The 44,844-nt window shown below is 61.0% G+C and carries 46 protein-coding genes and 1 tRNA gene; 21 read left to right on the forward strand and 26 right to left on the reverse strand.

Annotated elements, in window-relative coordinates; all coding sequences use genetic code 11:
• Window positions 1-36: 36 nt before the first annotated feature.
• Together ACVWXC_RS08745 and ACVWXC_RS08750 are read right to left on the reverse strand one after the other, a co-directional pair.
• Window positions 37-780: a hypothetical protein gene (locus ACVWXC_RS08745; protein WP_011429303.1), complete on the reverse strand. Its 744-nt coding sequence runs from the start codon at window positions 778-780 to the stop codon at window positions 37-39.
• A 7-nt stretch (window positions 781-787) separates the two neighbouring features.
• Window positions 788-1,465, reverse strand: a complete 678-nt coding sequence (locus ACVWXC_RS08750; protein ID WP_011429302.1) for a transporter permease — start codon at window positions 1,463-1,465, stop codon at window positions 788-790.
• A 123-nt stretch (window positions 1,466-1,588) separates the two neighbouring features.
• On the opposite strand from ACVWXC_RS08750, the gene ACVWXC_RS08755 reads away from it, so the two are divergent.
• On the forward strand, window positions 1,589-1,972 hold the full coding sequence (locus ACVWXC_RS08755) for a ribonuclease III domain-containing protein (RefSeq protein WP_011429301.1): 384 nt from the start codon (window positions 1,589-1,591) through the stop codon (window positions 1,970-1,972).
• A gap of 92 nt (window positions 1,973-2,064) precedes the next feature.
• On the opposite strand, the gene ACVWXC_RS08760 is transcribed toward ACVWXC_RS08755, so the two are convergent.
• Both ACVWXC_RS08760 and ACVWXC_RS08765 read right to left on the reverse strand, forming a co-directional pair.
• Window positions 2,065-3,180: an aldo/keto reductase gene (locus ACVWXC_RS08760; RefSeq protein ID WP_099812494.1), complete on the reverse strand. Its 1,116-nt coding sequence runs from the start codon at window positions 3,178-3,180 to the stop codon at window positions 2,065-2,067.
• Window positions 3,181-4,470, reverse strand: coding sequence for a cysteine desulfurase (locus ACVWXC_RS08765; protein ID WP_457392182.1), 1,290 nt, complete (start codon window positions 4,468-4,470; stop codon window positions 3,181-3,183). It abuts the gene before it with no gap.
• Between the two features lie 168 nt (window positions 4,471-4,638).
• On the opposite strand from ACVWXC_RS08765, the gene ACVWXC_RS08770 reads away from it, so the two are divergent.
• Both ACVWXC_RS08770 and psb35 read left to right on the forward strand, forming a co-directional pair.
• Window positions 4,639-4,857 (forward strand): hypothetical protein, encoded by a 219-nt coding sequence (locus tag ACVWXC_RS08770; protein ID WP_011429298.1) that lies wholly within the window; start codon window positions 4,639-4,641, stop codon window positions 4,855-4,857.
• A 110-nt stretch (window positions 4,858-4,967) separates the two neighbouring features.
• Window positions 4,968-5,276: a photosystem II assembly protein Psb35 gene (gene psb35, locus ACVWXC_RS08775; protein WP_099812496.1), complete on the forward strand. Its 309-nt coding sequence runs from the start codon at window positions 4,968-4,970 to the stop codon at window positions 5,274-5,276.
• Window positions 5,277-5,453: 177 nt separating this feature from the next.
• Here the strand turns inward: psb35 and ACVWXC_RS08780 are convergent, their stop codons facing one another.
• Entirely contained in the window at window positions 5,454-6,605 is a 1,152-nt protein-coding gene (locus ACVWXC_RS08780) for a glucose-6-phosphate dehydrogenase assembly protein OpcA (RefSeq protein WP_457392186.1), read from the reverse strand.
• Between the two features lie 119 nt (window positions 6,606-6,724).
• Window positions 6,725-8,323, reverse strand: a complete 1,599-nt coding sequence (locus ACVWXC_RS08785) for a glucose-6-phosphate isomerase (protein ID WP_099812498.1) — start codon at window positions 8,321-8,323, stop codon at window positions 6,725-6,727.
• Between the two features lie 185 nt (window positions 8,324-8,508).
• On the opposite strand from ACVWXC_RS08785, the gene ribD reads away from it, so the two are divergent.
• Together ribD and ACVWXC_RS08795 are read left to right on the forward strand one after the other, a co-directional pair.
• Window positions 8,509-9,618, forward strand: a complete 1,110-nt coding sequence (gene ribD, locus ACVWXC_RS08790) for a bifunctional diaminohydroxyphosphoribosylaminopyrimidine deaminase/5-amino-6-(5-phosphoribosylamino)uracil reductase RibD (protein WP_099812499.1) — start codon at window positions 8,509-8,511, stop codon at window positions 9,616-9,618.
• 443 nt (window positions 9,619-10,061) lie between these two features.
• Window positions 10,062-11,078 (forward strand): hypothetical protein, encoded by a 1,017-nt coding sequence (locus tag ACVWXC_RS08795; protein WP_457392190.1) that lies wholly within the window; start codon window positions 10,062-10,064, stop codon window positions 11,076-11,078.
• Window positions 11,079-11,268: 190 nt separating this feature from the next.
• On the opposite strand, the gene ACVWXC_RS08800 is transcribed toward ACVWXC_RS08795, so the two are convergent.
• Complete coding sequence (locus ACVWXC_RS08800; RefSeq protein WP_011429292.1) at window positions 11,269-11,502, reverse strand: hypothetical protein; 234 nt, start codon at window positions 11,500-11,502, stop codon at window positions 11,269-11,271.
• A gap of 403 nt (window positions 11,503-11,905) precedes the next feature.
• Here ACVWXC_RS08800 and ACVWXC_RS08805 point away from each other — a divergent pair, with 403 nt between their 5' ends.
• The gene (locus ACVWXC_RS08805) at window positions 11,906-12,145 is read left to right on the forward strand and encodes a hypothetical protein (protein WP_011429291.1); all 240 of its coding nucleotides are present in this window, start codon (window positions 11,906-11,908) and stop codon (window positions 12,143-12,145) included.
• On the opposite strand, the gene ACVWXC_RS08810 is transcribed toward ACVWXC_RS08805, so the two are convergent.
• Entirely contained in the window at window positions 12,142-12,969 is an 828-nt protein-coding gene (locus ACVWXC_RS08810) for a DUF1350 family protein (protein ID WP_457392194.1), read from the reverse strand. The two genes, ACVWXC_RS08805 and ACVWXC_RS08810, sit on opposite strands and share 4 nt — an antisense overlap.
• 437 nt (window positions 12,970-13,406) lie before the next feature.
• On the opposite strand from ACVWXC_RS08810, the gene ACVWXC_RS08815 reads away from it, so the two are divergent.
• Window positions 13,407-13,649 (forward strand): hypothetical protein, encoded by a 243-nt coding sequence (locus ACVWXC_RS08815; RefSeq protein WP_414508628.1) that lies wholly within the window; start codon window positions 13,407-13,409, stop codon window positions 13,647-13,649.
• A 51-nt stretch (window positions 13,650-13,700) separates the two neighbouring features.
• On the opposite strand, the gene ACVWXC_RS08820 is transcribed toward ACVWXC_RS08815, so the two are convergent.
• From ACVWXC_RS08820 to crtE, 4 genes are all read right to left on the reverse strand, one after another.
• The gene (locus ACVWXC_RS08820) at window positions 13,701-14,537 is read right to left on the reverse strand and encodes a SirB1 family protein (RefSeq protein WP_457392198.1); all 837 of its coding nucleotides are present in this window, start codon (window positions 14,535-14,537) and stop codon (window positions 13,701-13,703) included.
• Between the two features lie 31 nt (window positions 14,538-14,568).
• Window positions 14,569-15,186, reverse strand: coding sequence for a ZPR1-type zinc finger protein (locus ACVWXC_RS08825; protein ID WP_011429287.1), 618 nt, complete (start codon window positions 15,184-15,186; stop codon window positions 14,569-14,571).
• Window positions 15,187-15,228: 42 nt separating this feature from the next.
• Window positions 15,229-15,690, reverse strand: coding sequence for a divergent PAP2 family protein (locus ACVWXC_RS08830; RefSeq protein ID WP_041438070.1), 462 nt, complete (start codon window positions 15,688-15,690; stop codon window positions 15,229-15,231).
• 80 nt (window positions 15,691-15,770) lie between these two features.
• Complete coding sequence (crtE, locus tag ACVWXC_RS08835; protein ID WP_011429285.1) at window positions 15,771-16,664, reverse strand: geranylgeranyl diphosphate synthase CrtE; 894 nt, start codon at window positions 16,662-16,664, stop codon at window positions 15,771-15,773.
• A 224-nt stretch (window positions 16,665-16,888) separates the two neighbouring features.
• Between crtE and hemE the strand changes: the two genes are divergently transcribed.
• Complete coding sequence (hemE, locus tag ACVWXC_RS08840) at window positions 16,889-17,977, forward strand: uroporphyrinogen decarboxylase (protein ID WP_099812502.1); 1,089 nt, start codon at window positions 16,889-16,891, stop codon at window positions 17,975-17,977.
• 61 nt (window positions 17,978-18,038) lie between these two features.
• Window positions 18,039-19,022, forward strand: a complete 984-nt coding sequence (locus ACVWXC_RS08845; RefSeq protein WP_206336912.1) for a glycosyltransferase family 2 protein — start codon at window positions 18,039-18,041, stop codon at window positions 19,020-19,022.
• Here ACVWXC_RS08845 and ACVWXC_RS08850 read toward each other — a convergent pair.
• The gene (locus tag ACVWXC_RS08850; RefSeq protein WP_099812504.1) at window positions 18,977-19,834 is read right to left on the reverse strand and encodes an inositol monophosphatase family protein; all 858 of its coding nucleotides are present in this window, start codon (window positions 19,832-19,834) and stop codon (window positions 18,977-18,979) included. The two genes, ACVWXC_RS08845 and ACVWXC_RS08850, sit on opposite strands and share 46 nt — an antisense overlap.
• A gap of 130 nt (window positions 19,835-19,964) precedes the next feature.
• On the opposite strand from ACVWXC_RS08850, the gene ACVWXC_RS08855 reads away from it, so the two are divergent.
• Complete coding sequence (locus ACVWXC_RS08855) at window positions 19,965-21,917, forward strand: serine/threonine-protein kinase (protein WP_099812505.1); 1,953 nt, start codon at window positions 19,965-19,967, stop codon at window positions 21,915-21,917.
• Window positions 21,918-22,234: 317 nt separating this feature from the next.
• Window positions 22,235-22,873, forward strand: a complete 639-nt coding sequence (locus ACVWXC_RS08860) for a YIP1 family protein (protein WP_457392205.1) — start codon at window positions 22,235-22,237, stop codon at window positions 22,871-22,873.
• 38 nt (window positions 22,874-22,911) lie between these two features.
• On the opposite strand, the gene ACVWXC_RS08865 is transcribed toward ACVWXC_RS08860, so the two are convergent.
• The 4 genes from ACVWXC_RS08865 to ACVWXC_RS08880 all read right to left on the reverse strand — a co-directional run bounded on the left by ACVWXC_RS08865 (window position 22,912) and on the right by ACVWXC_RS08880 (window position 25,877).
• Window positions 22,912-23,139 (reverse strand): indolepyruvate ferredoxin oxidoreductase subunit alpha, encoded by a 228-nt coding sequence (locus tag ACVWXC_RS08865; protein ID WP_011429279.1) that lies wholly within the window; start codon window positions 23,137-23,139, stop codon window positions 22,912-22,914.
• 289 nt (window positions 23,140-23,428) lie between these two features.
• Complete coding sequence (gene mreD / locus ACVWXC_RS08870) at window positions 23,429-24,058, reverse strand: rod shape-determining protein MreD (RefSeq protein ID WP_099812506.1); 630 nt, start codon at window positions 24,056-24,058, stop codon at window positions 23,429-23,431.
• Window positions 24,045-24,788, reverse strand: a complete 744-nt coding sequence (gene mreC / locus ACVWXC_RS08875; protein WP_011429277.1) for a rod shape-determining protein MreC — start codon at window positions 24,786-24,788, stop codon at window positions 24,045-24,047. Before mreC ends, mreD begins: the two co-directional genes overlap by 14 nt.
• 60 nt (window positions 24,789-24,848) lie before the next feature.
• Window positions 24,849-25,877: a rod shape-determining protein gene (locus tag ACVWXC_RS08880; protein ID WP_011429276.1), complete on the reverse strand. Its 1,029-nt coding sequence runs from the start codon at window positions 25,875-25,877 to the stop codon at window positions 24,849-24,851.
• 165 nt (window positions 25,878-26,042) lie between these two features.
• Between ACVWXC_RS08880 and ACVWXC_RS08885 the strand changes: the two genes are divergently transcribed.
• Entirely contained in the window at window positions 26,043-26,459 is a 417-nt protein-coding gene (locus tag ACVWXC_RS08885; protein WP_071813547.1) for a VOC family protein, read from the forward strand.
• A gap of 362 nt (window positions 26,460-26,821) precedes the next feature.
• Here ACVWXC_RS08885 and ACVWXC_RS08890 read toward each other — a convergent pair whose 3' ends face one another.
• The 3 genes from ACVWXC_RS08890 to ACVWXC_RS08900 all read right to left on the reverse strand — a co-directional run bounded on the left by ACVWXC_RS08890 (window position 26,822) and on the right by ACVWXC_RS08900 (window position 31,216).
• A complete protein-coding gene (locus ACVWXC_RS08890; RefSeq protein ID WP_099812508.1) occupies window positions 26,822-27,571 on the reverse strand; it encodes an LmeA family phospholipid-binding protein in 750 nt (249 codons plus the stop codon).
• An 81-nt stretch (window positions 27,572-27,652) separates the two neighbouring features.
• On the reverse strand, window positions 27,653-29,668 hold the full coding sequence (gene bchD / locus ACVWXC_RS08895; protein WP_457392211.1) for a magnesium chelatase ATPase subunit D: 2,016 nt from the start codon (window positions 29,666-29,668) through the stop codon (window positions 27,653-27,655).
• Between the two features lie 105 nt (window positions 29,669-29,773).
• A complete protein-coding gene (locus tag ACVWXC_RS08900; protein WP_457392214.1) occupies window positions 29,774-31,216 on the reverse strand; it encodes a gamma-aminobutyraldehyde dehydrogenase in 1,443 nt (480 codons plus the stop codon).
• Between the two features lie 168 nt (window positions 31,217-31,384).
• Between ACVWXC_RS08900 and ACVWXC_RS08905 the strand changes: the two genes are divergently transcribed.
• The 3 genes from ACVWXC_RS08905 (at window position 31,385) to gatB (ending at window position 33,395) form a co-directional block, all read left to right on the forward strand.
• Window positions 31,385-31,576 (forward strand): hypothetical protein, encoded by a 192-nt coding sequence (locus tag ACVWXC_RS08905; protein WP_041438067.1) that lies wholly within the window; start codon window positions 31,385-31,387, stop codon window positions 31,574-31,576.
• Window positions 31,573-31,857, forward strand: a complete 285-nt coding sequence (locus ACVWXC_RS08910) for an acylphosphatase (RefSeq protein ID WP_099812511.1) — start codon at window positions 31,573-31,575, stop codon at window positions 31,855-31,857. Before ACVWXC_RS08905 ends, ACVWXC_RS08910 begins: the two co-directional genes overlap by 4 nt.
• A gap of 65 nt (window positions 31,858-31,922) precedes the next feature.
• A complete protein-coding gene (gatB, locus tag ACVWXC_RS08915) occupies window positions 31,923-33,395 on the forward strand; it encodes an Asp-tRNA(Asn)/Glu-tRNA(Gln) amidotransferase subunit GatB (protein WP_457392218.1) in 1,473 nt (490 codons plus the stop codon).
• Here the strand turns inward: gatB and ACVWXC_RS08920 are convergent.
• On the reverse strand, window positions 33,392-33,985 hold the full coding sequence (locus tag ACVWXC_RS08920; RefSeq protein ID WP_099834680.1) for a Maf family protein: 594 nt from the start codon (window positions 33,983-33,985) through the stop codon (window positions 33,392-33,394). The genes gatB and ACVWXC_RS08920 overlap by 4 nt on opposite strands.
• A 140-nt stretch (window positions 33,986-34,125) precedes the next feature.
• Here ACVWXC_RS08920 and ACVWXC_RS08925 point away from each other — a divergent pair, with 140 nt between their 5' ends.
• The 4 genes from ACVWXC_RS08925 (at window position 34,126) to ACVWXC_RS08940 (ending at window position 37,235) form a co-directional block, all read left to right on the forward strand.
• On the forward strand, window positions 34,126-35,007 hold the full coding sequence (locus tag ACVWXC_RS08925) for an ion transporter (RefSeq protein WP_011429266.1): 882 nt from the start codon (window positions 34,126-34,128) through the stop codon (window positions 35,005-35,007).
• Between the two features lie 22 nt (window positions 35,008-35,029).
• Window positions 35,030-35,536, forward strand: coding sequence for a hypothetical protein (locus ACVWXC_RS08930; protein ID WP_240527286.1), 507 nt, complete (start codon window positions 35,030-35,032; stop codon window positions 35,534-35,536).
• 89 nt (window positions 35,537-35,625) lie between these two features.
• Complete coding sequence (locus ACVWXC_RS08935) at window positions 35,626-36,039, forward strand: PH domain-containing protein (RefSeq protein WP_011429264.1); 414 nt, start codon at window positions 35,626-35,628, stop codon at window positions 36,037-36,039.
• Between the two features lie 2 nt (window positions 36,040-36,041).
• Window positions 36,042-37,235: a glycosyltransferase gene (locus ACVWXC_RS08940; protein ID WP_011429263.1), complete on the forward strand. Its 1,194-nt coding sequence runs from the start codon at window positions 36,042-36,044 to the stop codon at window positions 37,233-37,235.
• On the opposite strand, the gene ACVWXC_RS08945 is transcribed toward ACVWXC_RS08940, so the two are convergent.
• On the reverse strand, window positions 37,229-38,878 hold the full coding sequence (locus ACVWXC_RS08945) for a hypothetical protein (RefSeq protein WP_011429262.1): 1,650 nt from the start codon (window positions 38,876-38,878) through the stop codon (window positions 37,229-37,231). The genes ACVWXC_RS08940 and ACVWXC_RS08945 overlap by 7 nt on opposite strands.
• 168 nt (window positions 38,879-39,046) lie before the next feature.
• On the opposite strand from ACVWXC_RS08945, the gene ACVWXC_RS08950 reads away from it, so the two are divergent.
• Window positions 39,047-39,466, forward strand: a complete 420-nt coding sequence (locus ACVWXC_RS08950) for a hypothetical protein (RefSeq protein WP_011429261.1) — start codon at window positions 39,047-39,049, stop codon at window positions 39,464-39,466.
• 63 nt (window positions 39,467-39,529) lie between these two features.
• Here ACVWXC_RS08950 and ssuE read toward each other — a convergent pair whose 3' ends face one another.
• Window positions 39,530-40,081 (reverse strand): NADPH-dependent FMN reductase, encoded by a 552-nt coding sequence (gene ssuE / locus ACVWXC_RS08955; RefSeq protein ID WP_011429260.1) that lies wholly within the window; start codon window positions 40,079-40,081, stop codon window positions 39,530-39,532.
• Between the two features lie 108 nt (window positions 40,082-40,189).
• Between ssuE and ACVWXC_RS08960 the strand changes: the two genes are divergently transcribed.
• Window positions 40,190-40,261: transfer RNA gene (locus tag ACVWXC_RS08960), tRNA-Gly, on the forward strand.
• A gap of 389 nt (window positions 40,262-40,650) precedes the next feature.
• Here ACVWXC_RS08960 and nusB read toward each other — a convergent pair.
• The 3 genes from nusB to ACVWXC_RS08975 all read right to left on the reverse strand — a co-directional run bounded on the left by nusB (window position 40,651) and on the right by ACVWXC_RS08975 (window position 44,665).
• Window positions 40,651-41,517 carry a transcription antitermination factor NusB gene (nusB, locus tag ACVWXC_RS08965; protein WP_099812516.1) on the reverse strand — a complete coding sequence of 289 codons (867 nt, stop codon included), beginning with the start codon at window positions 41,515-41,517 and terminating at the stop codon, window positions 40,651-40,653.
• 119 nt (window positions 41,518-41,636) lie between these two features.
• Entirely contained in the window at window positions 41,637-43,796 is a 2,160-nt protein-coding gene (locus tag ACVWXC_RS08970; protein WP_457392226.1) for an ATP-dependent helicase, read from the reverse strand.
• Window positions 43,797-43,807: 11 nt separating this feature from the next.
• On the reverse strand, window positions 43,808-44,665 hold the full coding sequence (locus tag ACVWXC_RS08975) for a Cof-type HAD-IIB family hydrolase (protein ID WP_011429257.1): 858 nt from the start codon (window positions 44,663-44,665) through the stop codon (window positions 43,808-43,810).
• Window positions 44,666-44,844 lie beyond the last annotated feature (179 nt).

Genomic DNA, 44,844 nt, shown 5'->3' on the forward strand with positions numbered 1-44,844 from the left:
CAGCATCGCGTAGTGACAACGGAAACGGACAGAATGCTATCGCTTCACCGCTGAGCAGTAATGCTCAGCAGTGTTCAGCGTAAATGTATCAGGTTGTTGACACCGCTCCTCCAAGCTGGCCGCAAGGGCAGCTAGGCAGTCTTGGAGGGGGGATCCCTGCTCTAGGTGCCGGACGGCAACGGCATAGGCTTCGGGGTGGGCTTGCAACAAGGCCCGGCTCTGGCGCAGAAAGCGGTTGATGTAGGCCCTCATTTGAGCCGCAGAGGTCAAGGGCTGGGCTGCTGAGATCCCTGCCAGCAGCTTGGCCAACTGTTGTCTATCCTCCTCATCTCCCACCACTTGGCCATATTGGAGAGACTCCGCGGCAGCCCCTGCCATCCAAAACAGGCTGTAGCGCTCTAGATCTGCCCAGGGGATGCCCCCCTGGGCTTCCCAGGTGCGCATGGGGGCTTGATCCAGCTGCACTCCCCCGTAGCCGGGGATCCCGTGTCGGAAAGCCTGCCAGGGGCCCAGCACGTAGCCGCGCAAGGGGATCCCTAGCAGGTGGGCCACCACAATGTGTCCTGCCTCGTGGCAGATGACCCGCCGCCGATAGGCTGGAGAAGCCCAATCCAGCAGCGCGCCCAGCAACCCCGAGAGCCGCCCCCCAAAGGCCACCTGCTCGACAATCACCAAGCCCACCATCCCAGCCAAAGGCAGAGCCAACCGCGGCCCCAGGGCTGCCGACACCACCAAGGCCGCCACGATCCAAGCTGCGCGGGTGATTCCAGCCTCTGACATAAGGTTTCTATGCCTTCGCCTCCGGTCCTAGCTCGAGCGCCAGCAGCTCGTCGGCCAACTCCAAAAACGCCTCCCGATCCAGATAGGAAACATCTCCCACCCACTCCCCTAGCTTGACCACGTAGACTTCGCTCAAGGTCGGTCGGCGCCGCAGATCGCGGGAATAGGCCTTCACCAGCGCCAGCACCGATTGCTTTTTAACAATTCGCCGGTAGCGGGGATCGTCCCTGGCCCGCACTCGGTAGAGAACTCCTGTTTCATCGCCAATTTCCATCTCAAACTGGCGCTCGCGCACTTCTTCAATATAGAGTTGCCCCTCTTCATCCACCTTTTCCCGCTCTTCCACCACCACCTCGTAGCGGCGGGTGCTCAACACCTGGCCAAAAAAGAGCCCTCCGTAAGGGATCTCGCGAAAGGCTAGCTGCCGGCGGGAGATGGTGTAGAGGGGCCCCCAGAGGAAAGGGTAGAGCAACGAGAGAAACCCCGCCAGAAAGGAGACTGCCCCCAAGAAGGATCCCTCGCCAAAAGCGCGAGACAGCACCAGCAGCGCTACGCCCACCAAAATAGCTGTAATGATCCGGCCTACGCTCTTGAGGGCATCGCTCCAGTAAGCTGCGTACTGGAGCCGCGTCGGCACCAGCGGGATCACCGCCTCGCACTCTTCTGGGGTAAGCTCCAACAACATGCACTGAGATCCTCAAAACAGCCAACTCCGCCCCTTTACCCGCTGAGGGTGGGCCAGACCCCATCTTAGTAGAATGAGGCAGGGAAGCTCTGCTACCCTTGCTGCTCCTTCTAAGTGCTGCCCATGGTGCCCGGATCCCAGTTTGCTTCGACCGTCAGACAGCAGGTGGCCCAGTTGGACGAGGGATCCCGACGGGACAAGGCGTGGCTAGGAGATGCGGTGCTGAGCCTCTTTGCCCGCCAGTGGCTGCTCGGCCCGCCACCCGACTGGCAGGTGCCTTCCCCTCCCGGCTGCGATCTTAGCCGCGCGGAACTCTTCACCTGGCTCACCTCCAACCAATTTTTGTCGGCTCTGCGGGATCCCACCCAGGTGGAGGCAGAAATCGGCCTTATCTACGAAAGAGAAGGCCTCCCGGCAGCCTTTGCCTACATTCAGGAACAGCTCCTGCCTCTGTTTGTTAGACAGGTACACAACCGTGCCAAAACCCTGCGCAGCAAGCGGCGCTAGAGCCTTGAACTCCGGAGCAGCAAGAGGCTTCCCCCTAGCTGGCTCTCCTGGCCAGGATTTTCACCCCCCTCACCCCCTGGGAGAAGGAGCCCTTACTCCCACAGCCGCCGGATGGGAGAGCGGTGCAAAAGGCGGTGGGTTTCGGCCAACAACTCCGGGATCGGCAGGTGCTGCGGACAACGGGGCAGGCAGTCGCCGCACTCGCTGCAGCGGTCGGCAGGCACCCCCGGGAACCAGTGCCCTGCCTGGCCGAACATGTTGTAGCGATATTGGGCAAACTCGGTCATCTCGTGGGCAAGAGCCAAGTTGCGCAGCCGCAGCACCTCTGGGATGTGGATCCCTTCGGGACAGGGCAGGCAGGCGTAGCACTGGGCACAGCGGCTGGAGCCCAGGCGTTCCTGCTCCGCTTGATGCAGCCGCTCCTGTACCTGCAGGCCCTCCGTCCACCAGCGCTCGGGATCCTGCAGGGCCGCCAGGGCCGTCTGCAGCTCGTCGGGATGGGTAATGCCCAGGCTGAGGGTGTGGATGCGGGGATCCGCCAGCAAAAATCGATAGGCAAACTCCAGGGGGCTAAAGGGCGCACAGCTCTCCCGGAGACGCTGGGGCGGGCGATAGAGCATCCCCCCTTTGTCGGCAGGGGAGATGATGAACACCCCCATATCCTGCTGGGCTGCCGCCTCCAGGGCCGCGGCATTGCGCTGCTGGAAAAAGTGGTAGTGCAAATTCACAAAGTCAAACTGGCCCCTCTGGATGGCCTGCAGGATTAGCTCCAGGGATCCATGAGTGGAAAAGCCGATGTAGCGCACCAAGCCCTCCTGCTGCGCCTGCCGCAGCAGCGGCAAGCCCTCCTGCAGCACCCACTCCAGGTGTTCGGGCAGGTTGATGCCGTGGAAGGCAAACTGATCCAAATACTCCACCTGTAGCCGCTGCAGGGATCCCTCCAGCCGTTCCCGCAGCCTCTCGCCAGGCGTGAGCTTGGTGGTCAGGATCAAGCGCTGCCGCGGCACCGCCAGCTTCTGCAGGATCTCCCCCAAGAGCACCTCGGCCTGGCCATAGGCCTGCGCCGTTTCGATGTGGTTGATCCCTGCTTCTAGCGCCGCTGCCACCGTGGCCTGGGCCTGCTCCGGCGGCACATGGACTAGGCGCATGCTGCCCAGGGAAAAAGCCGACATAAGCTGCTGGGTGCGTCCAAAGCGGCGGTAGAGCATCTAGCCCAAGGCCTCCCTGAAAAACGCCACTGCCTCTGCCAGCACCTCGAGGAAGCGATCCACCTCGGCCAGGGTGTTGTAGAGGTAAACGCTGGCCCGCGCTGTTGACTGCACCTGCAAGTGGCGGTGCAGCGGCTGGGTGCAGTGGTGGCCAGCTCGGATGGCGATCCCCTGCTCATCCAGCAGCGTAGACAGGTCGTGGGGGTGGATGCCCTCCGCTGAAAAGCTGACCAGTCCTGCCCGGCGCGCCGGATCCTTGGGGCCATAGATCTTCAGGCCTGGAATGCGCTGGAGCCCCTCCAGGAGGCGAGCGGTTAACTTTTGCTCATGGGCATGCACGCGCTCTAGCCCAATCTGGCTCAAGTAGTCTACGGCTGCCCCCAAGCCCACCGCTTGGGCAATGGCCGGCGTGCCCGCCTCAAACTTGTGGGGGATATCGGCGTAGGTGGCGTGATCCCAGTACACCTCAGCAATCATCTCGCCCCCGCCCAAAAAGGGCGGCATGGCCCGCAGCAGCTCCCGCTTGCCGTAGAGCACCCCGATCCCCGTGGGGCCGCCCATCTTGTGCCCAGAAAAGGCCAGCCAATCGCAGTCTAGGGCCTGCACATCCACCGGCATGTGGGGCACGCTCTGACAGGCATCCAGCAACACCTTGGCCCCACAGCGATGGGCTAACTCAACCACCTCCCGGACAGGGTTGATGGATCCCAGCATGTTGGAGACGTGAGTTACAGCCACTAGGCGGGTGCGGTCGCCCAGCAAAGAGCGGTAGTGCTCCAAATCCAGCTCGCCCTCGGGCGTGATCTGGATAAACTTGAGGCAGGCCCCCGTCTTTTGAGCCACGAATTGCCAGGGGATCAAGTTGCTGTGGTGCTCCATCACCGACAGAATAATCTCATCCCCCCGCTCTAGGGTGCTCATGCCCCAACTGTAGGCCACCAGGTTAATGGCCTCGCTGGCGTTGCGGGTGTAGATGATCTCTTGCGGGGAAGGCGCGTTGATAAAGCGGGCAATCTTCTCCCGCGCCCCCTCGTAGGCCTCCGTGGCTTCGTTGCCCAAGGTATGCACTCCCCGGTGCACGTTGGCGTTGCTGTGCCGATAGTAGCAATCCATTGCCTGCAAAACCGCCAGCGGCTTCTGGGAAGTGGCCGCATTGTCAAAATAGATGAGCGGCTGGCCGTTGACTTGGCGCTGCAAAATTGGAAAATCCGACCGCACCTGGGCAGCTAAGTCGGCAGCAGCGTCAAAAGCCTGGTCCAGCTTGGGGGAAGAAAGAGAGGATACCGCCATAGTCTGCGCAGAAGCCTACCTCCCTCAGTATGGCATCGCTCTGGGCACCCCTCGGCAAACTCCTTCCCTCTCGCCAGGGATCCCTACCTCCCCTCGCCAGTCGGAAAAGTTGTCAAGAACTGTAATTTTATGTTAAGTTTGTTTGCGTACAGTTATGAGGCATTACCTATGCAATCCTCTCCTAGGATCCCTTCTCGCCTGGACTCCGCTTCTGTGGCCCAATACTACGACACCACCAACGACTGGATCCCGGGCTGGACGGAGCAGGCGGAGCGTTGGAATGGCCGCCTGGCTATGGTGGGTTTGGTGATCAGCGTTGCCACAGAGGCGCTGGTGGGTCACAGTGTTTTTGCCACCACTCTCGCTCAGTGGCTGGGACTGCGATAGTTGAGAACATCTGAGTTTTACGCAAGCATCAGGTCGGGCGTTCTGTCTGGGGGCTGCCCGATCGGCTCGCTACCCAGGCTATTGACTGTTTCACTGAACCCAACAGGCCGATGATCCTCGACAACCCTTTCTTTCCTTACATTGCCGTTATGGTGAGCGGGCTGGTGGCTGCTGTTGCCCTCGGTTCGATGGCTTTCTTCAACTCCAAGCGTCCTGCGGGCTGGGAGGGTGCTGCTCGTCCGCGATACGTGCCTCAGTATGGGCAAGAGGGCGAGGCTCCGCCCGAGTGGGAAATTGGGTGGACGGAAAAGGCCGAGCGCTGGAACGGGCGATTGGCCATGCTGGGGTTTGCCATTAGCATTGCGGTGGAAGCCCTGGTAGGTCACAGCGTGCTGGCCTCCGTCCTGGGGCTGCGCTGAGCTGGCTTCGACAGTGGATAGGCGGATCTGGCTAGCTTTCTTGGGCCGATTTGTCGGGATATCCCGAGAAGCCTAGGTTCTCGTCTGTCAAGCGCTGGGTTGGGGTCTTCGCTTCCCTGCATTTGAACGCGAGACAGTATCCGTCTCCCCAAGATTGCCAACAACGAAATCGAGATTCTACCCCAGCGCTCCGCTTTTCTTTAATTTGAGGATCTGGGCCACCACCCCTAAGGTCTCTTCGTAAAGATAGTCGGGGCCAGGCCGCTGCAACTCGGCAGCTAGCAGCGTTTCCAAGGACTCCTGCTCCAGGGGAGCCACCTGGCGAACCACGCACCTCTGGGCACCTCCCATGGCTTCCATGCGCATGCACCCTGTGGTTTCTGAACAGAGCACGGTGCAGGCGTCGGTTTCCTGGTTGCTGGAGGTGAGGCGCAAGCCGATGAGATCTCCCGCCTGGCTCATCTCCGAGACCAGGGGCACGGCAGCCAATTCTGCCCTCACCTCGCCTCCCGCTTGGGTTTGGAAGCGGATGCGGTCGATCTCGTAGTCGTGTTCCCAAGTCTGGGCCCGCTCGGTGGGCGTCCACCCCAGCCGGCTGGCCAGCCAGCCCAAGAAAAGGAGGGCCTGGCAGGGGTTGCCAGCTCTGTAGTCAATGGTTACTTGATCTATCCAGGACAGAGACTCTCGCCGATCTGGGGGGTCGAAGGCTTGGGCGGTGAGTTCCTGCCAGGGCAGCAGCCGTCGCCAGTTGAGATCCCCGCAGTGGTGCCCCTCGCTGATGAGGAGATGAATTTCCTGCAGGTCTTCTTCTGGGTTGACAAAGCCCCGCGAGTCGACGATGACGCGGTTGCTCAGGGCTACCAGCTTTTGAAACAACAAGCTATTCAAGTCTAAGTTCCCTTGCCACCACAGGAACGTGGGCAGGTTGGGGATCAACAGCGAGGCGACAGTGCTGCAAGCGCGCACAAAAGCCGATTCCGGCGCTTTCAGGGTGATGTACTCACAACACACCAGCGAGCTGCGCTGCTCGCGGGTCACCGGGCAATAGGCCGCCACCTGGGCCTCGATGGCGTCGTCTGTGGCTCCCTCCCGTTTGGCCCTTAGGTCGATGACGCGGCAGGGGTTCTGGGTGGCAATGGCTTCGACGGTGGGGGAAGGCAGCAGCAGGGCATCGTCTAGCGACTCATACACCACCAGGGTAAAGGTGGCAGCCCGGGCGGCAACGCTCTCTCCCTTGGAGGACCAGATCTTGTTCAGCTCCTGCTCAATGTCCTCGATGGAGACATCTTTTGGGGTTTGTAAAGGCAGGACGGCGGCAGGTTGGTCCATAGTCTCCTCCTGGAGTAGCCTCTTGCTCGATTCTAGGCAGACAGGCCGGCTGCACAGGAGGGGTTTAAGGTAAGGTACAGATTGGTCAAACCTCTCTTCAGGTTGCCTCTTCTATACTCTCAGGCCGGGCGCGGCTGGATGCTTAGCTCCAAGGGTCGGCCAGGATCCCCCACAAGCACTAGACTGCGGCCATTGGCTTGCAGATGCCGCACAATCCAGTACAGGGTCTCGATGCGCTCTGGGCAGCCCAGTTTTTCCGCCAACTGGGGCAAGGTCAGGGATCCCTTTTGCTCTCGCATCACCTCCAGCACCTGGCGCTGGAGCTGCAGGACGGCGCTGGCCGCTTTCTTGCCTGCTTCCACCCCCGGCTGGTGGTAGGCGTTGACCTGGATTAAAGAGGCGTAGAGGCCCACTGCCCGTTCGTAGAGGGCAATCAGGGCCCCCACGGAGCGGGCGTCCACCCGCGGCAGCGTTATGGTGACGGAGTCGCGCCCGTTTTCGTAGAGGGCTTGGCGGGTGCCCTGCAGCAGGCCATCCAGATAGTCGCCGCTGGTTACCTCGGGCTCTACGAAGGGGGAAGGGATCCCCGGCTCGCGATCCTGGAGCACCTCGATGAAGGTGACGAAGAAGTTGTTGAGGCCGTCCCGCAACTGCTGCACGTAGGCGTGCTGATCGGTGGTGCCCTTGTTGCCGTAGACGGTTAGGCCCTGCTCCACGCGGTTGCCCTGCAGGTCGTGGGACTTGCCTAGAGATTCCATCACCAACTGCTGCAGGTAGCGGCTAAACAGCGCCAGGCGGTCTTTGTAGGGTAAAACCACCATATCCTTGCGCCCTCGCCCCTCGCCGACGATGTACCAGGCCATGGCCAAGAGGGCGGCAGGATTGCGCTCCAGATGGGGTACGCGGGTGGCTTTGTCCATGGTGGCAGCTCCGGCCAGCAAAGCCCGGATGTCGATCCCCTGCAACGCTGCCGGCAGCAGGCCCACCGCGGAAGTTTCCGAGGTGCGCCCCCCCACCCAGTCGAAGATGGGAAAAACGGCTAGCCACCCCTCCTGCCGCGCCTGCTGCTCCAATTGGCTGCCGGGGCCGGTGATGGCCACTGCATGGGCAGAAAAGGGGATCCCTGCCTTCCGGTAAGCCAGCTCCACTTCCACCAAGGCGTTGCGCGGCTCGGGCGTGTTGCCGGATTTGGAGGTGACAACCACCAGGGTTTGTCCCAGTTTGCCGGCCAGCCGTCCCAGCACCCGGTCAAACCCGTCCGGATCCGTGTTGTCGATGAAGTGAATGTTCAAGGGCGGCTGCAGCGGAGCCAGGGCCTCCGCCACAAATTGTGGCCCCAGAGCCGAGCCGCCAATGCCAATCCAGAGCAGCTCGGTGAAACGCCCTCCCCCACTGGCTGGGATCGTGCCGCAGTGGATCTTCTTGGCAAAGCTCTCCACCTGTTCGAGGCAGTCTTGAATTGCCTGCCGAATTTCGGCGCTAGGAGCCAGCTCCGGCGCCCGCAGCCAGTAGTGGCCCACCTGGCGGCCTTCGTCGGGATTGGCAATGGCCCCGGCTTCTAGGGCCTGCATCTCGGCAAAGGCGCGGGCAAAGGCAGGCCGCAGCGCTTCCACCTGAGCGGAAGTAAAACGGATGCGGCTGATATCAACAAAAATTTCCAGCTCGGGATGGTAGTAGAGCCAATCGCAGTAGCGCTGCCAAAGTTGAAGGCTGTCCATAGGATCCCTTCTGCCAAGGCCGTAACCAGCTTACCAAAAACGCCCTCCAGCTCCTGGACGGGCCAGCGGGTGAAGTCGCCAACAGCGCCCAGATCCGTCGCGCACTTGAAGGGAACGGGTCGGCTTTTGTTCCCCAGATGGCAAGGCTAGAATCCAGAGCAACTGTAGCTTGATCCCGGCCCCTTATGAACTCGGATCGGCAATGGATGGAACGGTGCCTGTCCTTGGCCCGCTCCACACCGCAGCGCCCCTCCCCTAACCCGCGGGTAGCTTGCGTTATTGTCCGGGGGGATCAGGTGGTGGGGGAAGGCGTTCATCCGGGAGCCGGCCAGCCCCATGCCGAGGTGTTGGCTTTGCAACAGGCGGGATCCCTGGCCAAGGGCGCTACCCTCTACGTCAACCTCGAGCCCTGCAACCACTACGGGCGCACCCCTCCCTGTACCGAGGCCATCCTGGCTGCCGGGATCCGGCGGGTGGTGGTGGGAATGCAGGATCCCAATCCCCTGGTGGCCGGCAAAGGGATCCGCCGCCTGCAGGAGGCAGGGGTTGAGGTGACGGTGGGGGTGCTGGAGCAGGAATGTCAGGAGCTCAACGAAGGCTTTGCCTTCGCCATTGTGCAGAAACGGTGTTTTGGCCTGCTCAAATACGCCATGACCCTAGACGGCAAGAGCGCCGCCGCCACCGGCCACAGCCGCTGGATCAGCAATCCGCTGGCGCGAGAGTGGGTTCACCGCCAGCGGGCCTGGCACGATGCAGTCATCGTGGGCTCCGGCACCGTCTGGCACGATAACCCCCACCTTACCTGCCGCCTGCCGGATTTTCACGGATCCCAGCCCCTGCGAGTGGTTCTCAGCCGCTCTCTGAATCTGCCCCCGCTGGCCCACCTGTGGCGAGCGGAGGAGGCGCCAACTTTGGTGATTACCGAGGCCACTGAAGCCCATCCCCTCTGGGGATCCCTGGCCAAGCAAGGGGTGGAGCTGCTGCACCTGGATCAAGTAACCCCGGCTCAAGCGGCGCAGGTTCTCTTTGAGCGAGGCTGTCTGAGTGCCCTCTGGGAATGCGGCGGCACCTTGGCCTGGGCAGCCCTTAAAGATGGGGCCATCCAGAAGGTGGCCGCCTTCATCGCTCCCAAGATCTTGGGCGGGGCCGACGCGCCAACCCCCGTAGCAGGAGAAGGGATCCCGGATGTGAACCAAAGCTGGCAACTGTTGGAGCCGCAACTGCAGACTGTGGGGGATAACTGGTTGATAACCGGGAAGATCCTCCCTTCTGGCGCCGACGACTCCGGTGAATGATTTGTTCTCGATGACTCTCAATTGTCATCCGAGAGAGTTTTAGGTTTTTGAACGAACAAAATCATATCTGCTTAAGGTAAACGAGTATACTGCTCAGAAAGAATGTGGCGTTTCTGAAAAACAGGGATCGAAACTGAGCTAGCCTGTGATAGGCTACTGGTGCTTTCTAGAGCTTGCGGTTCAAAGGAATATAGCCCACAGAAAAAACCTTACCTGAGTAAGGTTTCAGCTCGTGTGACGATACGGGTTTTGCCCAAGCAGGCTGTAACTGCCATTTTGCCAAAAGCCACCCGGATCATTGAGCTCCTCTGGGGTGAGCCTTGAGAAAGCGACAACAAAGGGCTGTCCTTCTTGTCCAGTCTCCTTTCGTTGCCTGCCCGGCGAGCTGATTGAGAACTTTCCCCTCTCATTTCCCAGTACAAATCTTGGTAGGGAGGATCATCATGTTGAACCTTTTTGCCGGCCTGCTCTTTGCCTCGGCTCACCTCAGCCCTTCAGGAAATGTCCTCATTGAAGGAGATGTGGGGGAGTGGGCTTTTGCCGATCGCCAAGTTACTGAGACAGCTACATTGACTGTTCTCATACGGCCCGAGGCGAGCTTGGCCTCTTGGAGAGAAATGCTCTCGGTCATGAACGTTCAGGTACCAAAATTGCCCCGCTTCCTGGCAAACAATATGCGGAATAATCTCCTAGAGTACTGCCCCCAAACAACGTGGGAGTTTCACCGGGAAAGCGAAGAGGATGTCCTCTACGAGTTCCGTAGCGCCGGCTGTCGTGGGCAGGTTGCCGGGATCCAAGAGCATGAAATTGGCCGCATCACCCAAGGCCCAGACGGCCCTGTGCGCATTGCCTACGCCGCCAAGCCAGAGATGACACCCGAAATGCGGAGCCGCTGGCTGAACTTGCTGGGCAGCGAGGTGGGGACGGCTCGGGGCTTTCCCATCCAAAACCTTACCGGGGCCGCCCGAAAGCCTTCTTCCCCAGCTCCAGAGCAGCCGATCGCCCACTGGCTACAGGAAGCAACCGAGGCCCTGAAGCGGCAGGAAGATTTGCTGGCCGAGCTGGATCGCCTCGCTCAGGAAGCGCAAGCCAATGCCCGCGCCTATAGCCAGAAAGCCCCAAACGAGGCGGGGACAAGGGTGATCAGCCTGCACCGAGGTCGGGGAGACGGCAGCCCTGGCGAGGCCACAACCGAGTTTAAGACCACCGACACCTTGATCTGGGCCATCTTGCCGGTGGGCAGCCTCCCTGCCAACGCCCAGGTGGAGATGCTCTGGTACTACAAGGGCGGAGAAGCCGGGAGCGAGCAACTGATCCGCAAGTTTGATTTTCCCTGGGATCCCCTAGCCGACACGGTGCGAGGCTTTCTCAGCTTCAGCCAACCCTACACCGGGCGCTACCGCGTCGAGGTTCATGTCAACGGCGAGAAGATAGGAGTTGGCCGCTTTACAATTCGGTAGCCTTAGCTTGGCTCCCGCTTCCAACTCTTTTCTCTCGGAGGGAGACCGGCCTCTCTCTTAGAAGACTTACAGACAACAATTTTTAACTATAAATCCAGACTTTCCGGCAGGGCAATGTCCATCGCCATCTGCCTGTTTTTCGCGCTGTGAAGACCGTTGTGCTGAGAGCGAAAAGATAGCTCGACATTCTCTAGCGAGTTCTGATCACAGCTCTAGCTTTGAGGTTGTAGATAAAGCTGGTGCGGTACTGCAACAGCAAATTGCGCAGGTAAAGGGGCAAGTTGCGCTGGTAGAGTAGGCGAGTTCTGCGGTAGATCAGTTTGCGGCGACGGTTGATCGCCCGGCTGCGCTGCTGCAAAGGAGCCTGCAGAGAACGCTGAAGTGCCAGGGATCCAGCCGCGCCGGCCAGCCTCCGCCGTACCATACCCCACCTCTCAAGCAGCAGTTAGCTCAAGTGTAAGGGATCCCCCTGCGAGCAGCCGCTGGCGGGTCGATGTATTTTGGTATCCTGCAGACAATTGGCCTGAGGAGCTAGGAGCTGCCCGGAAGCTTTCTCCTTTGCCAGATCTTGCAACAGTTGCCGGCGCTTCCCCCGAAGGGCGACAGGTGTAGGCCGCTTGAACGCCCAGCAATCTTTGCCAGCGGGATCCCTTTGGGGCCTGTAGCTTAGACAAGGCCGGCAAGGCCCCAGGGGGCCGCGCCCGCCGCTACCCCGCCGACAAGTTGCTGGCTGCAGAAGACAGAGAACTCTTTACGCTTTAACCAGGTTTTGTCAATAGCAGTTGAGCGACAGGTTCGTTACAATAGATTACAGCTTAGATTACGATATGTTGATTATCCTTGCCATTGTGATCCTACTGGGGTTCTGGGCGCTGCGCTTAATGGAACAGGCGTTTCAGCGGCAGGAGTTCTCGCGCATGTTGGCGGGAACGCTGGTGGCCGTAGCTGCCGGTGGTGTTTTAACCTGTTACTTCCTGATGAGCGATATTCTACAGATGCTGTTTCCTCTGCAGGCTCAGTCTCCCCACTCACAGGAGCTCCTCTCCGACCTAAGCTGGCTCGACTAAGCCAGTTGTGCTGCCAGCCAGGCTTGAATACTCCGGATCATTCGTTGGTTAGGAGCCAGTAAGTTTTGATAAAAAAACTGCGCGAAAGCATCGATGGGACTGAACTCCCCCCCGAACCGGAAAGGATAGCTGAAACCCAGCGGGGTTAAGTGATCCCCCTCCAGGCGTTGCCATTCGGTGTAGCCTCCGTACTTGCGGCGAAGCTGTTGATAGAGCAGCGGAATATCGTCAATATCATCCTGCTGAAACTCTACAAGCAGGTTGTTTCTAACCGGATACTGCTCCTCGATAAGGCGATTGGTTTCTGCCGGAGAAGGCTCAAACTCCAACCACAGATTCACTGGCGGTGACGAGGATCCCATCCACATCCGCCACAGAGTGCTCAGTTGCTGTTGCGGCCACGCCTGGGCCAAGGCCTGCAGCACCGGCAGCGCCCGTTCCAGTCCCGCATTGCTGTAGGCCAAGAAAATATTGCCGCGCCGCTGGGATCCCAAAGAAGGAAGGGCTAGGCAGGAGAGGATCTGCAGCTTACCGCCAAGGCTGTGGCCCAAGCCAAAGAGGGGCAACCCCATCAAACCTTTGCTCTGCAGGCTTCTATGCAAAGATTGCGCTGCTTTAAAAGCCAGTTGCGCGTGATCGATATCGGTGGTGTAGGGGGTAGCCACAACGGCCATGCCCATACGGGCCAATTCTTCCAGCAGGCGGCTGTAGAAAAATTGTGGGGCGGATCCCACAAAAGCTCCGCCCAGAAAGTGGATCACGGCACGGGGTTGGGGAGGCAGAAGAAACCAAGTCTGTCCATCCGTTTGCCAAGTCAATGTCATGGTGCTACAACCTCACCTGCGATTTGACTGGGATTTCCCACAAAACCCGCTAGCCGACAGGATCCCACTTCATCCTAATGGAGTACCAACAGACTAGTGGATCGCCCCCCGAGATCCTAGACCAAGCAACTCACTCGTGGCGCGACTGGCCCCAAAGTCGCCAAAACTGCAGCAGCTATCGGGTGAACCCATCACTCGCACCCCCTTCGCAAAAGATTGGGAAAGGCGAACCGGACAAGCCTCCCTGGGGAGCTCCCAAGCCTCGGCGAGGCCCCGTGAAAGTACCCTTGGCAGTTTCCCTTAGCATGGGCGGCCCTAGATCTTGGCCAAAATACGTGATCCTCAGGATGGCTACGTCAAGTATTTCTTGCATTCTAGGTTTATGAGCTCAGATAACAAATTCTCCGCTGAGATTGCCATCAGATTGTGAGGTTGTAATGAGCATTCGCGAGATTATCGACGAGGTCTTACGATCCTCGACCCTGACGCTGCAGCAGGAGTTTTCTATTAACAAAATCCTTCGGGAAAAAGACTACAACCTATCTGACCTGGAAGCTTTAGACGAGCTGGTAGAGGCAATTCTTCGCCAGGAGGTGAAAGCTGCTCCAGACTCTTGCAAAAGCCCCAGCGACACCCAAAGATGGCAAGGCGAGATTTCAGATGAGATCCGTATTGCTTAGGTGACCAGCTCTCGATTGGAGGATTTTTTCGAGCAATTGCTGCACCTGACTTTAGTCAGAGTAAGCTTCTAGCCTTTGTAGGATCTCTTGGATTAAATGCTCGTCGGGGCCGCTGAGCTCTGGGTGGAGGGTCGCCTGGTTGAGGTAGTGCCTCAGATCCTGACAGGCCTGCTGCCAACGCCCCAACTGGTAACAGAGCAAGCCCCGATCCCTCAGGTGGGGCAAGGACTCTGGGATCAATAACAAGATGCGCTCCACCGCTGCCAAGGCAAGCTCTAGCTGGGCGCGGCTCAAGTAAATCTGCATAAGATTGTTGAGCAGCCGCACCAAGATTAGGCGAGGAGGGGTGGGGCGGAGGTGATGATCTTGTAAAGGGATCCTGGGCCCGTAGATCTGTGCCAAACGCTCTTGGCAGTCCTCGGGAAACAAAATTTCTCCCTGATGAAAGGGATCCACAAAAATCTCCGCGTCTGCAAACAGGGGCCGCACCAGAAAGTGGCCGGGCATGCCTACCCCTGCCATGGGAAAATCGATCCGCCGCCCCAGCTCTAGATAGATCAGAGAAAGAGTGATCGGGATCCCGGTGCGCCGATCGATCACCTCGTTTAAAAAGCTGTTGCGCGGGTCATAATAGTCTTCGCTGTTGCCACAAAAGCCCAGATCTTCAAAGAGATAGCGATTTAAAATCCGGATGACGCGCAGGGGGTAGCGCTCGGGAGGAAGACGCTCTTGCACTTCTGCGGCCATCTCATCCAAAGCGGCCAAATAATCTTCTACATCCAAGTCGGGATAGGCTTCTTGGGCGATCCAGAGGGCCGCTCGGCCCAGATCGATGGGATCCGCTTGAATTTCTTGGAGGAAGCGTTGGCGGGCAGCAGGAATGCTCATGGGAGGCTGGAGTGTTTGTCAACCATCTCCGCTAGAACAGCAGCGTGCAGAAGCTGGTCAACAGCAGCGTCAATGCCGTCAGAAGCAGGCTAAAGCTCCACAGCCCCACGGCGGCAAACAGGAGGAGCCCGATGACCCAGATGAGCAGAGCATTCCAGTAGGGCCGGTTGGGGGCCTTGGAAACGTTGATTTTTTGGAAGAAGGGCAGCAGGATAAACGCCACATCCAGCAGCAGCCGCGGCAGCCGCAAATCCTGGGGCAACGGCCGATCCCGCACTGCCAAGTAGAGCAGCCCCCAGCTCAACAGGAGCGGGAGCAGCAACAGGTAATTGGATTCGGCCAGCAGCGGTCGATCCACGACTAGCGGAAACAGAGGGCTGATCCCCCAGCCCAGATAGAGGTAAAAGTCGAACTTCAACAGCGGCTGCAACAGAGGGGGCAGGCCGAGGCGCTGAATGTGTTGTTGAATCCTACTCCCCTGAGCTCCGGATCTCTGGCCCCCAGATCCGCCTGTTTGAGGGGTTTGCCCTGCCGGGGTTGCCCGCCAACCGCAGTGGTCGCAGTAGGGGGACTTGTAGCGATAGGCCGGGATCGGCTTGCCACAGGCCGGGCAGCGCTGGATCGGACGAGGTTGAGAACTGGAGGCCATGACCACCCGTGATCCTCCTGCTCTAGCATGCCCCAATTGCGTTCAGTTGATTCCCAGGACAAAAGATAACGTGATACAGGCTGCCCCCAAGGCTGCTCCGGCGATCACCTGGACGGGCGTATGGCCCAGCAACTCCCTCAAGTAGGGCTCCTGGAAGCGATCTGCACCCTTCTCCTCAAACCATTCTTCCATGAGGCGGTTCAGCACCCGCGCCTGCTTGCCGGCAGCCTGACGGATCCCGGCGGCATCGTACATCACCACCAGCGCAAAGACCATCGTTGCCGCAAACAGCAGGCTGTCCCAGCCTTCCTCCAGCCCCACCCCCACCGACAAAGCCGTTACCAGCGCTGCGTGAGAGCTGGGCATCCCCCCTGTCTCCACCAAAACCCGCAGGTTGAGCTTGCCCGAACGCACATAGGCCAGGATCAGCTTGATGGCCTGGGCCAAGACACTGGCCAGCAGAGCAACCCAGAGAACGTGGTTGGCCATCAACTGCTGCAGCATAGGGCTCTCCGGCACCAGAACGCGACCAGGGTCTCCGACAGGGTGGACAGGGATCCCATCTACCTTCTTGTCCTCTTGTCTCAATGCTGGCGGCGGGTGATGAAATCGGCCAGAGCCAACAGGGGCTCGGCCTGGGATCCGTAGGGGCGCAACGCCTCCTTGGCCGATTGGATCAGTTCCTCAGCTTTCTGCCGGGAAGCCTCTAGGCCCAACAAGCTGGGGTAGGTGGCTTTGGCGGCAGCTTGATCCTTGCCTGCCGTTTTGCCCAGTTGCTCGCTGGTGGCAGTAACATCCAAAATGTCGTCCACGATCTGAAAAGCCAGGCCGATGTCCCGAGCGTAGTGGCTCAGCCGCGCCAGCAGCTCCTCATCGGCCCCTGCCAGGATCCCTCCCGAAACCACCGAGGCCTCCAGCAGAGCACCCGTCTTGTGGCTGTGGATGTACTCCAAAGTTTCTAGGGAAATGGCTTTGCCTTCGGACTCCAGATCCACCACCTGGCCCCCTACCAAGCCGGTTGCCGCCACAGCATGGCCAATGCGGGCAATGACTTGCAGCACCAACTGCGGCGGCACCCCCCGCGTTTGGCTGGCGATATGCTCAAAGGCATAGGCCAGCAAGGCATCTCCTGCCAAAATGGCGATATCCTCGCCGAATACCTTGTGATTGGTAGGCTTGCCGCGGCGAAAATCGTCGTTGTCCATCGCCGGCAGATCGTCGTGGATCAGCGACATGGTGTGGATCATCTCCAGGGCGCAGGCGGTGGGCATGGCCTGCTCCACAGAGCCGCCGGCCAACTCACAGGCCGCCAGACAGAGGATCGGCCTCAGGCGTTTCCCCCCCGCCAGCAGGCTGTAGCGCATCGCCTCGTAAATGCGCTCCGGATAGGCGGGAACCAATGCCGCAGAAAGCGCCTCTTCCACCTGTTGCTGGCGTTGGCTCAAGTAGGTGTCCAGGTTGAAGGTTTGGGCAACCAAGGGAGGGCTCCTCTCAACTCAGCAACGGCGGGAAGGGGTTCTACAACAGGCCTGCAAGCTGACATTATCTCATGTCCACTCTAGGTCGGGATCCGCCTTCCTCAGCCGGTGAAAGCAAGTTGCAACCCCTAAGGAAAGGGTCAAGAGGAAGGGCCGCGAGCTTGCGCTAGCCGTCCCCCCAATGTCAGGATGCATTGAGGATCTTGAACCGGCTTGGTCTTCCCATGTCCCACTCACCTGCTCAGCTCAGCGCTTCTCCTTCCTCCGTCGGCGATGGCGACCGTCTGCTGCGGGCGGCCCGCGGGGAAGTGGTAGATCGTCCCCCCGTTTGGATGATGCGCCAGGCGGGTCGCTACATGGCGGCCTACCGCGAGCTGCAGAGCAAATACACCTTCAAGCAGCGCTGCGAGATCCCGGAGCTGGCGATTGAGATCTCGCTGCAGCCGTTTCGCGCCTTTGCCCCCGACGGCGTCATTATGTTCAGCGACATCCTCACCCCCCTCGAGGGCATGGGGATCCCCTTTGAGTTGGTGGAGCAGCAGGGGCCGATCATCGACCCGCCGATCCGCTCCCAGGCCCAAGTTGAGCAAATCCGACTGCTAGAGCCGGAAGAAAGCCTGCCCTTTATCAAGACCATCCTCAGCACTCTGCGCCGCGAGGTGGAAGGGAAGGCGACGCTGCTGGGCTTTGTCGGCTCCCCTTGGACCTTGGCCTGCTACGCCGTGGAGGGCCGCAGCTCCAAAGATTATGCCCATATCAAGAGCCTGGCCTTCACTCAGCCGCAGGTGTTGCATCAGTTGCTGAGTAAGCTGGCGGATAGCATTGCCCGCTACGTGATCTACCAGATCGAGTGCGGCGCCCAGGTGGTGCAGCTCTTCGACACCTGGGCCGGCCAGCTCAGCCCCGGCGACTACGAAACCTGGGCCTTGCCCTACCAAAAGCAAATTGTGGATCAGGTGAAAGCTCGGTGCCCGCAGGTGCCGCTCATTCTCTACATCAACGGCAGCGCTGCTTTGTTGGAGCGGGTGGGCAAAGCTGGCATCGATGTGTTCAGCCTCGATTGGATGAGCGATATGGCCGAGGCCAGGGCCCGCCTGGGATCCCTGGCGGTGCAGGGCAATCTCGACCCGATGGTGTTGCTGGGATCCCCGGAATTCATCCGGCAGCGCACCCTGGAGGTGATTCAAAAGGCGGGATCTCGCGGCCACATCATGAACCTGGGCCACGGCGTGCACCACACCACTCCGGAGGCCAATGTCCATCACTTTTTCGAGACGGTGCGCCAGGCGGCAGAGCTGCTCAAAGCTCTCTAGCCGTATGGAAAAACCCCTTGACTTTAGGGGTAGGGTTTGCCTTACGAGCCAGGGATCCCCGGTGTACATCAGCGTCATCATCCCCACCTACAACCGCCGTCCCATCTTGCAGAAATGTCTGCAGGCCTTGGCGCAGCAGCAGCCTGGCCCCTACGACGGCTACGAGGTGGTGGTGGTGGACGACGGCTCCACCGATGGCACGCTGGAATGGCTGCAGAGCCAGCCGCCAGATTTGCCGCCGATCAGGCTTTTGTGCCAAGAACACCGCGGCCCTGCTGCCGCCCGCAACCTGGGGTTTCGCCACGCCCAGGGATCCATCATTGTCTTTATCGACAGCGACCTGGTGGTGGTGGAGCACTTTTTGGCCGCTCATGCCCAGATGCTGCGGCGACACGGGGTTACCGGCAATCCCGACTCGCCCCACGAGGCCAAGGTCTTCACCTACGGGCGGGTAATCAACACCTGCAATTTTCGGGATCCCTGCTCCGAGCCCTTCAAGCCCACCGATTTTTCGGCAGCCTTCTTTGCCACCGGCAACGTGGCCATTGCCCGCCATTGGCTGGAGCGGGCTTGTGAAACCCCTGCCGGCCCCTTTGACGAGCGGTTTCACCTCTACGGCTGGGAAGACCTGGAGCTGGGGGTGCGGCTAAAGCGCCTGGGCCTGCGCCTGGTCAAGTGCCCCCAAGCCACCGGCTACCATTGGCATCCGCCCTTCGAGCTGGCGCAAATCCCAGCCCTCATCGAGCGGGAGCGGCAGCGGGGCCGCATGGGCATCCTCTTTTACCAAAAGCACCCCACCTGGGCCGTGCGCCTGATGATCCAACTGACGCCTCTGCATCAATGCCTGTGGGGCCTTCTGTCGCTGGGGGGGTGGCTGAACGAGAAGCGCTTAGAGCCGCTGCTGCGCTGGTTGATCCGGCAGGGCCGCTCGCAGTTGGCCTTGGAGCTGTGTCGGGTTTTCTTCCTCAACTGGTACAACGTCCAGGCGGTTTACGAGAGCTACAGAGCGATAAAAGCCCGAAACACGGGGATCCACCTGTTCTGAGCGCTCACCAGCGTCGGATAGGTCAGCCGACCATAGTCCTTGCCGGGGAGCAAGGGCGTTCCGGGATCCGGGTCGGCAGGGCCAAGGGGTTCCCAAACGGCGCCGGCCCCCTTGACAATGGCCCACACCGCCGCCACATCCCAGATCTTGGGCGAGCGTTCTACCGCCCCCAAAAGGCTGCCGCCGGCCACCGCCAGCAGGTTGTAGGCAGCGCCGCCCAGCATGCGGGCTTTGCAGGGAAATTGCGGGCTAATCCAGTGGCTGCTGCGGGAGCAAAAATTAAACAGTTGGTTGGGTCCGGGTGGGGCGGTGCTGGGGCGAATGGGCTGAGGACGGACGGGATCCCGGTCGTGGCGGATGAGAAAAGCTCCTGCCGGCGCGTCGTCGGGAAACTGAGGCCAGTAGCCGTAGAAAGTCTGGCGGATGGGGGGCAGATGCACACAGCCAAACACAGGCACACCCCAGTGCAACAGCGCCAGCGAGCTGCCCCAGATGGGGATCCCGTGGGCAAAATTGGTGGTGCCATCCAGGGGATCCACCACCCAGCACCACTCTTTCTCCAGGAAAATGTGGTTGGACTCCTCGCTCAGGCAGCCGTGATCCGGGTAGGCCGCGGCAATTGCCTCCTGAAAGGCGCGATCCGCCCATTGGTCAGAAGCGGTCACCAAGCTGCCGTCCGCTTTTTCCGTAGAGGAGGCCTGGCCAAAGTCTGCCAAGAGCTGCGCTCCGACCTTTGCCGTGGCCTGCAGGGCAAACTCGGTAACCTCCAGCCAGAAGGGCGGGAGAGAAGCGGTTTCAGGAGAAGCACCCATGCCCCAATCCTAGCGGGATCCCTGACTTCTGGGGCGAAAAAGGGCGGATCCCTCACCCACAGGTCTTGCGCCCTCAAGCTGACTAGAATCATTTTAGGTAGACCCTCCCCTCGGCTGGCCCTCCTCCTCCATGAACCAGCGCCTAATTGGACAACTGATCGGCAACCGCTACCGACTGACCCACCACATCAGCGAGGGTGGCTACGGCAATGTGTTCGAGGCGGTGGATACCCAGTTGAATGACGAGCCGGTGGCCGTTAAGTTGTTGCGCCCGCCGCCGCCAGACATGGAGCCGGAGTATTACCAGCAACTGCAGCAGCGCTTCCTGGACGAGGCCAGGGTCAGCGCCCTGTTGGGCGAGCACCCCAACATTGTGCAGGTGCGCTCCTACGGTCTGTACCAAAACCAGCCCTACCTGGTGATGGAGTACCTGAAGGCCAAGCCTTACACGGGCCAGGGCTTGGACTATGTGTTGGCACGGGAAGGTCCCCTGCACCCAGAGCGGGTGGTGAACTTGGCTTTGCAAATTTGCTCGGCCCTGCACCACGCCCACAACTTTCACATGGATCTGGGCAAACACTCGATTCGAGGGGTCATCCACCGCGATATCAAGCCCAGCAACATCTTTGTGCAAAAAGGGCCCGATGGCAAAGAACGGGTCAAGCTCCTGGACTTTGGCATTTCCAAACTCATGGGGGAAACCTCTCGTGGCCTGACGCAAACCGGGTATTTTTTGGGCACGATGGTCTATGCCTCGCCGGAGCAGATGCGGGGAGAGAAGCTGGATGGCCGCTCCGACATCTATTCCCTGGGGGTGGTTTTGTACGAGCTGTTAACCGGTGCGTTGCCCTTCGAGCCAGAGACCGACACCCTGCAGGGCTGGTACCACGTCCACAACTTTCAAAAGCCCCGCCCTTTTCAAGACCATCCGCTGCCCCACCCCATCCCTGAGGCCCTAGAAAAGGTGGTGCTGCGTTGCTTGGAGAAAGACCCTGCCCTTCGCCCGGCCACCATGGAGGAGCTGGCCCAGCAGCTCCGAGCCGTCTATGGGGACAAGATCCCGCCTCCCCCTCAAAAGGCTCCTCTGCAGCGGATCCCTGCCGGCTTTGGCCAGCAAGCCACCCAGCAGAGCCGAGCCGCCCCTGTTTCGGAAGCTGAGGAAGAAGAGCTGCAGCGGGCGGTGCGTTTGATCGAGGCAGGCGAATACAAAATGGCTGTCCACCTGCTTAACAAGCTGATCCAGAGTGCCCCCAACGAAGCCCGCTACTACCTATACCGCGGCCTGGCCCACCAGCGGCAGGGCCATTGGGGCCTTGCCCAGATGGACTATCAAGGAGTGCTGCGGCTGGAGCCGGGTAACCCCTCGGCAGAACAGGGGCTGCGCGAGGTCGAACAGCAGGTCGGCCAGGAACAGGTTAGCCCCCACCAGAAGCCCACCCTCCCCACCTCAGGCAAGCCCCGCCAGAGCAAAGGATTGGCCCTGGGCTGGCTCCTGGCCAATTGGGCGGCGGCTGGGATCGGCTATCTGGGGCTGGGGGCGGCAGCTCCCCTGCTGGCTGCTTTGGGTTCGCTCCAAGGAGCGGTGGCCGGGGCCGGCCTGGGCTTGGGGATGGGGCTACTCCAGTGGGCGGTATTGCGGCGGCAGGTCTCTTGGCGGTGGGTGGCGGCCACGCTGCTGGCCACGGCTTTGGGTTGGGTAGCAGCAGATACCCTGGAGGCGGGGATGGCAACCTTCGCTTTCGATCCCAGGGATCCCTGGCTGCAGAACGCCTTGCAGGCGATGGCCAGCCCGCTGCGTGGCTTGCTGGTGGGGCTTGGCGTCGGTGGATTGCAAGGGATCCTCCTGTCCCGGCATGGGAAAGTTGCCTGGGCCTGGGTCTTGGCGGCAGGGGTAGAAGGAGGAGGGGCAGCTCTGCTCATCCATTGGCTGTTGGCCGGCTCTGCCTTGAGCCGTTGGCTGCTGCTCCTTGCCGGGCTGCTGGCTCACACCCGTCCCCTCAGCGCCCTGGTGCTTGCTAACTTAAATTGGCGCCGCATCCCTGCCGTTCAAAATTGCCAACAGGCCAAACAACAGGCCGCCTAACCCCCATCCCACAACCACCTCAGCTCCCCTCAAAACTTGCCTGACGAGGGATCCCGTGCAGCCATTAAGAACAAGAAGGCCCTCCAGCGAGAGCCTTCTTGAGGATCCTATTGCGCCGTTTTACCGTGGTTTTCGACCTGGAAAAGCCAGTGTAGGACATCGGGGATGACTATCGATAGTTTCCAAATCGAGTTTGGCTTACTGCTCTCACATCCACACCCGTCCTAATTGTCGAAGGGTATCGATCGCAAAAACGTAACGGCAGTCACCAACGCCTCAGAATCCTTAGCCCATCATACCGCATCTGCGGGCCGTGCTTGTCAAGTGCTCATCAGGGCTTTGCCAAGGACGGGATCGGCATTTGCTTGGCTTTGGAGGAGCCCTCTTGTCGTTGGGCTAGGATAGGAGAGCAGACCGACTTTTTGCCGGCCATGCTCGACTCTTTGTTGGATAACATTTACGGCGCTTGGTTTCTGCCGGAGCCCACCTTTCGCTCGCTGCGGCAACAGCCTGTTCTCTGGCAAGCTTTTGGGGTGGTGGCGCTGCTGAACATTCTCGAGGCTGTGCGTCGTTTCGGGGTAAACCTGCCGAGCATGGTGCTGGCGCTGCTGGCAGGCTTCCTGGGATGGGTAAGCCTGGCGGCCCTGCTGCAGGCGCTGGCCTTTTGTTTTGGGCGGGCTGCCCCTTCTTTTGCGTCGCTCCTCTGCCTGACGGGCTTTGCTGGCCTGCCCTGGCTGCTGCTGGGACCTGCCCAATCCTTGGGCGGAGTGGCCGGATCCCTGTTGGGGTTCGTGGCGCTGTTGTGGTTTGTGGTTTGGCAGGTGCGGGCGGCAGCGGTGGCGCTGGATCTGGAGTGGTGGCGCCTGGCGGGTCTGATCCCGTTGGCCTTCCTGGGCGGGCTCCTGTCCTTGAACTGGTTGACCAGCGCCGTTGTGGCTTTGGCTTCTCTGGGCTGAAAGGCAATTGCAAAATTGGGAAGAAGCAGCCCGCCGGGCTAGTTGGGCACTCGCTGCAGGTGCGGTTTTTCCTCCGGCAGGATCGCCCCTTCCACAGGGCAAACCTGAAGACAGATGCCACAGTCAATACAGGTGGCAAAGTCGATCCAGAAGTAGTCGGTGCCTTTGGCATTTTTGCCGTCCCCAGGGTGAATGCAGGCGACGGGGCAGGCCTCCACACAGTCGGCAACGCCTTCACAAATATCGGTGACGATGGTATGAGGCATGGATCCCTCTCCCTCAATCGAGTCAACCTCAACACCTTCCCATCCGCTTGGCCCAGAGTCTGTTGGCCCGTTGGCAGTGGGTGGCAGAGGGCTTTGTCATTTTAGGCGAAAACGGATCCCTCTGAGAGCGACCCCAAGCCCTCACCCCCCGTTCCTCTCCTAGGGAGAGAGGAAATGGGGCAAGGAACCGTTTTGCCGCCGTTGGGAGCAGAGTAGCTGTGCAACCGATGTCCCATCGCGCCCGGCAGCGGCTGTGGGGAATGCAGATCACTGGCGGCAGAACCTGCAGCTAGGTCTCTCTCAAATCCCGCTCTTGAGATTGCCACCAACGGCTGAGGGGCCAATAGAGAGCGGGGGCCCACAGGCTGCTTAAAATGGCCGACGTGAGGGCATTGCGCTGATGGTTCCACCAGATGCTCTCCAGAGAACGGGGGCCATCGCCGCCAATGGCGCCGGCGGCGGGCGAGGAGTTTGCCAACCCATCCAACCAAGTTGCCATTTCCGCCGGCTCGAGGCCAGCGGATCCCTGAGAGGCCGTCAGCCACATCCATTGCAGCGCCATCAGCGTCTCGGCAATCACCACCATGCCGAAGACGATCAAAGCCACGGAGATGAAGTCCTCTTGCATGTAGCGCTGCTTCTGCAACTTGGCCGTGAGGATCCCGACCACCGCCAACCCCAGGGCATGGGTAGGATAAGGGTTGGTCAGGGCATCCTGCAGAAAACCCAATGTGATCCCGGCAACAGCCCCCTGCCAAGCCTTGCGCCGCACGCTCCAGCACACCACCCAGATCAGGGGCCAATCGGGGGTTAGGCCCGCCAGCTCCAAGCCCGGCCCCCGCCACCAAGGGGCCACCACCGCCAACAGCCCTGACAAGGCGGTGACCAGCCAATTGAGGCGAGACTTAAGGTTGAGCATAGCGGTAAATCAAGGCCCACTCCAAGAGGCCCAGGGGCGCCGACAATTCGACTGTGGCTTGTGGGGCAGGGCTGGCATCCAGGTTGATGGCTCGAACCGTTCCCACCACAACCCCCGCCGGGTAGAAGCTGCTCAGGCCCGAAGTTACCACCACATCCCCCACTTCCACTTTGGGATCCTTATCGAAAAAATCCAAGATGGCGTTCTGGGTGCCGGTGCCCCGCAAGATGCCCATGTGCCGGCTGCGGCTGAGCATCACCCCGACACGGCTGGTGGGATCGCTAATAAGCAGCACGCGGCTGGTGTTGGGGGTTACCGCCTCAACCCGGCCGACCAATCCCCCCGGTGCCATAACCACATCTCCTACCCTGACCCCATGCTGGCTGCCGCGGCTGAGGGTGAGCTGTTGCCACCAGTGATCGGCGCTGCGGCCCACCACCGCCGCCGGGATCCCTGCTTGGGGCATTTGCTCGGTAAATTGCAGCAGGCGCTTCAGCTCGCGGTTTTGGTGCCGCAGCTCGGCCACCAGGGCCTGTAGCTCGCGGGTGGCGGCCTGGCTAAGTACGGCGTCAGGATCCACAGGTGGACGGATGGGTGCGGTGAGCCAACTGTACAGCTCCACCAGCAGGGATCCCTGGGTCTGGCGCAAAGCCCACGCCCCTCCTATCGCCGAAGCAGACAGGAGCAACCCCAAACCATAACGCATCCACCACTGGTGTAGCCGATTCAAGCAATACCTCTCTAACCCACTCGACTCACACCTCGAATCAGGGATTCAGAGGAAACTCCTCTAACCCTTGAAGCTGCCGCTCAACACTCGACCCAAGGTTTTGAAATCCTCCAAAACCCGCCCTGTACCGAGCACCACACAACTGAGGGGATCCGGGGCAATGTGAACCAGGATCCCGGTCTCATGGCTGATCAGGGCGTCTAGCCCCTTGAGCAACGCCCCCCCTCCCGCCAACATAATGCCGCGGTCGATGATGTCTGCCGCCAATTCCGGCGGCGTGCGCTCCAGGGTGCGCTTGATGGCCTCCACAATGACCGAGAGGGGCTCGGCCATGCTCTCACGGATCTCAGTGCTCTTCACCGTCACAGTGCGGGGCAAACCCGAAAGCAAATGCAGCCCCCGCACTTCCATGGTCATCTCCTCTTGAGTTGGGTAGGCAGAGCCGATTTGAATTTTAATCTCTTCGGCAGTGCGCTCCCCGATGGTGAGATTGTGAACTTTTTTCATGTACTGAATGATGGCCTCGCTCAGCTCGTCTCCTGCCACCCGCACCGACTCGCTGAGGACGATCCCTTGCAAGCTGAGGACGGCCACCTCGGTGGTGCCGCCGCCGATGTCGATGATCATGTTCCCGGTGGGCTCTTGCACCGGCAGCCCCGCGCCGATGGCTGCTGCCACCGGCTCATCCACCAAATACACCTCCCGCGAGCCGGCTTGCAGGGCCGCTTCCATCACTGCCCGTCGCTCTACGCCGGTCACCCCACTTGGGATCCCGATGACGATGCGCGGGGCGATCAAGTAACGACCTCCATGCACCCGCTGGATGAAGTGCTTCAGCATCATCTCCGCCGTGTCGAAGTCGGCGATCACCCCATCCCGCAGAGGACGCACAGCCACGATGTTGCCCGGGGTACGGCCCAACATTTTTTTGGCATCTTCCCCCACGGCCAGCGGTTGTTTGGTGTTTTGGTCGATGGCGACGACAGAGGGCTCCTGTAGGACAATGCCGCGGCCAGCCACATAGACTAGGGTGTTGGCCGTGCCCAGATCGATGCCCATGTCACGGGAAAATCGGCTGAATAGCCCCACGGTAGGTTGCTCCAGTTTTTATTCGTGAAGAAAGAGCAGCAAGTCTCGCTACCTACTATAGTCCAATCCTAGGAGAGGCGGGGATCCCTTTCCGAGTGGCGCAGTTAGGGCTGGCTATCAGCGGAAGTTCGGATTAGAATGAGTAGCTTCCTTTTTCCGGTTGCGATGCAGATTGCTGCAGCTTTGCTGAGCTTGGCCACCCCCAATTTGCCCCGTTTGTTGCACTTTTACCAGGCCCTCTTGGGGATCCCGCCCCAAGTCCAGCTCTCCAGGGAGGGAGAGCCAGTGTATGTGGAGTTTCGCCTGCCTGGCCTGCGACTGGGCCTCTACCGCAGTCTCCATCCAGAGTTTGCCGCCCAGGCGGGAGCAGCAAGTCTTTGCCTGCAGGTGCAGGATCTGGCGGCATGCCTGGGATCCCTGGCGGCGGTGTTGGCGGAGCACCAGATCTCCGTTTCGCCGCTGCGGCAGGCCTTTCACGGCCAGGAGGTGGACTTCCGGGATCCCGATGGCAATCGCATTGTGTTGCACCAACCTTCTGCGGCCTTCTGGCAGGCGATGACCTGGGAGGGGACTTGCAACTGAACCAAGACCCCTGAGGCTCAGGGGAGACTCTTTGGAACCTTTTCGAGCAAAAAAAGTTGTGGCAGGTGCTATGTCCCAGCCTGAATTCAAAGGGTCGTAGCCAGTTTGGGGGGACAGGCTTTTTCCCAATTGGGGCAAGAGGCCGGGGTGTTGGGAAAAGTCCCCCATCTCCTGTGGTTGAGAATAGTTAAAACTCGGAGGCTAGGTAGGGATGGCGGTGTCCCCGTTGAGGCTGAGCAGGTCATGAAAAAACCTCTGGGCGTCTGTCCGTGTTTCGACCCCAGAGGCTTCTTCTCTTCACTCCTCACCACCCCTGAGCGTACCCGCCTTCCAAAAGGTTGTCAAGCATTTTCCCAGGGGGGCTAGCGGGTGGGAAACCGCACCAGAGCAGCGCTGCCGTAGAGGATCATCTGGTGAGGCTGTAGGCACACCCGATCTACTCGCAGCTTGCTCCCTTGCAGGGCTAGCCGATCCAAATCCAGGAGCGCATTCAGGTGATCCACCAAGGCTCGGCTCAGGGCCCGCCCCTCCTCCGTGTCGCCCTCAAACAGCGGATCGGCAAGGCAAATGCGGCGACGTTCTAGCACCTCGATGCGAGCGGAAAAGCCCACCTGCAAGGGCTTTTCTCCCCCTGGCTGAACCTCGGCCTGCAATCGCAACCGCTGCTCTGGGGTGAGGTGAACCTCGACCTGATGAAATGAGAGCGGCTTGCCCCCCTGATCCACCTGAGCCAGCTTGTTCAGCACAAAAGGCGTGTTAAAGGATCGCGCCAGATCCGCTTCGCTCAGCACCACCCGCATCCTGGCCTGCACCGGCTGCCGCAGCTTAATCCGACCCTGCCAGATTTGGCTAAAGTCAATGGCTACAGCGTTGCAAAACAGCTCTAAAAGCGAAAGCCGCAGGCCGTTGTACATCTGCAGGTTCTGGCCCACCAGCTCAAAGCTGTCGATGCGTCCTTGCAACAGCTTGGCAATGGGCTCTGCCCGCACGCGCGCCTCCAGCCGCTCTGCCTGCTTGAAGAGAGCGCGAATGGCTGCGCTCACTCCCCGGCTGACCCAGTCAGTAAGCATGGGATGAGGCAAAGAGAGTTCTGGCAGGAGTCCTGTGACCATAGGGCAAGCTAAGAGCGCCTACAGGGATCATAACCAACCATTAAGAAAAGTTACAGCTCCTACCGAGGGAGAGCTGCTCTCTCAAGGGTATGGGCGTCCCTCTTGCATGGCCGAGCGGGCCACGGCTGCGATCCCCTGGTCGGTGGCGCGGGGCAGATGAAAGTACCGTCCGCCCGCCAGTTCCGCCAGCTCGGCGCTGAAACCGGTGGTTACAAAGCGGCTCTGCGAGTCGATGAGAAGCAGCTTCAATCCCAGGGCGCGGATGCGCAGGGCGATCTCCCGCAGCTCCTGCTTCAGGTCGATGGGATCGCTTTCGCTGCGTCCCAGGGAGCGGCTGAGGGGGATGTTGGCCCGGCCATCGGTGAGGGCTACCAGGAGCACCTCTCCCACGTCGCCGCTGGCGCGGGCGTTCACCCCCAGGCGCACCGCTTGGGTGAGGGCATGGGCCAGTGGGGATCCCCCGCCGCAGGGCAGGGATTCCAGGCGGCGGCGGGCCAGCTCGATGGAGCGGGTGGGGGGCAGCAGCACCTCGGCAGCCTCGCCGCGAAAGGCAATCAGGGCAACTTTGTCGCGGTTTTGGTAGGCCTCAGTGAGCAGGCGCAGGGCGGCGCCTTTGGCCGCCTGCATGCGGTTGAGGGCCATGGAGCCGGAGGCGTCTACCACGAAGATCACCAAGGCCCCTGCCTTGCGGGCCAGCTTCTTGGCGCGGATGTCGCCGGGCTCAACAATGACGGCCCGCCCCGGCTGCCGCTGGCGGCGGCTTTTCTGGTAGGGGGCAGCCGCCCGCAGAGTGGCGTCGACGGCGATGCGGGGATTGGCGCCCTGGGGCAGGATGGGCTTGACGTAGCGGCCCCGGTCGGCGCTGAACACCAGGCTGCGGGATCCCGTTTTCCCCTGTTGGGTGAGGGACTGGGCAAAGGCCAAGAGGCGTGGGTCGAGGGCCACCTGCTCGGGATCGAAGAAAAACTCCTGCGGCAGGCTGGGGCTTTGCGGCTGGGGATCCGTCTCCTCTGGGTCGCTGTTGTCGGAGGAGCTGGGCGGGGGATCCGGCTGTTGGGATTGGGGTGGAGGGGGAGGTGGCGGATCGGGGTTATAGCGGGCCCGGGGCAGCAGCACCAGTTGCACGGCCTGTTGCAAATCCTCAGCCACCAGGCGATCCCGCCCCTCCAGAGCCGCCAGGGCGCAGGCAGCCCGCAGGGCAAACTGCTCCCCTCGATGCCCTTGGACGTTGCCGCGGAGGGCCTCTTGCACCAGGTAGTGGATCTGTTCCCGCTGCGGCTTGACCTGGGGCAGCCACTCCCGCGCCAGGAGGATGCGGGTGCGGATCTCTTCCAGTTCTGGCTGGTGCTTGGCTAAGAAGGGCTCGGGAGCATCGACAAATTGCGTTGCCCGCTGGACAATTTCCCCGCGTTCTTCCAGGCTCAGCTCCTGCCCCACCGGCACCACCAGCGCCAGGCGATCCAGCAGGTGGGGGCGCAGGGATCCCTCCTCGGGGTTGTAGGTGGCCACTAGAAGAGGCCGGCAGGGGTGCTGCAGGCTCAGCCCTTCCCGCTCCAGGCGGTTTACCCCGTCCCCCACCACCGCCAGCAGCAGGTTGACGATGGCCTCATCTAAGAGGTGGATGTCGTCTACGTAGAGCACGCCCCGGTGGGCGGCAGCCAAGAGCCCCGGCTGAAAAACCGTTTCCCCCTGCCTTACCGAGGCCTCCACATCTACCGATCCCAGCAGCCGATCCTCCGTCACCCCCAAAGGCACCTGGACAAAGGGAGGAGCTATCACCTGGGTAGGGGGCGTCGTTCCCTGGGGGTAGCGGGTCTTGGCCCAGTCCGACCACGTCTCGGGCCGTGCCGGATCGTCGTTGCAGTAGGAGCCGGCAATGACCTCAATGGGGGGTAGGAGGGCGTGAATGCCCCGGGCCAAGACGGACTTAGCTGTGCCGCGCGGCCCCACCAGCACCACTCCTCCCAAGCTGGGATCCACCGCCGCTAACAATAGAGCCAGCTTGGCGGTTTGCTGGCCGACTACGGCAGTGAGAGGGAAAGTGCGGGGAGGGGCTAGGGTTGCGGATCCTGGGGTTGAGCAGTAGGACGTGGCCATTGGCAACGGAAAACAGGGGGTGCAATACACCCAAGTCTATCGCTTGGAGGAGTTCCCCAAGGCATGGCCAACCGGCTGCCGCTAGCCTCTTCTTCGAACGAGATTTCAGCCAGTAGCAATCATCACATGCTTGGTCACTTGATACTCTCGCACGGCCTCTGCCGAGAGATCCTTGCTAAAGCCCGATTGCTTGAAGCCGCCGTGGGGAGCCTCTGAGGCCATGGGCAGGTGGTCGTTAATCCAGACGGTGCCCACCTCCAGCTCAGCGGCTAGTTTCAGGGCTCGTCCGATGTCCTGAGTCCACACAGAAGCCGCCAGCCCGTATAGGACGTCATTGCCCAAGCGTAGCGCTTCCTCGTCCTCGCGGAACGAGCTGAGGGTGAGGACTGGCCCAAAAACCTCGCTCTGCACAATCTCCGCTTTTTGATCGACATGGGTAATCACCGTGGGTTCGTAGAAGTATCCCCAATCCAGGAGGGAAGGGATCCGCCCGCCGGTCAGCACCTTAGCTCCCTCGGCTTTGGCCCGCTCCACGAATCCCATCACCCGCTCCCGCTGGGCTGCCGAGATCAAGGGTCCCATCTCCACTCCTGGCTCAAAGGGGGATCCCAGCTTGACGTTGCGCATGGTCTCGACAATGGCCTCTTGAAGCTGCGCCAGCTTGCTCTCGTGCACATAGACGCGGGTGGCTGCTGTGCAGTCCTGGCCGCTGTTGAAGGTGGCGGCAAAAGCAGCCTTGGCGGCCACTGTTTCCACGTCGGCATCCTCGAAAACCAAAAACGGGGCCTTGCCCCCCAGTTCCAGATGCACCCGCTTGAGGGTGTGGGCAGCCGTGCGCATCACCTGCTTGCCGGTGGCGGTGGAGCCAGTAAAGCTGACCATGCGCACCAGGGGATGCTCCACCAAGGCCTGACCCGTGGCATTGCCCCCGGTAACGATGTTAACCACGCCCGGCGGGATCCCGGCCTCGGCAATCAGTTCCGCCAGCTTCAGGGTGGTCAAGGGAGTAACAGGGGCGGGCTTGAGCACCACCGTACAGCCAGCTGCCAGCGCAGGGCCAAGTTTCCAGATGGCCATCAGCAGGGGGTAGTTCCAGGGGGTAATTTGCGCGCACACGCCCACCGGCTCTTTGCGAAAGAGCGAGGTGTAGCCCTTGGCATAGTCCCCGGCGCTGAGGCCATGGGTGTCGCGGGCGGCAGCGGCAAAGAAACGCAAGTTATCTACCGCAAAGGGCAGATCCGCCCCCAAACTGACGGCCTCGTAGGGCTTGCCAGTGTTTTCCGACTCCAGACGCGCCAGTTCGGCGGCGTGAGCTTCGAGGAGATCGGCCAGTTTCCAGAGGGCCAGGGATCGCTCGCTAGGGGTGAGTTTGGACCAACGGCCATCGGAGAAAGCGGTGTGGGCAGCCTGCACGGCCCGATCCACATCAGCAGGGCTGGCGTCCACCACCTCCGCCAATTGCTCGCCCGTAGCCGGGTTCTCGATGACCATCAGGTTTCCCCCTTGGCTGTCAACCCATTGGCCGTCGATCCAGAGTTTGTGGGCCATGGCCTCTTCTCAACTGCTCGCTAGCAACACTTCTCCCCATTGTGCCGAATCTTGTCCAGCTTGGAGGGCGTTGTCGAGGAGAGGGCCAAGCCGCCAGGGATCCCCTCTCTCTGGGGTTTCCGTCTGGTAAGGTCAGAAGGGAGCTTTCTGCACCAGCGAGGTTGGCCTATGTCTCCTGTGCTGTGGCAAGCCATTGGGTACGCCGGCGGGATCTCGCTGGGGATCGTGGGACTGGTTGCCCTTGTCAACTTTCTCTGGCAGCGCCTAGAGCAGCAGGCGGAGAAAGCTACGGCCCAGCCAGCCGAGTCGCCCTCGGCTTCAGAACTTGGCAACACCTCGGAGGGATCCCCCTCAGCATGAGCGACAGGGTTCGCGTTCACGTTTGGGTGCGCGGGCGGGTTCAGGGAGTGGGGTTTCGGGCCTACACCGAAGCCATGGCCCGCAACGCCGGCGTCCACGGCTGGGTGCGCAATCTGCGGGATGGCCGGGTGGAGGCGGTTTTTGAAGGATCCCCGGCGGCGGTGGAGGCGATGTTGCGCTGGTGCCAGCAGGGCAGCCCCGGCTCGCGGGTGGAGGCCGTCGAACACCGCTTCGAGCCACCCGAAGGCCTCTCCACCTTCGAGATCCGCCCCACCGTTTGAGGCAGCAGCTCAGCAGCTAGCGATATCCCACTAGAATGGGAAAACCTACTCTTTCTCGTTTGGCCATGACGGTTGCTGCCCCTGCCAAAGTGGAATACGAAGCTGTGATTGGGCTGGAGGTGCACTGCCAGCTCAGCACCCGCTCCAAGATCTTCTCCAGCAGCGCGACGGCCTTTGGCGCTCCCCCCAACACCCAAATTGACCCTGTCTGCATGGGCCTGCCCGGCACCCTGCCCGTGCTGAACGAGAAGGTGCTGGAATACGCGGTCAAGGCTGGCCTGGCCCTCAATTGCACCATCGCCCCCTACAGCAAGTTCGACCGCAAGCAGTACTTCTACCCCGACCTGCCCAAAAACTACCAAATCTCCCAGTACGACCTGCCCATTGCCACCCACGGCTGGGTCGAGATCCAGCTCAGCGACGGCCGCAGCAAGCGCATCGGCATCACCCGTTTGCACATAGAAGAAGACGCGGGCAAATTGGTGCATGCCGGCAGCGATCGGCTGTCGGGATCCAGCTATTCCCTGGTGGATTTCAACCGGGCAGGAGTTCCCCTCATCGAGATCGTCAGCGAGCCGGATATCCGCACTGGGGAAGAAGCAGCCGAGTATGTACAGGAGCTGCGCCGCATCCTCCGCTACGCCGGGCTGTGCGATGGCAACCTACAGGAGGGATCCCTGCGCTGCGACGTCAACATCTCGGTGCGCCCCCTGGGGAGTCAGACCTTCGGCACGAAGGTGGAAATCAAGAACATGAACTCCTTCAACGCCATCCAGCGGGCCATCGAGTACGAGTTCAACCGCCAAGTTAAGGCCGTGGAAGCAGGCGAGCCCATCGTACAGGAGACCCGCCTCTGGGAAGAAAACAGCCAGCGCACCATCAGCATGCGCAAGAAAGAGGGATCCAGCGACTACCGCTATTTTCCGGAGCCGGATCTGCCGCCCATTCGTGTGACGGAAGCGCAAAAAGCCCGCTGGCAGGCGGAGCTGCCGGAATTGCCCAGTGTGAAGCGGCGGCGCTACCAACAGGTGTACGGCCTCTCGGTGTATGACTCCCGCTACCTCAGCGACGAACGCAACACCGCCGAGTACTTTGAGGCCGTGGTTGCTGCCGGCGCCGACCCGAAGGCAGCCGCCAACTGGATGATGAGCGACATCGCCAGCTACCTCAACACCCACAAGCTGGACTACCCGGACATCGCCTTGAAGCCGGAAACCCTGGCTGAGCTAATCGGCCTCATCGAGCAAGGCACTATTTCCAGCAAAATTGCCAAGGAGATCCTGCCGGAGCTGCTGGAAAAAGGCGGCTCGGCCCGCGCCCTGGTGGAGGCCAAGGGCCTGACCCAGATCTCCGATAGCAGCCTCTTGGAGCCAATGATCGCCGAGGTGCTGGCCGAGAACCCCGAGCAACTGCAGCAGTACCGGGAGGGCAAAACCAAGCTCTTCGGCTACTTTGTCGGGCAACTGATGAAAAAAACCCAAGGACGGGCGGATCCCAAGCTGGCCAACGAGCTGCTCAAGCGGCATCTAGACGGCTAATTCCAGGCTTCGGTGAGGGAATAGCCCAATTCCTGGATCATGCGCCGCAGCAACGGCAAACTCAGCCCAATGACGTTGCCAGGGCACCCCTCGATCCGCTCCACAAACAAGCTGCCGCGGCCGTCAATGGCAAAGCAGCCAGCACAATTGAGCGGCTCGCCGGTGGCCACGTAGGCGCGGATCTCCTCGTCGCTGGGCTTGGCAAAAAACACCCGTGTTACCGCATAGTGGACGAGGCGGCGGTTCTGCCTCGTGTCAATCAAGGCATGGCCCGTGTAGAGCTCTCCCACTTCGCCCCGCATTTGCCGCAGGCGCCGTTCCGCCTCTAGAGCATTGGCCGGCTTGCCCAGGATCTCCCCCCCTAGGTAGAGCACGGAGTCAGCCCCGATCACCAAGACGGGCTCCCGTTGCTGAGCCGCCACCGCTTCGGCTTTGGCCGCAGCCAGCTTCTGCACCAGCTCCACCGGATCCGGGCTCTGGATTTGGCTTTCGTCAAAGTAGCTGGGTTGAACGCGAAAAGGGATCCGGGCAGCTTCTAACAATTGGCGGCGGGCAGGAGATTGCGAAGCCAGGACAATGGGAGGCAACATCGATTCAATGCTCAACTCAAGCCTAGACGTTTGTAGGACTGAAGTTTGCTCTACTACTAGTTTCCATTAACCTAGTCAAGGTACGCCCGATAGGCGCTCAAGGGAAACCCTCTCGATCTCTTCCCAACGGGATCCCGTCTGTGACCACCCTACCCTCCCAGGCCACCCAAACTGAGCTTGCCCCTGCTGGCCTCCTCCAGCGCTACTGGGGGGATCAGGACACACCCGAAAGCCGCTGGGTCAATTGGCTGGTGGCGGTGCTGGTTTTCTGTTCGTCTGCCTTTTTTGTAGTGGAGACCTACCCCATTCCCCCCCAACTCCGCCTTGGGCTGGAGCGGCTGGATCGCCTCATCCTCGGCCTATTCGTGGTGGAATATCTACTGCGCTGGGCAGCGGCCCTGCAGAAGCTGCGCTACGTCTTCAGCCTCTATTCGCTCATTGACTTGCTGGCGATTTTGCCTTTTTTTGCCGGGCTGACGGATATTCGCTTTATCCGCCTCTTGCGCTGGTTTCGTATCTTGCGGCTGCTGCGCCTGGTGGAGGGCAAGACCCTCTTTGGTCAGGTCATCTCCGCCGACACCCGCATCTTGTTGCGCATCCTTTTTACTCTCTTTGCGATTGTCTTCGTCTACTCTGGCCTCATCTACCAGGTGGAACATCCGGCCAATCCCGGCGCTTTTGCCACCTTTTTGGATGCTTTCTACTTTTCGGTTGTTACCATGACCACGGTAGGGTTTGGGGATCTCACCCCCACCTCTGAGCTGGGCCGGCTGTTGACGGTGCTGATGATCCTGACGGGCGTGGCCCTGATCCCTTGGCAAGTAGGGGAGCTGATCAAGCAACTGGTGAAAAGCGGCACCTCGCTGCAGTGGGCCTGCCCGGGATGCGGCCTCTCCCAGCACGATGAGGATGCCCAGTTTTGTAAGCGCTGCGGCACGCCGCTCTATCCGGATAGCCAAGCCTCTCCAGCCAGCAGTCCGCTGGCCAATCTGCCGGTTGGGGGCAAAGACAGGATAGGCTAGGACGGGATCGAGAGAACCTGCAATGTTGGCACATCCTGAATTGGCCATCCCTGGCAAGCTCAATGTAAAGGCGGGAGTGGTGATGCTGCTGGCAGCCATCGTCCTGGGCCTCATCCTCAGTCAGGTTCAGCCGCTGCTGCCCGCTCCGCAAGATTTGCCAGGGATCCCTAGGGAACCCCTTTCCTGGCAAGAGGTGCCCAAACAAAAGTACGCCTGGCACATCTGCTACGCCTTTTTGGGCAATATGGGGCTGATCAACATCGGCGGCGGCCTGGCGCTGGTGGCGTTGGGATCCCGCTTCACAGCCGGGCACCTGTTCTCCCAGATTCTTCTTTTGGGGGGAATGCTGCACCCTGCCTCTTGGGCTTTGGTGGCTCTGACAGGTCTGGAAGGGTGGGGCTGGCTGGGCAATGTCGGGGCGGTGGCGGTGGCGCTGGTGGTGATGGTGTTGTTTGTTCACCTGATCTTGGCTACCTACCGCTCGGGGCAAGCCCTCCAAAAACTGACTCGATCCCGCATCCACCGCTAACTCGGCAGACAGTTGGGGTGAGAAACCGTTTAGCTTAAGATTGTTTTTAGCATTGTTGATGCTGACATTCGACATTAGGTGGGCTGAGCATGGCGATCAAAGAAGAAGTTTTTTTTGAGGGCGGCCCTCACACGGGCGATCTGGTGTTGAACTCCTTCCTCGGCCTCACCCTCGTTGGCTTGCCTCTGTTTGTGGGCGCCCTGGTGCGCAAGCTTTGGGTTCACTACCGGATAACCAACCGTCGCATCACTGTGATCGGCGGCTGGGGCGGCAAGGAGCGCTCTGATGTCATTTACAAAGAGATTGCCAAGGTGGTGACGGTGCCACGGGGCCTAGGCACCTGGGGCGATATGGTGCTCACCCTCAAAGACGGCAGCCGCCTAGAGATGCGGGCAGTGCCCCGCTTCCGCGAGATCTACGCCTACATCAGCGAACGGCTGGACGAGAAAGCCAGGCAAGTAAGCGGGCCCATCGGCAAAAGGTCCCCCTCGACCCAAGCCTAGCCATGCCTGCTTGGGATCCCTCCTGGGCGCAGCGCCTGGCGCTGGTGCACGAGTATTTGATCTGGCCAGGGGGATCGGAAAAGGTTTTGCAGGAGCTCCTTGCCTTTGCCCCACAGGCACCTCTCTACGTCAGCCTCTTCTCGTCCCACACCTTGCCGCCGAGCTGGCAGCAGCGGTCGGTTTACACTTCGTTTTTGCAGGGCTGGGCCCGCTGGCTGGGGGTGCTGCGGCGCAACTATCACAGCCGCCTTAAGTACCTGCTGCCCTGGATGCCCTTGGCCTACGAGAGCTTTGACTTCTCCGCCTATGACTGCGTCATCTCCAGCAGCCATGCCTTTGCCAAAGGGATCCTGACAGGGCCTTCCACTCTGCACCTTAGCTACATCCACAGCCCGCCCCGTTACCTCTGGGAAAACCAGGAGCTCTATCTGGAGCGGGAGGGGTTGACGGGGATCCGCCCGCTTGCCGCCCTCAGCCGCTGGCTGTTGCACCGCCTGCGCCAGTGGGACTTTGTGGCAGCCCAGCGGCCAGACCTATTGATTGCCAACTCGCAGCACATCCGCCGGCGCCTGGCCAAGCTCTACCGCCGCGAGGCTGTGGTTATCTATCCGCCGGTGCCGCTGCAGGGGTTTGAGCCGGTAACCCATCCCCAAGCCGACTACGACCTGGTGGTGGGCCGGCTGGTGCCCTACAAGCGGGTGGATTTGGCGATCGCTGCCTGTAAGCAGCTGGGCCGCCGCCTGGTAGTGGTGGGGGAAGGGCCGGAGCTGCCGCGACTGAAGCAACTGGCAGGGCCGCAAGTGGAGTTTTTGCCCCACCAGCCCCAAGACCGCCTGCAGGAGCTGCTGGCCAATTGCCGGCTGCTGCTGTTTCCCTGGGAAGAGGATTTTGGCCTGGTGGCGGTGGAGGCGCAAGCCTGTGGTCGTCCTGTGGTCGCCCTGAACCGGGGAGGCACCCGCGAGACCGTCATCCACGGCCAGACGGGGATCCTCATCCCCGAAGCCAGGGTGGAAGCCCTCGTCGAAGGGCTGCGCCAGGCGGAGCGCCAGGAATGGGATCCGCAGCGGATTCGGACCCATGCCTTGCAATTTGCGCCGGAGCGGTTCCACGCCCAGTTGGGATCCCTGCTGCGCTGGGCCTGGCCCCGTTTCCAGGCGGGAGAGCGCTTGGATCCGCAAGAATGGCAGCCTCAGTAGGGCCGCCGCTGTACAAAAGCCGGCAACTCGATGCGGCTGCGGCTGCCCCCTTCTCCCCCAGCCCGTGCAGCCGCCAAGGCGGAGCGTCTCAGCAGCTTCTCCGCCCGATCCTGCCGCTCCTCAAGGGCAAGGGGTGGGATCCCACCAGCGGGCGTTCTCCCAGTTGTGGGTCGGCTGGTGGGTGGGGCGGCAGCCACCGCTGGGGAGGGAGCAGGCCCTTCAGCTGCCGCCTGAACCCGTTCCTGAGCCGGGCGGCCAGACCTGAGCTCGACACCTGCTTGGGGAGGAGCCGCAGACGACTGCCGCAGAGCGGCTAGCTGCTCCTCCAGCTCCTGATTGCGTTGCAACAACAGGGCCACCTCTTTTTCCTGAGTTTGGGCATAGGCGTGGGCCTGCACACACTCGGTTTTCAAAGTCGCCACCTGCTGCTGCAGCTTCTCGATCTGTTTCTGGCTAACCAGATGATGGGCCTCCGCCAGCTCCTGTGCCCGCCGGGCTTCTTCCAGGCTTTCCCGAGTTGGTCGCTGGGCCAGCTCCCGAAGCTGCTGCTGCACTTCCTGCCACTGGACAAGGGTGGGCCGCTGAGCCAGCTCTTGGAGAAGCTGATCCCGTTCGGCCCGCAAGGCGTCGAGCTCCCGGGTGAGAGCCTGCACTTGCTCTTCTAGAGCAAGGAGCCGCTGCGTCTGCAGAGACTCCGCCTCGCCGCTGGGATCCACTTGGGCTTTTCGCTCTTGGCGCAGAGCCTGCAGCTCCGCCTCCAGTTTGGCAATTTGCTGGGCCTGTTCTGCCTGGCGCTGCTGGCTCTGCTGCAGCTCCGCCAGCAAGGTGGTTCGCTCGGCCTTGGCAAAAGAGGCTTGTTGGCGCAACTGGTTCAGCTCCGCTTGCAAGCTTGCCCATTGCTCCTGCGAAGGGCGTTCTTCCAATTCGCGAAGACGTTGCTGCGCTGCATTCAGGTCGGCTTGCAGGCGTGCCTTTTCGCTTTCCAGCTCGGCTTTGAGACGCTGCCCCTCAGCCTCGGCCTGGCGGTGGGCCGCCTCCAGCTCCGCCCGTAGGGCTTCCATTTCCTGCGCAGAGGGCCGAGCGGCCAGCTCCTGGATTTGCGCCTGCAACTGCGCCTTCTCTTCCTCCAGCGCTTGAATGCGGAGCTGCGATTGGGCTTGTAAAAGCTGTACCTGCGGCAACTTGACGGCGTATTCCCCCAACTGGTTGGCCTGCTGTTTCAGCTCCCAGAGCTCCTGCTGCAGTTGATAGAACCGGGCCGGATCGACGCGCCGCTGCAGTTCTGCCTTCAGGGTTTCGATTTCTGCTTGGCTGGTCTGCAACTGTTGCTGCAGGATCTGGTAGTGCTCCAGCGTGGGTCGGCGCTCCATTTCCCAGAGAAGATTTTGTAACTCTTCAATGTGCTGCTGTTGGAGCTGAAAAGCTTCCAGGGTAGGACGTTGTTCCAGCCGCGCCTTCTCCTCTTGACAAGCCTGCAAAGCTTGCTCCCGCTCCTGCAGTTGGGCCTGCGCTTCCAGCAGTTGCTGTTCCAGGCGATGGGTACATTCAATCTGCTGCAATGACAGTGCCTCTGACTCTGCTAGGGATCGCTCCAAGTTGCGCACGCGCGCCCGCAAAGCTTTCAGCTCCTCTTCCACTTCCATAGCCCGGCTGCTCGACAGATTATGGGCTTTACTCTAGCAGATGCTCCGGGCAAATATCCAGCTTGACACCACCTATAGCGTGAATTTTTGAGTTCTCCCAAAACTAACGCTAGAGATGTTGCCTCCATCCTCTATACTTGGGGGATGGAGTTCTGAAGCGGGAGCCCTGTGATCAAGCTGGGATCCAAACCTTGGGGGTTGACGCTGGCCCTGCTGGGCGTGGCTCTGGTCGGTTGTGGTGCCGCCGCGCTCACTGCCAGCCCCCCTCTGCCGCCGCTAATCACCAGCAGCGACATTCCTGCCGCCGTTAGCCGGGGCGGCTTTTTGGAGGTTGGGGTCTCGGTGTCGGTGCCGGGGCGGCTCCCAGCGGAGCTGGCGTTTCAGGTGTCATGGTCGGGGATCGAGGTGCAGACGCTGTCAGCAGCCCAGGTCAACTGTGTCTCCGGCAACGTGTCCTGCACTACTCGCTTCCGCATCCGCCCCCCTTTGAACTTGGTGCCCGGCTCTTACCTGCTCAGTTTACGGGTTTTCGACCGGTTGGGACAAAGTGCCGCTGTGACTGCGACGGTGCTGTTGAGGGATCCCTGAAGGCTGCACCGGAGAGTTGCCTTTCAGTTGTTGGCTGGGCGCTTCCGCATGAACGAAAAATCGTTATTTCACCGCCTGGGCAAGCGCCCGGATCCCTGCTTGCAGACGTTCTTCAATGTCGGCCTCCAGCCGCAGGGTGCCGTCGGCCTCAAACTGGATCTGCGAGCTGAGGATGTAGATCCCTTTCAAGATATGGGTTGCGCCCATCACGGCCAGCACCGGCTTCATGGCAAAGTCGATGGCCAGCAGGTGGGCCAGGGTTCCCCCGGTGGCAATGGGGAGAATCACCTTGCCGGTAAAAGCATCCTGGTCTAGCAAATCCAGCAGCGCCTTCAACACGCCTGGATAAGAAGCTTTATAGACAGGAGCAGAGATGACGATCCCGGCAGCCTGGGCCACCTTTTCCTGAATCTGCTGGAGGTGAGGGCTCTCAAAGTTAACCCGCACCAGATCCTCTGGCGGCAAATCCCGCACCGAGACAAACTCCGTCGTCAATCCCAGACCGGACAGGATCCCGGCAGCGTGGTGCAAAATCGCTTCCGACCGCGGTGGCGGGCCAGCGGCTTCCCGAGAAAGAGGGCCAGGACTACCGGAGAGCAGGAGGATGGCCGGCATGGATCAACAAAAGAAGTAGAACGCTGCTTCTGTTGTACCAGGGATCCCGTCCAAGAAATGCTAAACTATGCGTTAGGAAAGTCTCCAGGTTGTCGAGCCTGGATCCCTGCGGGCGTAGTTCAGTGGTAGAACGCTAGCTTCCCAAGCTGGATGTCGTGAGTTCGAATCTCATCGCCCGCTTCCCCATCGAAAACACAGAGGGATAGCTGGCTGGCCCCGTACTTGAGTGCGGGGCGGAAAGGCCCGTGAGCAACTTTAGCTGCTCATCAATGGCATAGTTATCACCGAGGCGTGCCGTTCCCAGGCGAGCCCCTAAGACGGTGAAAAACCCGACCGGTGGCAAGCGTCCGGAAGAGACTGCCGTCTCAGCCAACCTGCAACGACTCCGTCCCGCTGACGCGATCAGAAAAGTCAGCAGAACCTTGGGGCCTTGCCTCCAGGAACTGTCTAGAGGTGTCTTGACAACGCCTCTGTGAGTCCGCTTGCGGACTGCGTAAAAATCCCCTGGGCGGTAGGAGGGTCAAACAATCTGCCCCACGCAGGGCTTTCACCCTAAGGCAGTGAGGAGCCTAGCTTCTGAGATCCCCGGCTGGCGAAGGATTCCGACCGAAAGGGGCTTCCATGCGGCTGTCCACCACCCGCCGTAGCACCCCGTTGACAAAAGCGGCGGCCTCCGGATCCCCGTATTTTTTGGCCAATTCTACAGCTTCGTTGATGGCGACCTTGTCGGGGCTGCTGCGCAGGATCTCCATTTCCACTACCGCCAGGCGCAGGATATCGCGCTCGATCCGCCCCACCCGCTTCAGTTGCCAGCCTACCAAAACCCCTTGCAAACGGGCGTCGATAGCCTCCTTATGGGTGCGCAGGGCGGTCAACAGTTGGAGAGCGTAGGCGCGTACCTCTTGAGCTTGGGCAATGTGCAACAGCTCCGGCATGGAGAGGGCAACTCCCAGCCGGTTGACCGCCTTTTGGGACAACTGAACGACCTCATCCAGGATGCGGCGGACGCTGTACAGCCGCTGTTCCAGGTGTTCCAGAGCTTGGCCGGCGTTGCTGAGGGCCACTTGGGCTTGGTGGGCCAGCTCCAGCAATTCTCCCTGCACGGTGTCGCCGGCGTTGGCCTCCTTCAGAGCCGTTTCCAAGCGTTGCAGATGTCGTTGGGCCTGCTGAAGGCGGACAGTAAGAGAGCGAGCTCCGCCCTCTTCCTTGGCATCAGAAGCGGCCAATAACAGGGGATCGCTCTCGTGCAACAGGCGATCGCTGCGCTGGATCTCCGCCGCCGCTGTGGAGAGAGTTTCATGGGTCTCTTCCTGCAGAGCGCGGATGGCTGCCAGCAGCAAGTCCTCCAGTTGTTTTTCGCTCAGTTTGGCCGCTGTGGCCGGCAGTTGGTTGACCCCCAGCAGGGCCAGTTCGCGGGCAACACGCCGAGGTTGCATTGCAGAATACCCATGTTTTTAAACGACTGCCCCATCGCGCAAGGCGGCGCTATCGGGCTTAGCCATGCTAGCAGCCTGCCGCGGGGCAATGAAGAACCAGAGGCCCGGGCGCCTCGCTGTCAACTTGCCTCGCAAGGGCGGCTCAACACGCGAAACACCAACGATGCACTCTGCTCTTCGCCAAAGCGAGATTGGCTGGAGACGGAGAGGGTAAGCCGCCGTTTGCTGCGGGTGATGCCCACGTATAGCAGCCGCAGCCGCTCTGCGGCCAGATCCAAAAAGGCTTGCTCGGTGGCCGAGTCGGCCTGCTGCTCCCAAGAACTTCTGCGGCTGAGCTGCCGCAACTGGGCCAGGGCTTCTGCTCTCATATCGACATCCTCCAAAAACCTCAGCCCCACCGGTCGCTCTTCAGAGTAGGTGGGAAACTCGTAGGCCGACACCTGGGGGATGAACACCTGATCCCATTCCAAGCCCTTGGCGCGGTGCAGAGTCGTAACGGTGATGCTGCCCGGCTCCGGGTTGAAGGCAAAGATCTCCGAGGGCAGGTTGTTGAGGCGGCGATCCAGAATCACCCGCAATTCTTGGGCAATCTCCTGCCAATCGACCTCGGGCAGGGATCCCAGCACCTGCTCCAACTGGTCGATGACGTAGCAACCCACAAACAGCTCTTCCGGCTTGCGGTAGAGGCTTTGGACAATCACATTGAGCACCTCCGGCCAAGGGGAGCGCCCGGCCCGCAGCCAACCGGCAAGGATGCGCAGCAGCCTGCCCAAGTTTTGCCAAGAGGGGCTATCCGGCAAAGTGGGGGCTTCCCCAAACTGGGGAAATAGCAGCCGCTCCGGCAGCGAGGCGCGGATCCAGTCCAGCATCGGCCCCAGCTCCAGGCGCGGGATCCCGGCCCAGTCGGCCAGGTGATCCACAGCAGCGGCCAAGCGGGCAGAGGAAATGGGCTGGGCCAACCAGTCGATGATTCCCTTGAGTTGCAGCAACACCCGCCGCTGGCTGGGGTTGCCCCGCAACAGATCGATCACCTGCTCTGCCCCCAGTTCCCGCAGGTAGTCGAGGGCCTTGCCCCCCAGCTCGTTGGTGGTGACCAGAATGGCCACCGTCTGGTCGGGAAAAGCCTGGGCGGCTGCCAGGGCCCACCGCGTCACCTCCTGCAGCTCCTGCTCCGGGGATCCGACTACCCGGCGAAACACCACCTCCCCTTCGCTGGCCGGGGGATTTAGGCCGCCAGCGCTGGCCGGGCAAATGTGCTGGGGAGCCAGGGCGGTGCGCAGGGCTGGGATGGGGTGCTTCTGGTTCACCCAGTCCACCAGGCGGTTGGCCAACTCCAGGATCTGGGGGGCGCTGCGGCTGGACTCTTTCAACGTCACCTGGGGATTGGCCTGACAAAAGGCGCGAAACAGCCGCGGCTCGGCGGTGGTGAAGGTGCCCATGATGCTTTGGTTGGGATCCCCGACCCGTACCAGGTTGCCGGTGCGCTGGCTGAGCAGCCGCAGCAGCTCTTCTTGGAGGGGGGAGCTGTCCTGGGCCTCGTCCTCGAATAGGTAGTCGTACCAATTTTGCACCTGCTGCCGCAGGGCCGGGTCGCGCTCGATTAGCTCCACTGCCTGCCAGCCCAGGTCGTCGTAGTCCAGCTTGCCCAGGCGACGCAGCTCCGCTTGGTAGGCAGCATAGATGGGGGCCGCCCAGCCCAGATAGCCCTGAGTAGTTGTGGGGATCGCCTCCGGCCCCAGACGCAGATTCTTGGCCGTGCTGATCACCGCCCGCACCATCTGCTGGAAGCTGCGTCGAAACCGCAGCCGGTTTCGGACCACCTTGTGGGGCTTCTCGGCAGGGATCAAGGGCTCCCAGAGGTGGGTGTGGTGGGCGAGCCAGGCGCGGCAGAGACGGCTGAGCAGGCGCTCCTGTTCATATTCCTCCAGGATGGACAGCTCTTCCCAAGGGCCGGGAACCTCCCGCAACACCCGCAGCGCCAGCGAGTGCAAGGTGAAGGCTTGGGTAAAGCGATCCGGATAGCCCGCCTGTTGCAGGCGTTGGTTGATGCGGTTGATCAAATTGCTTCGCGCCGAACGCATGTAGGTGAACACCCCAATGCGCTCCGGTGGAACGCCGCGATTCAGGATGAGATCGGCGATTAGCAGCTCCAGGATAAACGTCTTGCCGCTCCCCGGAACTGCCGCGATCCCCAGAGGCCCCGACCGATACGCCAATGCCCGTTGCTGTTCTGGACGCAACGTGACTTGGGGAAAAGGAGAATCTGCCAAGCTCACCATTGCATCCGCAACTAGCCGAGGATAAAGGTCTCAATGGCCACCGCCACCCCATCTTCGGTGACGGGGGGAGCAACCCAATCAGCGTGGGGCAGCAGAGCCGGCGAGGCGTTCCCCATGGCTACCCCGATCCCCGCATACTGGAGCATCTCGATGTCGTTGTCGCCATCGCCGATGGCCATCACCTGATCCGCCGACACCCCCAGCAGCTCTTCCGCCAGAAAACGAACGGCATTGCCCTTGTTCACCGCCGCATGGGTGGCCTCCAAAAAAATCGGCTCCGAGCGGGTGAGGTAGATCTGCTCAGGAGAATACCGCTGCCGCAGGGATCCCTGGAGTTGCTGCAGAAACTCCGTATCCTCCGAAACAGCCAGGATCTTGGTGGGGCTTTTCCCGTGTTGGGCGGGGGAGAGCATCTGGAACGGCACCTGGGAGCGCTCGGCATAGGCTTGGCTGAGGGGGCTGAGCTCCCGCAAATAGAGCTGATCGTCGATGTAGAGGTGCACCCCCACCGGCTGATCCTGCAGCACCTGCAGCAGCTCCTCCGCCAGCGACCAGTCCAGGCTCCAATGCTTCAAGGTCTTTTGGCTGTCGGGATCGCGAATGAGCGCCCCCTGATAGCTGCAGAGAGGCATATCGGCCCCAATGGCGTAGTGAAACCGCTCAGCAGAGCGATGCATCCGACCTGTAGCAATGGCTACCCGCACGCCTGCCGCCTTGGCTTTTTGAATGGCCTGCCGCACCGGCTCCGAAACCTGGTTGGAAGGCCCGGCAATCGTGCCGTCGATGTCCAATACCAACAGCCGAATGTCTCTCCAGGATCCTGCCTCCTTTTTTCGCTGTTGGACTTGAGCTTCTGCTCCGGTTTGCATTGCCCCTCCTCCTGGCAACCTCCCAGACACTAACACAAAAGGATAGCTGGGTAGCCCCGCACTTTAGTGCAGGGCGGAAAAGCCCGCTAGCCACTTTAGTCGCTTACCCATGATGGGGGTCGTTGATATAGTTTCATAGCTCAAACAACCTCTTCCTGACTTCTCCTACCAAGACCTTT

Source organism: Thermostichus sp. OS-CIW-20 (assembly GCF_054061455.1).

Coding starts and splice junctions, on each gene's coding strand:
- ACVWXC_RS08745 (WP_011429303.1), bottom strand. CDS start 780: ATGTCAGAGGCTGGAATCACCCGCGCAGCTTGGATCGTGGCGGCCTTG.
- ACVWXC_RS08750 (WP_011429302.1), bottom strand. CDS start 1,465: ATGTTGTTGGAGCTTACCCCAGAAGAGTGCGAGGCGGTGATCCCGCTG.
- ACVWXC_RS08755 (WP_011429301.1), top strand. CDS start 1,589: ATGGTGCCCGGATCCCAGTTTGCTTCGACCGTCAGACAGCAGGTGGCC.
- ACVWXC_RS08760 (WP_099812494.1), bottom strand. CDS start 3,180: ATGCTCTACCGCCGCTTTGGACGCACCCAGCAGCTTATGTCGGCTTTT.
- ACVWXC_RS08765 (WP_457392182.1), bottom strand. CDS start 4,470: ATGGCGGTATCCTCTCTTTCTTCCCCCAAGCTGGACCAGGCTTTTGAC.
- ACVWXC_RS08770 (WP_011429298.1), top strand. CDS start 4,639: ATGCAATCCTCTCCTAGGATCCCTTCTCGCCTGGACTCCGCTTCTGTG.
- psb35 (WP_099812496.1), top strand. CDS start 4,968: ATGATCCTCGACAACCCTTTCTTTCCTTACATTGCCGTTATGGTGAGC.
- ACVWXC_RS08780 (WP_457392186.1), bottom strand. CDS start 6,605: ATGGACCAACCTGCCGCCGTCCTGCCTTTACAAACCCCAAAAGATGTC.
- ACVWXC_RS08785 (WP_099812498.1), bottom strand. CDS start 8,323: ATGGACAGCCTTCAACTTTGGCAGCGCTACTGCGATTGGCTCTACTAC.
- ribD (WP_099812499.1), top strand. CDS start 8,509: ATGAACTCGGATCGGCAATGGATGGAACGGTGCCTGTCCTTGGCCCGC.
- ACVWXC_RS08795 (WP_457392190.1), top strand. CDS start 10,062: ATGTTGAACCTTTTTGCCGGCCTGCTCTTTGCCTCGGCTCACCTCAGC.
- ACVWXC_RS08800 (WP_011429292.1), bottom strand. CDS start 11,502: ATGGTACGGCGGAGGCTGGCCGGCGCGGCTGGATCCCTGGCACTTCAG.
- ACVWXC_RS08805 (WP_011429291.1), top strand. CDS start 11,906: ATGTTGATTATCCTTGCCATTGTGATCCTACTGGGGTTCTGGGCGCTG.
- ACVWXC_RS08810 (WP_457392194.1), bottom strand. CDS start 12,969: ATGACATTGACTTGGCAAACGGATGGACAGACTTGGTTTCTTCTGCCT.
- ACVWXC_RS08815 (WP_414508628.1), top strand. CDS start 13,407: ATGAGCATTCGCGAGATTATCGACGAGGTCTTACGATCCTCGACCCTG.
- ACVWXC_RS08820 (WP_457392198.1), bottom strand. CDS start 14,537: ATGAGCATTCCTGCTGCCCGCCAACGCTTCCTCCAAGAAATTCAAGCG.
- ACVWXC_RS08825 (WP_011429287.1), bottom strand. CDS start 15,186: ATGGCCTCCAGTTCTCAACCTCGTCCGATCCAGCGCTGCCCGGCCTGT.
- ACVWXC_RS08830 (WP_041438070.1), bottom strand. CDS start 15,690: ATGCTGCAGCAGTTGATGGCCAACCACGTTCTCTGGGTTGCTCTGCTG.
- hemE (WP_099812502.1), top strand. CDS start 16,889: ATGTCCCACTCACCTGCTCAGCTCAGCGCTTCTCCTTCCTCCGTCGGC.
- ACVWXC_RS08850 (WP_099812504.1), bottom strand. CDS start 19,834: ATGGGTGCTTCTCCTGAAACCGCTTCTCTCCCGCCCTTCTGGCTGGAG.
- ACVWXC_RS08855 (WP_099812505.1), top strand. CDS start 19,965: ATGAACCAGCGCCTAATTGGACAACTGATCGGCAACCGCTACCGACTG.
- ACVWXC_RS08865 (WP_011429279.1), bottom strand. CDS start 23,139: ATGCCTCATACCATCGTCACCGATATTTGTGAAGGCGTTGCCGACTGT.
- mreD (WP_099812506.1), bottom strand. CDS start 24,058: ATGCTCAACCTTAAGTCTCGCCTCAATTGGCTGGTCACCGCCTTGTCA.
- ACVWXC_RS08885 (WP_071813547.1), top strand. CDS start 26,043: ATGCAGATTGCTGCAGCTTTGCTGAGCTTGGCCACCCCCAATTTGCCC.
- ACVWXC_RS08890 (WP_099812508.1), bottom strand. CDS start 27,571: ATGGTCACAGGACTCCTGCCAGAACTCTCTTTGCCTCATCCCATGCTT.
- bchD (WP_457392211.1), bottom strand. CDS start 29,668: ATGGCCACGTCCTACTGCTCAACCCCAGGATCCGCAACCCTAGCCCCT.
- ACVWXC_RS08900 (WP_457392214.1), bottom strand. CDS start 31,216: ATGGCCCACAAACTCTGGATCGACGGCCAATGGGTTGACAGCCAAGGG.
- ACVWXC_RS08905 (WP_041438067.1), top strand. CDS start 31,385: ATGTCTCCTGTGCTGTGGCAAGCCATTGGGTACGCCGGCGGGATCTCG.
- ACVWXC_RS08910 (WP_099812511.1), top strand. CDS start 31,573: ATGAGCGACAGGGTTCGCGTTCACGTTTGGGTGCGCGGGCGGGTTCAG.
- gatB (WP_457392218.1), top strand. CDS start 31,923: ATGACGGTTGCTGCCCCTGCCAAAGTGGAATACGAAGCTGTGATTGGG.
- ACVWXC_RS08920 (WP_099834680.1), bottom strand. CDS start 33,985: ATGTTGCCTCCCATTGTCCTGGCTTCGCAATCTCCTGCCCGCCGCCAA.
- ACVWXC_RS08930 (WP_240527286.1), top strand. CDS start 35,030: ATGTTGGCACATCCTGAATTGGCCATCCCTGGCAAGCTCAATGTAAAG.
- ACVWXC_RS08935 (WP_011429264.1), top strand. CDS start 35,626: ATGGCGATCAAAGAAGAAGTTTTTTTTGAGGGCGGCCCTCACACGGGC.
- ACVWXC_RS08940 (WP_011429263.1), top strand. CDS start 36,042: ATGCCTGCTTGGGATCCCTCCTGGGCGCAGCGCCTGGCGCTGGTGCAC.
- ACVWXC_RS08945 (WP_011429262.1), bottom strand. CDS start 38,878: ATGGAAGTGGAAGAGGAGCTGAAAGCTTTGCGGGCGCGCGTGCGCAAC.
- ssuE (WP_011429260.1), bottom strand. CDS start 40,081: ATGCCGGCCATCCTCCTGCTCTCCGGTAGTCCTGGCCCTCTTTCTCGG.
- nusB (WP_099812516.1), bottom strand. CDS start 41,517: ATGCAACCTCGGCGTGTTGCCCGCGAACTGGCCCTGCTGGGGGTCAAC.
- ACVWXC_RS08970 (WP_457392226.1), bottom strand. CDS start 43,796: ATGGTGAGCTTGGCAGATTCTCCTTTTCCCCAAGTCACGTTGCGTCCA.
- ACVWXC_RS08975 (WP_011429257.1), bottom strand. CDS start 44,665: ATGCAAACCGGAGCAGAAGCTCAAGTCCAACAGCGAAAAAAGGAGGCA.